60 protein-coding genes and 2 pseudogenes (2 of these 62 only partly in view) are annotated in these 55,943 nt (G+C 67.2%); 33 read left to right on the plus strand and 29 right to left on the minus strand.

Annotation, left to right across the window (positions count from 1 at the left end; genetic code table 11):
• The 4 genes from A5645_RS15880 to A5645_RS27820 form a co-directional block, all read left to right on the plus strand.
• Nucleotides 1-1,379: the 3' portion of an FAD-dependent oxidoreductase gene (locus A5645_RS15880; protein WP_065130200.1), read on the plus strand. 337 nt of this gene lie to the left of the window's left edge; only the last 1,379 of its 1,716 coding nucleotides appear in the window; its start codon lies beyond the left edge, outside the window; the stop codon is at nt 1,377-1,379.
• A 10-nt stretch (nt 1,380-1,389) separates the two neighbouring features.
• Nucleotides 1,390-2,640, plus strand: a complete 1,251-nt coding sequence (locus tag A5645_RS15885) for a cytochrome P450 (RefSeq protein ID WP_065130201.1) — start codon at nt 1,390-1,392, stop codon at nt 2,638-2,640.
• A gap of 93 nt (nt 2,641-2,733) precedes the next feature.
• Nucleotides 2,734-3,057 (plus strand): hypothetical protein, encoded by a 324-nt coding sequence (locus A5645_RS15890; RefSeq protein WP_065038584.1) that lies wholly within the window; start codon nt 2,734-2,736, stop codon nt 3,055-3,057.
• Nucleotides 3,058-3,096: 39 nt separating this feature from the next.
• Complete coding sequence (locus A5645_RS27820; protein ID WP_065130202.1) at nt 3,097-3,336, plus strand: DUF2510 domain-containing protein; 240 nt, start codon at nt 3,097-3,099, stop codon at nt 3,334-3,336.
• Here A5645_RS27820 and A5645_RS15900 read toward each other — a convergent pair.
• Together A5645_RS15900 and A5645_RS15905 are read right to left on the minus strand one after the other, a co-directional pair.
• Nucleotides 3,314-4,267 (minus strand): alpha/beta fold hydrolase, encoded by a 954-nt coding sequence (locus A5645_RS15900; RefSeq protein WP_065130203.1) that lies wholly within the window; start codon nt 4,265-4,267, stop codon nt 3,314-3,316. The genes A5645_RS27820 and A5645_RS15900 overlap by 23 nt on opposite strands.
• Nucleotides 4,268-4,305: 38 nt before the next feature.
• Nucleotides 4,306-4,632 (minus strand): DUF732 domain-containing protein, encoded by a 327-nt coding sequence (locus tag A5645_RS15905; RefSeq protein WP_065130204.1) that lies wholly within the window; start codon nt 4,630-4,632, stop codon nt 4,306-4,308.
• Between the two features lie 100 nt (nt 4,633-4,732).
• On the opposite strand from A5645_RS15905, the gene A5645_RS15910 reads away from it, so the two are divergent.
• From A5645_RS15910 to A5645_RS15920, 3 genes are all read left to right on the plus strand, one after another.
• Nucleotides 4,733-5,461, plus strand: a complete 729-nt coding sequence (locus tag A5645_RS15910; protein WP_065130205.1) for a Clp protease N-terminal domain-containing protein — start codon at nt 4,733-4,735, stop codon at nt 5,459-5,461.
• 80 nt (nt 5,462-5,541) lie between these two features.
• Nucleotides 5,542-6,066, plus strand: coding sequence for a hypothetical protein (locus tag A5645_RS15915; protein WP_065120032.1), 525 nt, complete (start codon nt 5,542-5,544; stop codon nt 6,064-6,066).
• A gap of 9 nt (nt 6,067-6,075) precedes the next feature.
• Nucleotides 6,076-6,585 (plus strand): GNAT family N-acetyltransferase, encoded by a 510-nt coding sequence (locus tag A5645_RS15920; RefSeq protein ID WP_216638320.1) that lies wholly within the window; start codon nt 6,076-6,078, stop codon nt 6,583-6,585.
• On the opposite strand, the gene zapE is transcribed toward A5645_RS15920, so the two are convergent.
• The gene (zapE, locus tag A5645_RS15925) at nt 6,563-7,630 is read right to left on the minus strand and encodes a cell division protein ZapE (protein ID WP_065130207.1); all 1,068 of its coding nucleotides are present in this window, start codon (nt 7,628-7,630) and stop codon (nt 6,563-6,565) included. The two genes, A5645_RS15920 and zapE, sit on opposite strands and share 23 nt — an antisense overlap.
• Nucleotides 7,631-7,663: 33 nt before the next feature.
• On the opposite strand from zapE, the gene A5645_RS15930 reads away from it, so the two are divergent.
• Genes A5645_RS15930 through msrB form a run of 4 tightly spaced genes read left to right on the plus strand, consistent with a single transcriptional unit; the run spans nt 7,664 to nt 11,851 of the window.
• The gene (locus tag A5645_RS15930; RefSeq protein WP_065130208.1) at nt 7,664-8,464 is read left to right on the plus strand and encodes a pyrimidine reductase family protein; all 801 of its coding nucleotides are present in this window, start codon (nt 7,664-7,666) and stop codon (nt 8,462-8,464) included.
• A gap of 35 nt (nt 8,465-8,499) precedes the next feature.
• Nucleotides 8,500-10,059, plus strand: a complete 1,560-nt coding sequence (locus tag A5645_RS15935; protein ID WP_065130209.1) for an alpha/beta fold hydrolase — start codon at nt 8,500-8,502, stop codon at nt 10,057-10,059.
• A gap of 29 nt (nt 10,060-10,088) precedes the next feature.
• Nucleotides 10,089-11,435: an arabinofuranan 3-O-arabinosyltransferase gene (gene aftC / locus A5645_RS15940; protein WP_065130210.1), complete on the plus strand. Its 1,347-nt coding sequence runs from the start codon at nt 10,089-10,091 to the stop codon at nt 11,433-11,435.
• A gap of 5 nt (nt 11,436-11,440) precedes the next feature.
• Nucleotides 11,441-11,851: a peptide-methionine (R)-S-oxide reductase MsrB gene (msrB, locus tag A5645_RS15945; RefSeq protein ID WP_065130262.1), complete on the plus strand. Its 411-nt coding sequence runs from the start codon at nt 11,441-11,443 to the stop codon at nt 11,849-11,851.
• Here msrB and A5645_RS15950 read toward each other — a convergent pair.
• Genes A5645_RS15950 through hemE form a run of 4 tightly spaced genes read right to left on the minus strand, consistent with a single transcriptional unit; the run spans nt 11,848 to nt 15,756 of the window.
• Nucleotides 11,848-12,615, minus strand: coding sequence for a class I SAM-dependent methyltransferase (locus tag A5645_RS15950; RefSeq protein ID WP_065130211.1), 768 nt, complete (start codon nt 12,613-12,615; stop codon nt 11,848-11,850). The two genes, msrB and A5645_RS15950, sit on opposite strands and share 4 nt — an antisense overlap.
• Nucleotides 12,612-13,307 carry a hydrogen peroxide-dependent heme synthase gene (gene hemQ / locus A5645_RS15955; protein WP_065130212.1) on the minus strand — a complete coding sequence of 232 codons (696 nt, stop codon included), beginning with the start codon at nt 13,305-13,307 and terminating at the stop codon, nt 12,612-12,614. The genes A5645_RS15950 and hemQ overlap by 4 nt, the downstream gene beginning before the upstream one ends.
• A 5-nt stretch (nt 13,308-13,312) precedes the next feature.
• On the minus strand, nt 13,313-14,668 hold the full coding sequence (locus tag A5645_RS15960) for a protoporphyrinogen oxidase (protein WP_065130213.1): 1,356 nt from the start codon (nt 14,666-14,668) through the stop codon (nt 13,313-13,315).
• Nucleotides 14,665-15,756: a uroporphyrinogen decarboxylase gene (hemE, locus tag A5645_RS15965; protein ID WP_065038200.1), complete on the minus strand. Its 1,092-nt coding sequence runs from the start codon at nt 15,754-15,756 to the stop codon at nt 14,665-14,667. Before hemE ends, A5645_RS15960 begins: the two co-directional genes overlap by 4 nt.
• Before the next feature lie 26 nt (nt 15,757-15,782).
• Between hemE and A5645_RS15970 the strand changes: the two genes are divergently transcribed.
• From A5645_RS15970 to A5645_RS15980, 3 genes are all read left to right on the plus strand, one after another.
• Nucleotides 15,783-16,589 carry an enoyl-CoA hydratase/isomerase family protein gene (locus tag A5645_RS15970; RefSeq protein WP_065130214.1) on the plus strand — a complete coding sequence of 269 codons (807 nt, stop codon included), beginning with the start codon at nt 15,783-15,785 and terminating at the stop codon, nt 16,587-16,589.
• Nucleotides 16,590-16,694: 105 nt separating this feature from the next.
• Complete coding sequence (locus A5645_RS15975; protein WP_231123345.1) at nt 16,695-17,231, plus strand: DUF3000 domain-containing protein; 537 nt, start codon at nt 16,695-16,697, stop codon at nt 17,229-17,231.
• Nucleotide 17,232: 1 nt separating this feature from the next.
• On the plus strand, nt 17,233-18,546 hold the full coding sequence (locus A5645_RS15980; RefSeq protein ID WP_065130215.1) for an HRDC domain-containing protein: 1,314 nt from the start codon (nt 17,233-17,235) through the stop codon (nt 18,544-18,546).
• Here A5645_RS15980 and dxs read toward each other — a convergent pair.
• From dxs to A5645_RS16000, 4 genes are all read right to left on the minus strand, one after another.
• The gene (gene dxs, locus A5645_RS15985) at nt 18,543-20,471 is read right to left on the minus strand and encodes a 1-deoxy-D-xylulose-5-phosphate synthase (protein ID WP_065038204.1); all 1,929 of its coding nucleotides are present in this window, start codon (nt 20,469-20,471) and stop codon (nt 18,543-18,545) included. The two genes, A5645_RS15980 and dxs, sit on opposite strands and share 4 nt — an antisense overlap.
• Nucleotides 20,472-20,507: 36 nt before the next feature.
• The gene (locus tag A5645_RS15990) at nt 20,508-21,971 is read right to left on the minus strand and encodes a cation:proton antiporter domain-containing protein (RefSeq protein ID WP_065130216.1); all 1,464 of its coding nucleotides are present in this window, start codon (nt 21,969-21,971) and stop codon (nt 20,508-20,510) included.
• A gap of 64 nt (nt 21,972-22,035) precedes the next feature.
• Complete coding sequence (locus tag A5645_RS15995) at nt 22,036-23,232, minus strand: class I SAM-dependent RNA methyltransferase (protein WP_436405502.1); 1,197 nt, start codon at nt 23,230-23,232, stop codon at nt 22,036-22,038.
• Entirely contained in the window at nt 23,229-25,214 is a 1,986-nt protein-coding gene (locus A5645_RS16000) for an APC family permease (protein WP_065037527.1), read from the minus strand. The genes A5645_RS15995 and A5645_RS16000 overlap by 4 nt, the downstream gene beginning before the upstream one ends.
• 101 nt (nt 25,215-25,315) lie before the next feature.
• Here A5645_RS16000 and A5645_RS16005 point away from each other — a divergent pair, with 101 nt between their 5' ends.
• Complete coding sequence (locus A5645_RS16005) at nt 25,316-25,987, plus strand: potassium channel family protein (RefSeq protein ID WP_155768035.1); 672 nt, start codon at nt 25,316-25,318, stop codon at nt 25,985-25,987.
• A gap of 420 nt (nt 25,988-26,407) precedes the next feature.
• On the plus strand, nt 26,408-27,070 hold the full coding sequence (locus tag A5645_RS16010) for a potassium channel family protein (protein ID WP_036356972.1): 663 nt from the start codon (nt 26,408-26,410) through the stop codon (nt 27,068-27,070).
• A 3-nt stretch (nt 27,071-27,073) separates the two neighbouring features.
• On the opposite strand, the gene A5645_RS16015 is transcribed toward A5645_RS16010, so the two are convergent.
• On the minus strand, nt 27,074-27,721 hold the full coding sequence (locus A5645_RS16015) for a DUF3159 domain-containing protein (protein ID WP_065037528.1): 648 nt from the start codon (nt 27,719-27,721) through the stop codon (nt 27,074-27,076).
• 15 nt (nt 27,722-27,736) lie between these two features.
• Nucleotides 27,737-28,105, minus strand: coding sequence for an OB-fold nucleic acid binding domain-containing protein (locus tag A5645_RS16020; protein ID WP_036354998.1), 369 nt, complete (start codon nt 28,103-28,105; stop codon nt 27,737-27,739).
• A gap of 152 nt (nt 28,106-28,257) precedes the next feature.
• On the opposite strand from A5645_RS16020, the gene A5645_RS16025 reads away from it, so the two are divergent.
• The gene (locus A5645_RS16025; RefSeq protein WP_065130266.1) at nt 28,258-28,959 is read left to right on the plus strand and encodes an alpha/beta hydrolase; all 702 of its coding nucleotides are present in this window, start codon (nt 28,258-28,260) and stop codon (nt 28,957-28,959) included.
• Here A5645_RS16025 and A5645_RS16030 read toward each other — a convergent pair.
• Nucleotides 28,956-29,708, minus strand: coding sequence for a DUF3710 domain-containing protein (locus A5645_RS16030; protein WP_065130217.1), 753 nt, complete (start codon nt 29,706-29,708; stop codon nt 28,956-28,958). The genes A5645_RS16025 and A5645_RS16030 overlap by 4 nt on opposite strands.
• A gap of 126 nt (nt 29,709-29,834) precedes the next feature.
• On the minus strand, nt 29,835-30,299 hold the full coding sequence (gene dut, locus A5645_RS16035; RefSeq protein WP_065037530.1) for a dUTP diphosphatase: 465 nt from the start codon (nt 30,297-30,299) through the stop codon (nt 29,835-29,837).
• 25 nt (nt 30,300-30,324) lie between these two features.
• Here dut and A5645_RS16040 point away from each other — a divergent pair, with 25 nt between their 5' ends.
• On the plus strand, nt 30,325-30,801 hold the full coding sequence (locus tag A5645_RS16040) for a DUF3093 domain-containing protein (protein ID WP_065037531.1): 477 nt from the start codon (nt 30,325-30,327) through the stop codon (nt 30,799-30,801).
• 11 nt (nt 30,802-30,812) lie between these two features.
• Here the strand turns inward: A5645_RS16040 and A5645_RS16045 are convergent, their stop codons facing one another.
• Nucleotides 30,813-31,115, minus strand: coding sequence for a DUF4193 domain-containing protein (locus tag A5645_RS16045; protein ID WP_003919098.1), 303 nt, complete (start codon nt 31,113-31,115; stop codon nt 30,813-30,815).
• A gap of 206 nt (nt 31,116-31,321) precedes the next feature.
• Between A5645_RS16045 and cei the strand changes: the two genes are divergently transcribed.
• Complete coding sequence (gene cei / locus A5645_RS16050) at nt 31,322-31,975, plus strand: envelope integrity protein Cei (RefSeq protein WP_065130218.1); 654 nt, start codon at nt 31,322-31,324, stop codon at nt 31,973-31,975.
• A 4-nt stretch (nt 31,976-31,979) separates the two neighbouring features.
• Here cei and A5645_RS16055 read toward each other — a convergent pair whose 3' ends face one another.
• Nucleotides 31,980-32,843, minus strand: coding sequence for an inositol monophosphatase family protein (locus A5645_RS16055; protein ID WP_065037533.1), 864 nt, complete (start codon nt 32,841-32,843; stop codon nt 31,980-31,982).
• A gap of 107 nt (nt 32,844-32,950) precedes the next feature.
• Between A5645_RS16055 and ppgK the strand changes: the two genes are divergently transcribed.
• Entirely contained in the window at nt 32,951-33,748 is a 798-nt protein-coding gene (gene ppgK / locus A5645_RS16060) for a polyphosphate--glucose phosphotransferase (RefSeq protein WP_155768037.1), read from the plus strand.
• Between the two features lie 177 nt (nt 33,749-33,925).
• Nucleotides 33,926-35,428 (plus strand): RNA polymerase sigma factor, encoded by a 1,503-nt coding sequence (locus A5645_RS16065; protein WP_065037581.1) that lies wholly within the window; start codon nt 33,926-33,928, stop codon nt 35,426-35,428.
• 4 nt (nt 35,429-35,432) lie between these two features.
• Here A5645_RS16065 and A5645_RS16070 read toward each other — a convergent pair whose 3' ends face one another.
• Entirely contained in the window at nt 35,433-35,879 is a 447-nt protein-coding gene (locus tag A5645_RS16070) for a DUF4352 domain-containing protein (RefSeq protein ID WP_065130219.1), read from the minus strand.
• Nucleotides 35,880-35,941: 62 nt separating this feature from the next.
• Between A5645_RS16070 and A5645_RS16075 the strand changes: the two genes are divergently transcribed.
• Complete coding sequence (locus A5645_RS16075) at nt 35,942-36,316, plus strand: RidA family protein (RefSeq protein WP_065130220.1); 375 nt, start codon at nt 35,942-35,944, stop codon at nt 36,314-36,316.
• Here the strand turns inward: A5645_RS16075 and A5645_RS16080 are convergent.
• Nucleotides 36,309-36,665: a DUF952 domain-containing protein gene (locus A5645_RS16080; protein WP_065130221.1), complete on the minus strand. Its 357-nt coding sequence runs from the start codon at nt 36,663-36,665 to the stop codon at nt 36,309-36,311. The genes A5645_RS16075 and A5645_RS16080 overlap by 8 nt on opposite strands.
• Before the next feature lie 127 nt (nt 36,666-36,792).
• Here A5645_RS16080 and A5645_RS16085 point away from each other — a divergent pair, with 127 nt between their 5' ends.
• Entirely contained in the window at nt 36,793-36,978 is a 186-nt protein-coding gene (locus tag A5645_RS16085) for a DUF7455 domain-containing protein (RefSeq protein ID WP_036354972.1), read from the plus strand.
• Nucleotides 36,979-37,041: 63 nt separating this feature from the next.
• Nucleotides 37,042-38,031 carry a YihY/virulence factor BrkB family protein gene (locus A5645_RS16090; RefSeq protein WP_065130268.1) on the plus strand — a complete coding sequence of 330 codons (990 nt, stop codon included), beginning with the start codon at nt 37,042-37,044 and terminating at the stop codon, nt 38,029-38,031.
• On the opposite strand, the gene A5645_RS16095 is transcribed toward A5645_RS16090, so the two are convergent.
• A complete protein-coding gene (locus tag A5645_RS16095; protein WP_036354970.1) occupies nt 38,032-38,271 on the minus strand; it encodes a DUF3039 domain-containing protein in 240 nt (79 codons plus the stop codon).
• A 58-nt stretch (nt 38,272-38,329) separates the two neighbouring features.
• Between A5645_RS16095 and A5645_RS16100 the strand changes: the two genes are divergently transcribed.
• The 3 genes and pseudogenes from A5645_RS16100 to A5645_RS16110 all read left to right on the plus strand — a co-directional run bounded on the left by A5645_RS16100 (nt 38,330) and on the right by A5645_RS16110 (nt 40,699).
• On the plus strand, nt 38,330-38,755 hold the full coding sequence (locus A5645_RS16100) for a DUF3099 domain-containing protein (RefSeq protein WP_081288385.1): 426 nt from the start codon (nt 38,330-38,332) through the stop codon (nt 38,753-38,755).
• A 145-nt stretch (nt 38,756-38,900) separates the two neighbouring features.
• A pseudogene (locus tag A5645_RS16105) lies at nt 38,901-39,863 on the plus strand (sigma-70 family RNA polymerase sigma factor); the annotation flags it as partial.
• A gap of 146 nt (nt 39,864-40,009) precedes the next feature.
• Nucleotides 40,010-40,699, plus strand: coding sequence for an iron-dependent transcriptional repressor DtxR (locus tag A5645_RS16110; protein WP_065037539.1), 690 nt, complete (start codon nt 40,010-40,012; stop codon nt 40,697-40,699).
• A 24-nt stretch (nt 40,700-40,723) separates the two neighbouring features.
• On the opposite strand, the gene A5645_RS16115 is transcribed toward A5645_RS16110, so the two are convergent.
• Complete coding sequence (locus A5645_RS16115) at nt 40,724-41,779, minus strand: DUF4192 domain-containing protein (protein WP_065130272.1); 1,056 nt, start codon at nt 41,777-41,779, stop codon at nt 40,724-40,726.
• A 112-nt stretch (nt 41,780-41,891) separates the two neighbouring features.
• On the opposite strand from A5645_RS16115, the gene sthA reads away from it, so the two are divergent.
• From sthA to A5645_RS27825, 4 genes and pseudogenes are all read left to right on the plus strand, one after another.
• Nucleotides 41,892-43,298, plus strand: a complete 1,407-nt coding sequence (sthA, locus tag A5645_RS16120; protein WP_155768040.1) for a Si-specific NAD(P)(+) transhydrogenase — start codon at nt 41,892-41,894, stop codon at nt 43,296-43,298.
• A gap of 181 nt (nt 43,299-43,479) precedes the next feature.
• Entirely contained in the window at nt 43,480-44,448 is a 969-nt protein-coding gene (locus A5645_RS16125; RefSeq protein WP_065037541.1) for a proteasome assembly chaperone family protein, read from the plus strand.
• Nucleotides 44,449-44,478: 30 nt separating this feature from the next.
• Complete coding sequence (locus A5645_RS16130; protein ID WP_065037542.1) at nt 44,479-45,504, plus strand: alpha/beta fold hydrolase; 1,026 nt, start codon at nt 44,479-44,481, stop codon at nt 45,502-45,504.
• A 79-nt stretch (nt 45,505-45,583) separates the two neighbouring features.
• Nucleotides 45,584-45,730: pseudogene (locus A5645_RS27825) on the plus strand (PhzF family phenazine biosynthesis protein); the annotation flags it as partial.
• Between the two features lie 6 nt (nt 45,731-45,736).
• On the opposite strand, the gene A5645_RS16135 reads toward A5645_RS27825, so the two are convergent.
• The 3 genes from A5645_RS16135 to A5645_RS16145 form a co-directional block, all read right to left on the minus strand.
• Entirely contained in the window at nt 45,737-46,222 is a 486-nt protein-coding gene (locus A5645_RS16135) for a peroxynitrite isomerase (RefSeq protein ID WP_065037543.1), read from the minus strand.
• Nucleotides 46,223-46,245: 23 nt separating this feature from the next.
• Entirely contained in the window at nt 46,246-46,707 is a 462-nt protein-coding gene (gene nrdR / locus A5645_RS16140) for a transcriptional regulator NrdR (RefSeq protein WP_036354954.1), read from the minus strand.
• Nucleotides 46,708-46,790: 83 nt separating this feature from the next.
• The gene (locus A5645_RS16145) at nt 46,791-47,297 is read right to left on the minus strand and encodes a LysM peptidoglycan-binding domain-containing protein (RefSeq protein ID WP_065037544.1); all 507 of its coding nucleotides are present in this window, start codon (nt 47,295-47,297) and stop codon (nt 46,791-46,793) included.
• A 283-nt stretch (nt 47,298-47,580) separates the two neighbouring features.
• Here A5645_RS16145 and lexA point away from each other — a divergent pair, with 283 nt between their 5' ends.
• Nucleotides 47,581-48,279 (plus strand): transcriptional repressor LexA, encoded by a 699-nt coding sequence (lexA, locus tag A5645_RS16150; protein WP_065130222.1) that lies wholly within the window; start codon nt 47,581-47,583, stop codon nt 48,277-48,279.
• Between the two features lie 3 nt (nt 48,280-48,282).
• Here lexA and A5645_RS16155 read toward each other — a convergent pair whose 3' ends face one another.
• Entirely contained in the window at nt 48,283-50,616 is a 2,334-nt protein-coding gene (locus A5645_RS16155) for an LGFP repeat-containing protein (RefSeq protein WP_065130223.1), read from the minus strand.
• Nucleotides 50,617-50,918: 302 nt separating this feature from the next.
• Here A5645_RS16155 and A5645_RS16160 point away from each other — a divergent pair, with 302 nt between their 5' ends.
• Nucleotides 50,919-52,112 (plus strand): TerC/Alx family metal homeostasis membrane protein, encoded by a 1,194-nt coding sequence (locus tag A5645_RS16160; RefSeq protein WP_065130224.1) that lies wholly within the window; start codon nt 50,919-50,921, stop codon nt 52,110-52,112.
• 23 nt (nt 52,113-52,135) lie between these two features.
• On the opposite strand, the gene A5645_RS16165 is transcribed toward A5645_RS16160, so the two are convergent.
• The 4 genes from A5645_RS16165 to miaA form a co-directional block, all read right to left on the minus strand.
• The gene (locus A5645_RS16165) at nt 52,136-53,296 is read right to left on the minus strand and encodes an acyl-CoA dehydrogenase family protein (protein WP_065120000.1); all 1,161 of its coding nucleotides are present in this window, start codon (nt 53,294-53,296) and stop codon (nt 52,136-52,138) included.
• A 100-nt stretch (nt 53,297-53,396) separates the two neighbouring features.
• Complete coding sequence (gene hflX, locus A5645_RS16170; RefSeq protein ID WP_065130225.1) at nt 53,397-54,827, minus strand: GTPase HflX; 1,431 nt, start codon at nt 54,825-54,827, stop codon at nt 53,397-53,399.
• A gap of 49 nt (nt 54,828-54,876) precedes the next feature.
• A complete protein-coding gene (gene dapF, locus A5645_RS16175; protein ID WP_065037549.1) occupies nt 54,877-55,746 on the minus strand; it encodes a diaminopimelate epimerase in 870 nt (289 codons plus the stop codon).
• A 4-nt stretch (nt 55,747-55,750) separates the two neighbouring features.
• Nucleotides 55,751-55,943 carry the 3' portion of a tRNA (adenosine(37)-N6)-dimethylallyltransferase MiaA gene (miaA, locus tag A5645_RS16180; RefSeq protein WP_065130226.1) on the minus strand. The gene runs 734 nt beyond the window's last position, so the window shows 193 of its 927 coding nt (coding positions 735-927); the start codon falls outside the window, past its right edge; its stop codon occupies nt 55,751-55,753.

Consider the following 55,943-nt stretch of genomic DNA (forward strand, 5'->3'; position numbering starts at 1 on the left):
CGGTGCGCGAATACCCCGATTACGACGGCTTCCAACCGGGCGCCAAGCCGGGCGGGCGTCCGCTCGAACCGCTGCCGTTCGACGGGAACCTGCTCGGTGAGGACTTCGCCACCCTGCATCCCTGTTACCCGGGCGAACTGATATTCGACCGGTTCATGATGCGCCTCGCCGAGGCGCGGGCTCTGATGCAGCCCGGCATCAAACCCAAGCTCGGGCTGCTGGCCGGGCTGGGCCGCTATGCGCGGCGGCGCGACTCGCGGCGACGGTGGCAGGGACGCGACCCGTACTTGACCCTGGGGCAGGCGTTGATGGCCCGGCTGCGGATCGAACTGAAACGGCGCGGGGTGCCGGTGCTGCTCAATACCACGGTGCGGCAATTGATTACCGAAGACGACCGGGTCGTCGGCGTCGAATTGGACGCCGGCGGGGTGATCCGGGCGCACAAAGGTGTGCTGCTGGCCACCGGCGGGTTCGAGCGCAACGACCTGATGCGCAAGCGCTATCAGCCGCTGCCCGTCGACGCTCGCTGGACCGTCGGCCACGAGGGCAACACCGGTGACGGGATCGTGCTGGCCGAGCAGGTCGGCGCCGCCCTGGACACCGCCACGATGAACAACTGCTGGTGGACGCCCGCGGTACTGCCGCCGGGCGAGCCGACCGCCTGGGTGCTGGTGATCGAAAAGAGTTTGCCGTGGGGCCTTTTCGTGGATCGCGATGGGCGGCGCTTCGTCAACGAGGCCAGCAATTACAACAACATCGGCAAGGCGATGTATGCGGCGCACGAAAAGACCGGAAAGGCCATCCCGGCCTGGATGATCTTCGATGCCAAGTACCGCAAGAAGTTTCCGATCGGGCCGGTCAAACCCGGCATGCTGCAGCCGGACCGCCTCGTCCCCGAACGGCTACGGCCCGGGCACGGCTGGCTGTACAAGGCCGACTCGCTGGAAACGCTCGCGGCCCAGATCGACGTGCCCGCAGCCGAGCTCACCGCGACCGTGCAGCGTTTCAACGAATTCGCGCGCCACGGAACCGATCCCGAGTTCCATCGCGGCGAGACCCTTAATGATCTGCACTACACCGACCCCCGGGTCAAGCCGAACCCGTCGCTCGGCCCCCTGGACAAGGCGCCGTACTACGCGGTGCAGGTGGTGCCCGGTGACCTCGGCACCAAGTCCGGGCTGCGCACCGACACCAGCGGCCGGGTGCTCACCGGTGACGGTGCACCGATCGCCGGCTTGTATGCGGCGGGCAATACGACCGTCAGCGTGATGGGGCCGTCCTACCCCGGGGCGGGCGGCACCTTGGCCCCGGCCATGACGTTCGCCTTCCTTGCCGTCGAAGCGATGGCGTCCGACATCGTTGCGACAACGTCCACCTAGGAGTTTCGCCGTGCCGACACCAAACCTGCCCCCTGGGTTCGACGTCACCGACCCCGACATCTACGCCGAACGCCTACCGGTGGCAGAACTCGCCGAACTGCGCAGGGCCGCGCCGATCTGGTGGAACGAACAGCCGATCGGCAAGGGCGGATACAACGACGGCGGCTTCTGGGTGCTGAGCAAGCACCGCGACGTCAAGGAGGTGTCGCTGCGCAGCGACGTGTTCTCCAGCTGGCAGAACACCGCCATGTCGCGGCACCGGGACGATGCCAGCCGGGACCTCATCGAGATGCAGCGCTTCGTGATGCTGAATATGGATGCGCCGCATCACAGTCGATTGCGCAAGATCGTCTCGCGCGGATTCACCCCGCGCGCCGTCGGCCGGTTGCGCGATGAACTTGACCAGCGGGCACAGAACGTCGCCAAGGCGGCCGCGGCCCAAGGCTCGGGGGACTTCGTGGAGCAGGTGGCCTGCGAACTGCCGCTGCAGGCCATCGCCGGGCTGCTCGGGATACCGCTCGAGGACCGGATGAAGATCTTCGACTGGTCCAATCAACTGGTCGGCGACGTCGACCCCGAGTACGGGAATGCCGACAGCCTCACGGCGTCAACACAATTGATCGCCTATGCGATGGAGATGGCCGCCGAGCGCACCAAAAACCCGACCGACGACATCGTGACGAAGCTGGTGGAAGCCGACATCGACGGCGAGAAGCTCTCCGACGACGAATTCGGCTGGTTCGTGCTGATGCTGGCGGTCGCGGGCAACGAGACCACCCGGAACTCCATCACCCAGGGCATGATGGCATTTACCGAATTTCCCGATCAGTGGGAGCTGTTCAAGCGCGAGCGTCCGGAAACCACCGCCGATGAGATTGTGCGGTGGGGCACCCCGGTCACCTCGTTCCAGCGCACCGCGCTGCAGGACGTCGAATTGTCCGGCGTCACCATCAACAAGGGCCAGCGGGTGGTGATGCTTTACCGCTCGGCCAACTTCGACGAAGAGGTCTTCGAGGATCCGTTCACGTTCGATATCACCCGGAACCCCAACCCGCACCTGGGGTTCGGCGGGCACGGCGCGCACTACTGCATCGGCGCCAATCTGGCCAGGATGACGCTGGGATTGATGTTCGGTGCGATCGCCGACCACATGCCCGATCTGGCGCCGCTGGCCGCACCAGACCGGTTGCGCTCGGGTTGGCTCAACGGCATCAAGCACTGGCAGGTGGACTACACCGGCAGGTGCCCGGTCGCGCGCTGATTTCTTGGGATCGGTAGCCAAGCGTCCATCCTCTACTTGTCACAACGACCAGCGGCCGTCGAGAATCGACGGGCCGAGACAAGGAGCGGGACGATGAAGCGGATCTTCGCTGGAGCATTGCTGTCGGGTGCACTTGGGATGGCCAGTCTGGGAGTCGGTGCGGGCACCGCGCAGGCCGATCCCGGCACGGGCATCTGCAACCAGTTGGCGATGTGTAGCTACGTGTGGTGCCCGGGCAGCCCGCTGCCGATGCCGGATGTGGTGTGGGACATGAACGTTTGCCACCACTATTACGGCGGCAGCCTTGGTCACCCGGGAACCGAGGGCGGCATCCCGGTGGGCGCCCACATCCTCGAGGGCGACCCGTCGCCGGCCAACACCTGCATGGGCTCCCCCATCTGCCTGCCGGGACTGTAGAACGCACGGCATGATTGTCACGACGGCAGGAGGCATCCGGTGGCTACGCTTCTGGTCTTGCTGGTGTTCGGCGGTGTCGCCATCGCCGCTGTCGCCGCGGTGATCGTGGTGCTGGTCAGGCTGGCGGACTCACCCAAGACAGAGTCCTACGTGCCGCACGCCTGGCCGGCTTCCCCTGTGACCGCACCGGGCTGGTATCCCGACCCCAGCGATCCCGCACTGCGGCGGTACTTCGATGGCCGGCAGTGGACGTCGGCTACCCAGCCAGCGACTCAATGACTTTGACCAATTCGCCGGGCGCCTCCCAATTCAGCGCGTGCCCCGCATCGGGCACCGTGACAAGTCGGGCTCCGGGAATGCCGGCCGCCATCCGGCGCGAGTGGCTCGGCGGCGTGGTGCGGTCCGCGGAGCCGACGATTACGACTGTGGGCACGGTGATTTCGCCCAGGCGCGGGTAGCGGTCTTCGCGGGAGAAGGCCCGCACGATCGGCAGTAGCGGCCCGTGCTGGTCGACGTGCTGCCGGAACCCCTCGGTGAACACCGCAACCATCGCCGGCGACGGCCGTGTCCCGCACTGCGCCGCGCCGAACAGCAGCGCAACGGTCTTGTTCCGGATCAGCCGCTGCAGGATGCCGTACTGCAGCAACGGGATCTGCACCTTGTTCTGCGGCGCGCCGTCCATCACCCGGCCGGCCCAGGTGGCGCACAGCACCACCCCGCGCAGCCGCCTCGCGAAATCGGGGTGGTCCAGCAGCGCGCGGATCGTCACGAAGCCACCCATCGAGTGTCCGATCAGCACGGCGTCCTGGACGTCGAAGTGCGCGAGCACCGCGGCGAGGTCCGCGGCCATCTGCTCCGATCCGATGCCGTCGGAACCGAGCGTGGATTGGCCGTGGCCGCGCTGGTCGAGCGCTGCCACCCGGAAGCCCCTGGCCAGCAGGTCATCCCAGACGACGTTCCATTCCGCGAGGGTGACGGTGTAGCCGTGTACAAGTACCACCGTCGGTCCTTCGCCCGCCGTCAGCGCGCGCAGGACGGTCCCGTCCGGACGACTGATGCGGACTTCCTCACCTTGTGGTTCGGCGAGAAGTTGTTCGCGGGTAAAGGGATCCGGGTTGCTTTCGATCCGGTTGACCAGGGCCCGTGCCCCGCCCCAACCCAACAACCCCGCCGTTGCCAACGCCGCGCCCGCGGCCCGCCCTGCTCTCATCGAAGCCTCCCGACGCTCGGCGGTGTTGACTTCGAGTTCTACCCGCTGCCTTTCGCGGGAAGTTTCGCGGGGCAGTAGACGTTCGCGGCGATAGCGGTGAACCTCGCGGCGTTCTCCTGCGACAGACCCGGGTTTCCGTTCTGCAGCACCTGGACCACCTCGACCCCGGACTTGCCGCCGTCGGCCAGCGTGCAGACCGTCTTGCCGGCGGCGATCGCGCTCTCCGGGTCGTTGTAGGTGATGCCTGCCGCGTTGAGGGATACCAGGAACGCTTGATCCTGGTTCGCGTCAGCCTGCGCCGGCGTGGCCAGTCCGATCGCTCCGGCCGCAATAGCTGCGCTGGCCGGAATAAGCAGGAGTTTCATAGCTTTCAGATGGTCGCAGAGCACGGGGCGACGCGCATCTCGAGCGGGACCGTCAACCTGTGGTTGACAAATCTCATCGCGTCAACCTAACGTTGACGGCATGGTTCAGCCAACTCCGATCGCCTATCCCGTTCGCCTCGATGAGTTGATCGACGCCATCAAGCGGGTGCACAGCGACGCGCTCGACCAGCTGGCCGACGCCGTCTTGACGGCCGAAAGCCTGGGCGAGGTCGCCGATCACCTGATCGGTCACTTCGTCGATCAGGCGCGCCGCTCGGGGGCTTCGTGGACGGATATCGGCAAGGCGATGGGAGTGACCAAGCAGGCTGCGCAGAAGCGGTTCGTCCCGAAGGCGGACCCCGCCCCGCTCGACCCGCAGCAGGGCTTCGCCCGGTTCACACCGCGGGCCCGCAACGCGGTGGTGGCGTCCCAGAACGCCGCCCACGACGCCGGCAACGCCCAGATCACCCCCGAGCATCTGCTGCTGGGCGTGCTCAGCGACCCGGCCGCGCTCGCCACCGTGCTGCTGCACCAGCAGAAGGTCGACACCGACGCGTTGCGTGAGTCCGTCAAACTGCCGCCTGCCGCATCCGAAGTCCCGGCACTGATCCCGTTCAGCGGGCCGGCCCGCAAGGTGCTGGAACTGACTTTCCGCGAGGCACTCCGTCTGGGCCACAACTACATCGGCACCGAGCACCTGCTGCTCGCCCTGCTCGAACTCGAGGACGGCGCCGGCCCGCTGCACGGCGCCGGTGCGGCCAAGGAACGCGTCGAGGCCGACCTGGTCGCCGCGCTGGAATCGATCGCCGGCGCGGCAAACGGGACCTGAGACGGCCAACCCCTCCCCTTGGCTTCGCCGGGTGTGTAATCATGCGAAGGTCCGCAGCACCGGCAGCCCAGGAGGCAAAGATGCACCGCTGGCTGATCGTCCTTTGCGCGTTCCTCGTCAGCGCGGCGGGCATGTTGTCGGTCGACGCCGCGATCCCCCGCGCTCGCGCCGGTGACGCACCGATCGGACACCTCGGCGACACGTTGCGGGTCGACACCGGCACATACGTCGCCGACGTCACCGTGACCAGCGTCGTACCCGTAGACCCGCCACCAGGATTCGGCTACACCCGCAGCGGCGTTCCGGTGAAGAGCTTTCCGGACAGCTCGGTAGCGCGAGCCGACGTCGTGGTTCGCGCCGTGCGGGTGCCGAACTCGTTCATCTTGGCCACCAACTTCGCCTTCGACGGCGTCACGCCCTTCGCGGATGCCTATAAACCGCGCCCGTGCGATGCGCCCGATTGGCTGGACAACGCGCTGACCAACGCGCCACAGGGATCGGTCGTGCGCGGCGGGGTGTACTGGGACGCCTACCGCGATCCGGTGACCGTGGTCGTCCTGCTGGACAAGAAGTCGGGCGAACACCTGGCGCAATGGAATCTTTGAGCAACGGGAATCTTTAGTCTGCGCATAGAAGAAGCGAGCGCGGCGGACGCCGTCGAACTCAGTGCCGTTGCCTCGCAGACCTTTCCACTGGCGTGCCCGCCCTACGCGCCCGCGGCGGACATCGCCGCATTCATCGAGGCCAACCTGTCCACGGCTCGCTTCGCCGACTACCTGAATGATCCACACCGGCGAATTCTCAAAGCCGATGAGGAAGGCCGAATCGTCGGCTACGCCATGCTGATTCGCGAGACTGACGAGATCGGTGTCAGCGTCGAGTTGTCAAAGCTCTACTTGGCGGCCGACTTTCATGGTCACGGCGTGGCCACGAAACTGATGGATGCCGCGCTCGGTGTGGCAGCCGAATGGGGCGCCTCGCGGGTGTGGCTGGGGGTCAACCGGCACAATGTTCGGGCGCAACGCTTCTACGCCAAGAGCGGCTTTACCGTCAGCGGCACCAGGACGTTTCGGCTGGGCGCTCACGTCGAGCACGACTACGTCATGACCCGGGCGGCCGGGTAGTCAGCGCCAGCAGTCGTGAGGTGGCGCGCAGGTATTTCTTCCGGTAACCGCCGGCCAGCATCTCCTCACTGAAGATGGTGTCCAGCTTGGTGCCCGAGGCCACCACCGGGATGCCGGCGTCGTAGAGCCGGTCGGTCAGCGCGACCAGCCGCAGGGCGACGCTCTGGTCCTCGATGCGATGCACGCCAGTCAGGAAAACGGCGGTAACGCCCTCGATCAGCGCCAGGTAACGCGACGGATGCATGCTGGCCAGGTGCGCGCACAGCGCATCGAAGTCGTCCAGGGTCGCGCCCGGCGCCGCGGCGGCTCGGGTGACGACCTCGTCGTCGGACAGCGGCGGCGGGGCCGGCGGCAGGTCGCGGTGCCGGTAGTCGGGTCCCTCGATCCGGACGGTGGTGAAAATGGCTGCAAGCGTGTTGATTTCGCGGAGAAAGTCCTGCGCGGCGAACCGGCCCTCGCCGAGCTGCTCGGGCAGCGTGTTCGACGTGGCCGCCACCGACACACCGCGTTCGACTAGCGAGGACAGCAGCCGGGAGATCAGCGTGGTGTTCCCGGGGTCGTCCAGCTCGAATTCGTCGATGCACACCGCGGTGTAGCCGGCAAGCAACTCGATGCATTCGGCGAAGCCGAACACACCGGCCAGCTGGGTCAGCTCGCCGAACGTCGCGAACGCCTTCGGATTCTCGGGCACCCCCGGCCCGGCGCCGGGCAACTGGTAGTACGCCGACGCTAGCAGGTGCGTCTTGCCCACCCCGAAACCGCCGTCCAGGTACAGGCCGACACCGGGCAGCACCTCCCGCCGGCCGAACAGCTTCTTCCGGCCGGCCCGGCGCGCCGCCGCCTGGCGAGTGAACTCCTGACAGGAAGCGACCGCGGCCGCCTGGGACGGCTCTGCCGGGTCGGGCCGATAGGTCGCGAAGCTCACATCGGCAAACGTCGGCGGTGGATGCAATTGGGCGATCAGCCGCTCGGGTGACACCGATGGGTGCCGATCCACCAGCCGGGAAACTGCCGCAGATCCGCCCGAAGAGGTAGACCCGTGCATGCTCGCACTGTAGCGACGTGCTGCAATCGAGCGATGCCCGACTTCGAGGCCGACATGGCGGCCGGCCACCACGCCGAGACCTCGTTGCAGTTGCTGGGTTCCGAACGCGTGCTCGGCCACCAAGAGCTGCACCAGTTTTACGGGTATCCGCCCAAGTTGACCGGCAGCTGGGTGCGTGCCAACTTCATCGCCAGCCTGGACGGCGGGTCCACGGTCAAGGGTCTCAGCGGCGCGCTGGCCGGACCCGGTGACCGGACCGTCTTCGTGGTGTTGCGGGAGCTCGCCGACGTGATCGTCGTCGGCGCCGGGACGGTGCGCTCGGAGGGTTACTCGGGTGTGCAGCTGAGCAGTGCGCAGCGCGAAGACCGGCGCTCGCGCAACCAGAGCGAGATTCCGCCCCTGGCGGTCGTCACCAGGAGTGGTCACCTCGACCGGGATCTGGCCGTGTTCACCCGCACCGAGGTGCCGCCACTGGTGCTCACCTGCACTTCGGCGGCCGAGGCGGCGCGCCGCGAACTCGACGGGGTCACGGCCGAGGTGATCGATTGCTCGGGTAATGATCCCCACGAAGTCGACGTGTCCGCCGTCGTGACCAAGCTGCAGACGCGCGGGCTGCGCCGGGTGCTGACCGAAGGCGGGCCGACGCTGCTCGGCGCATTCATCGAGGCCGACCTGCTCGACGAGCTGTGCCTGACGATCGCGCCGCTGCTGGTCGGCGGGTCGGCGCACCGCATCGCGTCCGGAACCGCCCAGCTGCAGACCCGGATGCGTTGCGGCCACGTGATCACCGACGAAGCCGGCTACCTCTACACGCGGTATTCACGCGCTACGTAGAGGACCAGTCGGGCGGTCCCGCTACTGTGGTCGGCATGAATCGGCGCATCGCGTCCGCCACGATCGTGATGGCGGTCAGCATTGTGCTGACCGGATGCGTCCCGGTGTTCGGCGCCGACCCGCGGTTCGCCACAAACTCCGGAGCCCGGCCGCAGGGCGTGTCCACGCCGAAACCGCCGCCTTCCGGTCCGGCGCCGATCGCGGCGCCCAAAAACGACCTGTCCTGGCGCGACTGCACCGCCAAGGTCAACTCCGACGCCGGCGTTCCGGGCGCACCCGGCGTCAAGCTAGAGTGCGCCAGCTTCGACGCCGACCTCGACCCGGTCAACGGGGGTTCCGGTTCGGTGAGCGTCGGCGTCGTGCGGGCCCGCTCCGCCAAGACTCCCAAGGACGCCGGGCCGCTGGTCTTCACCACCGGGTCCGACATCGCATCCTCAACCCAGCTTCCCGTCTGGTTGTCACGCGCGGGCGCCGACGTGCTCGACGCGCATCCGATCGTGTCGATCGACCGGCGCGGTATCGGCATGTCCAGCCCGATCGACTGCCGCGACCGGCTGGACCGGGAAGAGATGCGCGACCAGGCCCAATTCCAGACCGGTGACGACCCGGTGGCAAACCTCTCCGAGGTCTCCAACACCGCTACCACCAACTGCACCGATACCATCGCACCCGGCGATTCCGCCTACGACAACACCCACGCGGCAAACGACATCGAGCGGTTGCGCAACATCTGGGACGTGCCGGCCATCGCGCTGGTCGGGGTGGGCAACGGTGCCCAGGTGGCGTTGACTTACGCCGGGTCGCGTCCGGACAAGGTGGCCAGGCTGATCCTGGACTCGCCGGTCGCCCTGGGAGCCAGCGCGGAGGCCGTCGCGGAACAGCAGGTCAAAGGCCAGCAGGCCGCGCTCGACGCCTTCGCGGCGCAGTGCATCGCCGTGACGTGTGCGCTCGGCCCCGACCCGAAGGGCGCGGTCAGCGACCTGCTCAACACCGCCCGCAGCGGTCGGGGGCTGGGCCAGGCTTCGGTGGCCTCGGTCGTCGGGGCCATCACCACCGCCCTGGGCTTCCCCGCCGGTGACCGCGTCAGCAACACCACCAGCCTGGCCAATGCGCTGGCCGCAGCCCGCTCCGGTGACATGAACCAGCTGAACAACCTGATCAACCGGGCGGAAGCCACCCAAGACAGCGACGGACAGTTCGTCAACACCTGCAGCGACGCGGTGAACCGGCCCACCCCCGACCGGGTCCGCGAGCTGGTGGTCGCCTGGGCCAAGCTCTACCCCCAGTTCGGCACCGTCGCCGCACTGAACCTGGTCAAGTGCGTGCACTGGCCCACCGGTTCGACACCGCAGGCGCCCAAGGAACTCAAGGTCGACGTGCTGCTGATGGGCGTGCAGAACGACCCGATCGTCGGCAACGAAGGCGTCGCCGCGACGGCCGCCACGGTGATCAACGCCAACGCCGCCAGCAAGCGGGTGATGTGGCAGGGCATCGGGCACGGGGCCAGCATCTACTCGGCGTGCGCCGTTCCGCCGCTGGTCGGTTACCTGGACAGCGGCAAGTTGCCGGGCACCGACACGTACTGCCCCGCCTGATCCCTGGCCGAGGGCCCGACCGGTTTGCGGTGTACGGTGCGCTGGTGACGGCAGCTGACTCGACCAGAACCGGCCTCCGCGAATCCGTGCAGGCCGCATTCCGTCCCGGCCCGCACAGCACCGCATCCGTCCTGCGGGCGGTGCTCTGGCCCGCGGCGATCATGTCGGTATTGCACCGCAGCATCGTGCTGACCACCAACGGCAACATCACCGACGACTTCAAGCCGGTGTACCGCGCGGTGCTCAATTTCCGGCACGGCTGGGACATCTACAACGAGCATTTCGACTACGTGGACCCGCACTACCTCTACCCGCCGGGGGGCACGCTGCTGATGGCGCCGTTCGGCTACCTGCCGTTCGCGCCGTCGCGCTATCTGTTCATCTCCATCAACACCATTGCCATCCTGGTCGCCGCATACCTGCTGCTGCGGATGTTCAACTTCACCCTGTCCTCGGTGGCCGCCCCCGCACTGATCCTGGCGATGTTCTGCACCGAGACGGTGACCAACACGCTGGTCTTCACCAACATCAACGGCTGCATCCTGCTGCTGGAGGTGCTGTTCCTGAGGTGGCTGCTGGACGGCAGGGCCAGCCGCGAGTGGTGGGCCGGACTGGCCATCGGCCTGACGCTGGTGCTCAAACCGCTGCTCGGTCCGCTATTGCTGCTGCCGCTGCTCAACCGGCAGTGGCGGGCGCTGGCCACAGCACTGGTGGTTCCGCTGGTCATCAATGCGGCGGCTCTGCCACTGGTACCCGACCCGATGGACTTCTTCACCCGCACGCTGCCCTACATCCTGGGCACCCGCGACTACTTCAACAGCTCCATCCAGGGCAACGGCGTGTACTTCGGCCTGCCCACCTGGCTGATCGTGGGGCTGCGGCTGCTGTTCACCGTGATCGCCATCGGCGCACTGTGGCTGCTGTACCGCTACTACCGCACCCGCGACCCACGGTTCTGGTTCACCACCTCCTCGGGGGTGTTGTTGCTGTGGTCCTGGCTGGTGCTGTCCCTGGCGCAGGGCTACTACTCGATGATGTTGTTCCCGTTCCTGATGACCGTCGTACTGCCGAATTCGGTGATCCGCAGCTGGCCCGCCTGGCTGGGAATCTACGGCTTCATGACGCTGGACCGCTGGCTGCTGTTCAACTGGATGCGCTGGGGGCGGGCCCTGGAATACCTGAAGATCACTTACGGTTGGTCCCTTTTGCTCATCGTGACGTTCACCGTGCTGTACTTCCGCTACTCCGATGCCAAGGCGGAGAACCGGCTGGACGGCGGGATTGATCCGTCGTGGCTCACCCACGAGGAGGATCGCGCTAGCGTGGAAGCAGCATCCGTGGCGTCACCAGATCTGGGAAGGAGCGGCGCAACGTGACCGACATCGCGCGTCCGAAGCTGCAGCTGTCCGACGACGAGTGGCGCAAACGGCTCAACCCGCAGGAATTCGACGTGCTGCGGCGCGCGGGCACCGAGCCGCCATTCACCGGCCGGTACACCAACACCAAGACCCAGGGCATTTACCAGTGCCGGGCCTGCGGTGCCGAATTGTTCCGCAGCACCGAGAAATTCGAGTCGCACTGCGGCTGGCCGTCGTTCTACGACCCGGCGAGCTCCGACGCGGTGATCCTGCGTCCCGATCATTCTTTTGGCACGGTCCGCACCGAGGTGCTGTGCGCCAACTGCCACAGTCATCTGGGCCACGTCTTCGCCGGCGAGGGTTACCCGACCCCCACCGACCAGCGCTACTGCATCAACTCGATCTCGCTGCAGCTGGTGCCGGAACAGGCCTAATCCACGCGGCGCGCGTGCACTTCCCAGAACGGGGCGTGCACCCGCCCGTCCACCAGCCACGGCTCCATGGCCCGGAACCGGTCCAGCACCACCTGCACCGGCTCGGCCAGGTCAGGATTGCGGGCGGCCATCTCCTCGATGGTCTGGGCGTTCAGATTGACCTGGTAGGTGGTGGGGCCCAGGTAGGTGATCTCCCAGCCCGCGCCGGGTAGTACGTCGCGAAAGTCCTCCTCGGACAACGCCCGCACCATCCGGAAGCCGTTGACGTCGTGCTCACCGAACTCGTACATGTACAGCCGCGCGCCGGGCTTCGTGGCCCGATGCAGGGCCTGCGCATAGGACTTCTGCATGTCCAGTTCGGTGCTGAAGGTGTGATAGAAGGCGCAATCGACCACGGTGTCGAATCGCCCGTCCAGCCCGTCCAGTTTGGTCGCGTCGGCGACCTGGAAGTCCACCGTCACCCCGGCCTGCCGTGCGTTTTCCCGCGCCCGCTCGATCGCCGCGGCCGAACCGTCGATGCCGGTAGCCGAAAAACCTTGCGAGGCATAGTAGATCGCATGATGGCCGGGGCCGGTGCCGGGATCGAGCACCTCGCCTTTGACCGCGCCGAGCGCGACGAGCTGCTGGACCACCGGTTGCGGGCCGCCGATGTCCCACGGGGTGGCCGCGGGCAGGCCGTGCGCCAGGCGCTGGTCGAGATAGCTGTCTTCGAAGCGGGCGGGGTCCCTGGGATCGCGGGGGCCGGGCGTGGTCGTCTGAGTCATGGCAGCGCGTTCACCAACTGCTCGACCGCCACGCGCGGCCCGGTGAAGAACGGCGTCTCCTCCCGGGTATGCCGCCTCGCATCGGTGGCGCGCAGTTCCCGCATCAGGTCCACGATGCGGTGCAACTCGGGGGCCTCGAAGGCCAGAATCCATTCGTAGTCACCGAGCGCGAACGCGGGGACCGTGTTGGCGCGGACGTCTTTGTACTCGCGGGCGGCCATGCCGTGCTCGGCGAGCATTCGGCGGCGTTCCTCGTCGGGCAGCAGGTACCACTCGTAGGAACGCACGAACGGGTAGACGCAGATGTAGTTGCCGGCCTCCTCACCGGCCAGGAACGCCGGGATGTGGCTCTTGTTGAACTCGGCCGGCCGGTGCAGCGCCACACTGCTCCACACCGGCGAGCTGGCCCGGCCCAACGCGGTGGTGCGCCGGAAGTCGGCGTAGGTCGCCTGCAGCGCTTCGACGTTGTCGGCGTGGGTCCAGATCATGAAGTCGGCGTCGGCGCGCAGCCCCGCAACGTCGTACAGGCCGCGCACCACCACGCCCCGCTCTTCCTGCTGCTTGATGAACGTCGCGGTCCCGTCGATCACCTCGGCACGCTGGTCACCGAGCTCGCCGGGCCGCACCGAGAACACCGAGAACATCAGGTAGCGGATCGTTGCGTTGAGGGCGTCGAAGTCGAGGCGTGCCATGGCACCTATCGTGCCACTTGCCCGTGCACGGACTCGACGACGCTGGTGACCGCCTTGCCAGCGGCCGCCACGCACGCGGGCACCCCGATGCCGTCCAGGTAGCTGCCCGCCACCGCCAGCGTCGGCGGCAACCCGGCCCGAATCTCGGTCACCAGGCCCGCATGACCCGGGCCGTATTGCGGCATCGCGTCGATCCAGCGTTGCACGCGCGCGTCGAGGAGTTCGACGCTCAGGCCGAACACGTCGACCAGGTCGCTCAACGCCCAGCCCAGCAGGTCGTCGTCGGAGGCGCGCAGGGCGACGTCGTCGCCGAAGCGCCCGAACGACAGGCGCAGCAGCTGGACGTCCCCGCGCATCCCCCATTTGCGGGATGACAGGGTGATCGCCTTGGCGCGCAACGGTTCACCGCTGGCGGCCAGCACGCCTGAGCACTGCGGGAATGCGGTGTCGGCCGGTACGGCCAGCGCCGTCACCGCGGACGAGGCGCTGTTCACCCGGCGCGCGGCCGCCACCGAACGCGGCGCGATGTCGCCGAGCAGGCGCACCAGCCGCGGTGCCGGGACGGCCAGGATGACGGCGTCGGCGTGCCAGCGGTCTCCGGTGTCGTCGTGCAGTTCCCAGCCCGGTTCCAGCCTGGACACCCCGGCCCGCACCCAACGCAGCCCGCTGCGGGCGATCAGTTCGTCGATCAGCACCTGGTAGCCGCCGGCGACGGCGCCGAACACGGGTGCGCCGGTGGCGGGCGGCATGCCTTGCCGCACCGCCTCGGTCAGGGTCTCGGCGCCCCGGTCCAGGGCGGCGGCCACGCTCGGGGCGGCCGCCCGCAGACCGATCGTCGCCGCGGACCCGGCATACACGCCACTGAGCAGCGGATCGACCGATCGGGTCACCACCTGCTCGCCGAAGCGTTCTGCCACGAGTTCGGCCGTCGCCGGGTCGGCCCCGGGTTGCCAGGTCAGCGGACGATCCGACTCGGCGCCGATGCGGGCCAGGGTGGCTTCGTCAACCAGACCCGCCACCGACGACGCCGAGGACGGGATGCCGACCACCGTTTCGGCGGGGAACGGGTGCAACCGTCCCTGGCTGTAGATCAGCGGCCGCACACCGGTGGTGGTGCGCTGCCGGTCCCCGAGCCCCAGCTCGGCCAGTAGCGCGGGTACCTCGGGCCGCCGCTGCACGAAAGCTTCGGCGCCCAGATCCATCGGCTGGCCGCCCACCAGTTCGGTGCGCAAGATCCCACCCAGCCGGTCGGCCGGGTCGAACAGCGTGATGGTCGCGTCTTCACCCACCGCCGCCCGCAGCCGGTACGCGGCCGTCAGGCCCGAAATCCCGCCGCCGACAATGCAATACGAGCTGGTCATAGCGAGTGGACCAGCGCCACCAGGTCGGTCAGCACGCCGGGGTCAGTTTCGGGCAGCACGCCGTGCCCGAGGTTGAAGACGTGCCCGGCCGCCCCGGCCTGCACGGCGCGGCGCCCGTCCTCGACGACGGCGCGCGCGGCCCGCTCGGCCACCGGCCAGCCGGCCAGCACCACGACGGGATCGAGGTTGCCCTGCAGGGCCGTGCCGGGCTGCACCCGGCCGGCAGCGTCGGTGAGCGAAGTGCGCCAGTCCACGCCCACGACGCGGGCCCGGCCCGGCTGCACCGCCTCGGACATGGCGCCCAGCAGCTCGGCGGTCCCGACGCCGAAATGCGTCATCGGCACGCCGTAGTCGGCAAGCTCGGCGAAAACGCGGGCGCTGTGCGGCAGCACGAAATTGCGGTAATCGGCCAGCGACAGCGTCCCGGCCCACGAGTCGAAGACCTGGATGGCGTCCACCCCGGCGTCGAGTTGCCCGCGCAGGAACGCGATGGTGAGGTCGGCCAGCTTGGCCATCAACGCATGCCAGGTGGCCGGCTCGGCCAGCATCATCGCCTTGGTGCGGGCGTGGTGGCGGCTCGGGCCGCCCTCCACCAGGTAGGAGGCCAGGGTGAACGGAGCGCCGGCGAACCCGATCAGGGGGACATCGCCGAGCGCTGCGACCAGCAGCTGTACCGCATCCAGCACCGGCTGGATTGCTTGGGCGTCAAGGGGTTTCATTGCGTCGACAGCGGCCGTGGTGCGCACCGGGTCGGCGATCACCGGACCCACGTCGGCAACGATGTCCAGGTCCACGCCCGCGGCGCGCAGCGGCACCACGATGTCGGAGAACAGGATCGCCGCGTCGGTGTCGTAGCGGCGGATCGGCTGCAGGGTGATCTCGCAGGCCACTTCCGGTTCGAAGCAGGCGTCCAGCATGCGGTGGTGTTCGCGCAGCGCGCGGTATTCGGGCAGCGAGCGCCCGGCCTGCCGCATGAACCACACCGGAACGCGGCTGGGTTCACGGCCGGCGACTGCGGCCAGATAGGGCGACTTCGGGAGGTCCCGGCGGGTAGGAGCAGAAGTATTCACTGGCCTCAATGCTGCCATGCAGCCATTCCGTACCATCAAGGCCGATGCCTGCAACCTATGACGACTTCCGGAGTCTGCGCTGCGAACCCGACGACAACGGCGTGCTGAATCTCGTCCTTGATGCGCCCGGTCTCAATTCGGTCGGCCCGCAGATGCACCGCGATCTGGCCGACATCTGGCCGGTGATCGACCGCGACCCTCAGGTCCGAGCCGTGCTGGTGCGCGGTGAGGGCAAAGCCTTCTCCTCGGGCGGCAGCTTCGACCTGATCGACGAGACGATCGGCGACTACGAAGGTCGCCTGCGGATCATGCGCGAGGCCCGCGATCTGGTGCTCAACCTGGTCAACTTCGGCAAACCGGTGGTGTCGGCGATCAGGGGCCCGGCCGTCGGGGCCGGGCTGGTGGTGGCCCTGCTGGCGGACATCTCGGTGGCCGGCAGGTCAGCAAAGATCATCGACGGGCACACCAAGCTCGGCGTCGCGGCCGGCGACCACGCCGCGATCTGCTGGCCCCTGCTCGTCGGCATGGCCAAGGCGAAGTATTACCTGCTCACCTGCGAGCCGCTGTCCGGCGAAGAGGCCGAACGCATCGGCCTGGTCTCCACGTGCGTCGACGACGAGGACGTGTTGTCCACCGCGACACGACTCGCCAACGATCTGGCCGCCGGCGCCCAGAATGCGATCCGCTGGACCAAGCACAGCCTCAATCACTGGTACCGCATGTTTGCACCCGCTTTCGAGACGTCGCTGGGGCTGGAATTCATCGGGTTTAGTGGCCCTGACGTGCGCGAAGGGCTCGCGGCGCACCGCGAGAAGCGGCCCGCACGGTTTATTGACGCCTCCGACAGCTAAGCGCGGTTCGGCGCGCCTTTTAGCGCGTGTCGGGACATAGGTCTACCGTCGAAGCCTGTGACGTCCGCCGTCGAACCTGAGCCATTCCGCGAAGCGGTAGCGGCCATGAACGGTGTCACCGTGCGGCCGGAGATCGAACTGGGCCCCATCCGTCCCCCGCAACGCCTGGCACCGTTCAGCTACGCGCTGGGAGCTGAGGTCAAACACCCCGACCTGGACATCGTCCCGGAGCGGTCCGAGGGCGACGCCTTCGGCAGGCTCATCCTGCTGTACGACCCGGACGGGTCCGACGCCTGGGATGGCACCATCCGCCTGGTGGCCTACATCCAGGCCGACCTCGATTCGCACGAGGCCATCGACCCACTGCTGCCGGAGGTGGCGTGGAGTTGGCTGGCCGAGGCGCTGGAGTCGCACACCGAACAGATGACCGCGCTGGGCGGCACGGTCACCGCGACCACGTCGGTCCGCTACGGCGACATCTCCGGCCCGCCACGCGCCCATCAACTGGAACTGCGGGCCTCCTGGACGGCCACCACCCCCGACGTGGGCAGCCACGTCCAAGCCTTCTGTGATGTCCTCGAACACGCCGCCGGTTTGCCGCCGGCCGGTGTCACCGACCTGAGCTCACGGTCACGCGCCTGACATGTGCCCCGACCCGTCTCCTGAGGAGACAGATCCGCCGGGCAGCACGGACCCCGAGGCTCCGCTGCTCGCACACCCGGCCGACGGCATGCCGGAACTCGCCGTCACGGTTGACCAAATCGCCTCAGCCGCAGAGCAACTCGATCGCGGTCGTGGTCCGTTCGCCGTGGACGCCGAACGAGCCTCGGGTTTCCGCTACTCCAACCGGGCCTACCTGATCCAGATCCGGCGCTCCGGTGCCGGCACCGTGCTCATCGACCCGGTCAGCCACGGCGGTGACCCGCTGACGGTGCTGCGGCCGGTCGCCGAGGTACTTGGCCAGGACGAATGGATTCTGCACTCCGCGGACCAGGACCTACCCTGCCTGGCGGAGGTCGGCATGCGGCCGCCGGCGCTGTATGACACCGAGCTGGCTGGGCGGCTGGCCGGATTCGACCGAGTGAACCTGGCGGCCATGGTCGAGCGGTTGCTGGGCCAGCGGCTGGCCAAGGGCCACGGCGCGGCCGACTGGTCCAAGCGCCCGCTGCCGCCGGCCTGGCTGAACTACGCCGCCCTGGACGTCGAGCTGCTGCTCGAATTGCGGGCAGCGGAGGCCGAGATTCTCGCGCAGCAAGGCAAAACAGATTGGGCCGCACAGGAATTCGAACACCTGCGGTTATACGAAGAACGTTCGGCCAGTGCTCTCGGGCGGCGCGACCGGTGGCGGCGAACATCAGGCATTCACCGTGTGCACGACCGTCGCGGTCTGGCCGCCGTCCGTGAACTCTGGATGATGCGCGACCGGATCGCCCAGCGCCGTGACATCGCGCCGCGCCGGATCCTGCCGGACTCAGCGATCATCGAGGCCGCGCTCACCGACCCGAAGTCGGTCGACGACCTGGTGAAGCTGCCGGTATTCGGCGGGCGCCACCAGCGTCGCAGCGCGCCGATGTGGCTGTCGGCGCTCGAGGCCGCCCGGCAGAACCAGGATCTGCCGCAGGTCGTGGACGTGCCAAACGGACCACCCCCACCGGCGCGCTGGAGCAGGCGCAAACCGGAGGCCGCCGCGCGACTGGAAGCCGTCCGGGCGGCGCTCAGCGGGCTGTCCGAACAGGTGAAGATCCCGACGGAGAACCTGGTCGCACCCGACCTGGTTCGTCGATTGTGTTGGGATTGGGAGGAATTGAGTGCCGGAACGGCCGGCCCGGCCACCGTCATCGAGGGATTCCTGCGCGCCGGGCAGGCGCGGCCGTGGCAGCGCGAACTGGTAGTGCCCGCCCTGGCGGCGGCGGTGCTACGGGCCGCTCAGACCGGTGACGATTCCACTGGGCGCTAGTCGAGGCGCTCGCTGATCTCGGTCGGTTCCACCGCCGAACTGTTCAGCGCCGCAACCCATCCCGTGATGCGGCGGGCCACATCCTGGTCGGTGAGCCCGAGGTCGGCCAGCACCTCGCCCCGGGAGGCGTGTTCATAGAAGTTCTGCGGCAGACCCACGTCACGGCACGGGATGTCGATCTCGGCGCCGCGCAGCGCCGCCGACACCGCCGAACCCACCCCGCCGGACATGCCGTTGTCCTCCAGCGTCACCACCAGCTTGTGCTGCTGCGCCAGGTCCCGTACCCCGTCGGGCACCGGCAGCACCCACCGCGGGTCGATCACGGTCACGCCGATGCCCTGGTTGTGCAGCCGTTTGGCCACCCCCAGCGCCATCGACGCGAACGCACCCACCGCCACCAAGAGGACATCCTTGCTCAGGCCGTTGCCCGGCACCGCGAGCACGTCGATACCCGAGGTGCCCGCGCCGCGTCGTTCGATAGCTGGGATGTCTTCGCCCACATCGCCTTTGGGGAAACGAATGGCCGTCGGGCCGTCGTCGACCTCGAGCGCCTCGGCGAGTTCCTCCCGCAACCGGGCGGCGTCGCGAGGCGCGGCCACCCGCATTCCCGGCACGATGCCCAGGATCGACAGGTCCCACATGCCGTTGTGGCTGGCGCCATCGTTGCCGGTGATGCCGGCGCGGTCGAGCACCATGGTGACGGGCAGCTTGTGCAACGCCACGTCCATCATGATCTGGTCGAAGGCCCGGTTGAGGAACGTCGAGTAAATCGCGACCACCGGGTGCATCCCGCCCATCGCCAGTCCGGCCGCCGACGTCATCGCATGCTGCTCGGCGATGCCGACATCGAACAATCGGTCCGGGAACGCCTCCCCGAACGCCGACAACCCGGTGGGCCCGGGCATCGCGGCGGTGATCGCCACGATGTCGCGACGACGGCGACCGTGGGCGATCAACGCGTCGGCGAACGTCGCCGTCCAGCCCGGTCCGGCCACCTTGGTGGCCAGCCCGGTCCGGGGGTCGATCGGCACCGTCGAGTGCATCTGCTCGGCCTCGTCCGCCTCGGCCGGGCCGTAGCCCATTCCCTTGCGGGTGGCGACGTGCACGATCACCGGTGCGCCGAAGCCGCGGGCGCTGCGCAAGGCAACCTCGACCGCCCGCTCGTCGTGCCCGTCGACCGGGCCGACGTACTTGAGTCCGAGGTCGGTGAACAGCAACTGCGGGGACAGCGAGTCCTTGATCCCTGCCTTGACGCTGTGCAGGAGGTGGTAGGCGACCTCGCCGACCATCGGCACCGACCGCATGGCGTTGCGGCCCCGTTCGAGGAACTGCTCGTAAGCCGGTTGTAAGCGCAGGGTGGCAAGGTGGTCCGCCACGCCGCCGATCGTCGGCGCGTAGCTGCGTCCGTTGTCGTTGACAACGATGATCACGGGCCGATTGGAGGCGGCGATGTTGTTGAGCGCCTCCCAGCACATGCCCCCGGTGAGCGCGCCGTCACCGACCACCGCGACCACGTGCCGGTTGCGGTGCCCGCTCAGCTCGAACGCCTTGGCCAGCCCGTCGGCGTAGGACAGTGCGGCGCTGGCGTGGCTGGACTCGACCCAGTCATGCTCGCTTTCCGCGCGGGACGGATAGCCCGACAGACCGCCTTTCTTGCGCAGGCTCTCGAAGTCGTGCGCGCGTCCGGTGAGCATCTTGTGCACGTAGGCCTGGTGACCGGTGTCGAAGATGATCGGATCGTGCGGCGAATCGAAAACCCGGTGCAATGCCAACGTCAACTCGACGACGCCGAGATTGGGCCCCAGGTGCCCGCCCGTTGCAGCCACCTTGTGGATCAGGAACTCGCGAATCTCCTGCGCCAGGTCGCGTAGCTGCTGTTGGGAAAGGTGCTGCAGATCGGCGGGCCCGCGGATCTGTTCCAGCATCTCGCCAGTCTACGCAGCACCGGCGACAGCGCACCGCTACGCGACGCCGAACAGTTCCGCGAGCGAGTCGTGCAGTTCGGGATCCGCCAGCACGACGACCTCGTCGCCGGCCCGCAGTGCGGTGTCACCCCGCACCGGCACCAGGCTGGAGTCCCGGACCACCATGCTGACCCAGATGTCGCCGACATCCTCGCCCAGCGCCTCGATCGTGCATCCCTCGGCGGGCGACTCGGCGGCGACGTGGAACCGATGCACGCCGTGCGGCTCGTCCTGAAGCCGGACGCTGACCTCCCATGGCTGGGTCTCCACCGTGCGCATCGGCAGGCGCAGCAGCCGAGCGATACCCGGTACCGAACTACCCTGCACCAACACTGAGAATGCGACGACCACCACCACGATGCCGTACAGCCGTTCCGCGTCGGCGATGTGCGCGGCCCGCAGGAACTCCCCCAACAGAATCGGCACCGCGCCCTTGAGGCCGGCGGCCAGAATGAAGAACCGTTCATTGCGCCGCAGCTCCACCGGGATCAGGCAGGCGCCGACCGCCAGCGGACGGATCACCACCGTCAAAGCAAGGCCGAGGACGAGCCCGGGGATCCACACGTCGGGATGGGTGAGCATGCGCAGGTCGACCGTCAACCCGAGCACGGCGAAGGCGACGATCTCGGCCAGGCCGGCCAGGGCGGCATGGAAGCGCTTGATCTCCGGCTTGTACGGGGCGCGAGCGTCGCCGATCAGAATGCCGGCCACGAACACCGCCAGAAATCCTGAACCGTGCGCAAGCGTCGCGATGCCGTACAGCATGACGCTGCAGGCCAGCGTTCGCAGCGGGTAAAGCCCTTCGCTGGGCAGGGCGACGCGACGCATGAATGCCAGCAGGGCACGGCCGCCGATCACTCCGACGCCCACTCCGATCGCCATCTGCAACAGAAATGCGGTTCCCACATCCGCGAAACCGGCTGCGCTGAGGCCGCCGGCGGCAACCAAGCTGGCCATCAATGAAATGCCGACCGGGTCGTTGGCGCCGGACTCGCCTTCCAGGATGGTGCCGCTGCGACCAGCGATCTCGCGCTTGCCCAGCACCGCGAAGACGACCGCCGGATCGGTGGGGGCCACCGCGGTGGCCACCAGAACGGCTGCGTACCAGTTGATTCCGAACGAGTAGTGCAGCATCAGCGCCGCGCCAACGACGGTGAGTGCGGTGCCCAGGACACCGAGCGACAGAATGGGGCCCGCCGCTTCCTTGAAACGCCGCAGCCCGATGTGCATTCCGCCGTCGAAAAGTACGAACACCAGCGCGATGGTCAGCACCCGCTCCACGGTCCGCTCGGTGGGCGCCTGCACTGCGGGCACAACGTGTACGGTGACGGCCGCCCCGACAAGCACCAGCAGGGCCACCGGAACCTTCACCCGTTCGGTGAGGCGGTTGGCCAGCACGGCAATCAAGCCCAGCGCACTGGCGAACAGCACAATAGCCGCGTAATGGGCGGAATCGTTCACGATTGCTTTCGATCGGTCGACAATAGGATCGCCGACCAGACTTCCCGGCACACCGCGACGGAGTCTAGCGGGTCAGCAGGGCCACGCATTCCACATGATGGGTCAAAGGGAAGGCGTCGAACACTCTGATCTGGTCCACGCCGTAGCCGTGACCGCGGTACAGGCCCACGTCGCGAGCGAAAGACGCTGCTTCACAACCGATATGGACTATCCGCGGCACACCCGCGGCGGCCAGCATATCGATGATCTCCCGGCCGGCGCCCGAGCGTGGTGGGTCGAGCACCGCGACGTCGGCGCTGTCCTCTTGGGCCGCCAGCACCCGTCGCACCGAATCGGTGACGACATCGACCTGGGGCAGATCGGCCAAAGCGGCCCGGGCCGCACCCGAGGCTGCCCGCGACGTGTCCACGCTGAGCACCCGCCCCGACGCCCCCACCCCGGCCGCTAGCGTCGCGGCGAAAATTCCGGCACCGCCGTACAGATCCCAGGCCGTGCCGCCCGAAGCCGGCTGCGCCCAGTCCGCGACCAGCTCGCTGTACACCCGGGCCGCGTCGCGGTGGGACTGCCAGAACGCCGTCACCGGCAGCCGCCAACTGCGCCCACCCACGCGCTGCACCGCGTGGTAGTCACCCTCGGTCACCTTGGCCGTGGTGCGCTTGCCCGTGCGAACCGTGCGCACCACGTGGCGCCGCCCGTCGTCATCGAGCACCGCATGCAGGTGAGCGCCCGGCGGCGACGGCACTTCGTCCAATCCGTCCAGCATGCCGTCGGGCAACTGCCCGCAGCGCAGATCGGTCACCAACTCGTCGCTGTGGTAGCGGTGGAACCCGGGGCAACCGTCCGCACCCACCTCGAGCCGGACCCGGGTGCGCCACCCGGTCGGCCCGGTGTCCGAAATCGGTTCGGCCACACCTGACCAACTGTGGCCGCCGAGCCGTTCCAGCTGATTGGCCACCACCTGAGCTTTGATCGAGCGCGCCGCGTCGGGGTTCACGAACGCCAGGTCGCAGCACCCGGCACCGTGTACGCCGGCGATCGGACACAGCGACTCCGTCCGATCGGCCGATGGTTCGATCACCTCGACTGCCTCTGCGTGCCAATACGAACCGCGGTCCGCGGTCACCCGCACCCGGACCCGTTCCCCTGGCAATGCGTAGCGGACGAACACCACCCGTCCTTCGTGGTGCGCGACGCAGCTGCCGCCGTTGGCGGGCGCCCCGGTCACCAGAGTGAGCTCCCCGCTGGGGGTTTCGTCGATCAATCGAAGATACCCCGGCGGGCGTCGCCCGGCGCGGCGTGCGGCTGCAGGGCCTTGATCCGCTCCGACGAAGTCAACTGCCACGGAACGGAAGTCACCATCACACCGGGCATGAACAGCAACCGGCCTTTGAGTCGCAGCGCACTCTGGTTGTGCAGCAACTGTTCCCACCAACGACCCACTACATACTCCGGGATGAACACCGTCACCACGGTGCGCGGCGATTCCTTGCTGACCCGTTTGACGTAATCGAGTATGGGGCGGGTGATCTCGCGGTAGGGGGAGGCGATCACCTTCAGCGGGACGCTGATATCGCTCTCCTCCCACTGGTGTTGCAGGTCACGGGTTTCGCCTTCGTCGACACTGACGGTGACCGCTTCGAGCACGTCGGGCCGGGTGGCTCGCGCGTAGGCCAGCGCGCGCAGTGTCGGCAGATGCAGCTTGGACACGAGCACCACGGCGTGATTGCGGCTGGGCAATACGATTTCGTCACCGTGCTCGGCGGCTTGCTCGGCAAGTTCTCGGCTGACGCCGTCGTAGTGGCGGCGGATCAGCTTCATCAACCCGAACAGCAGCGCCATGGTGACCACGGCGATCCACGCACCGGCCAGGAATTTGGTGATCATCACCACCAGCAGAACCGCGCCGGTGGCGATGAACCCGATGGTGTTGACGACCCGGGACCGGACCATGCGCCGCCGCGCGGCCGGATCTGTTTCGGTGCGCAACAGCCGTGTCCAGTGCCGCACCATGCCGATCTGGCTCAGCGTGAACGAAATGAACACTCCGACGATGTATAGCTGGATGAGGGCGCTCAACTCGGCGCGGAACGCGACGATAGCCAGCAGGGCCGAGAACGACAGGAACCCTATTCCGTTGGAGAAGGCCAGCCGGTCGCCGCGGGTGTGCAACTGACGCGGCAGGTAACTGTGCTGGGCCAGTACCGAGCCCAGCACCGGGAAGCCGTTGAAGGCGGTGTTGGCGGCCAGCACCAGGATCAACGCGGTGACGGCGGTGATCAACACGAACCCGATGTGGAAGTTGCCGAACACCACCTGGGCCAACTGCGTCACCAACGTCTTTTGGAGTGGGGCGCCTGGCAATTGGGCGGGGTCGCTGACCAGCTGGACCCCGGTCTTCTTGGCCAGCACGATGATGCCCATCAACAGGGTCACCGCGATCGCGCCCAGCATCAGCAGCGTGGTGGCCGCGTTCTTGGACTTGGGCTTCTCGAAGGCCGGCACACCGTTGCTGATGGCCTCCACACCGGTAAGTGCCGCACAACCGGACGAGAAGGCGCGGGCCATCAGAAACACCAACGCGAAACCGACGATCTTGCCGTGCTCGGAATGCATGTGGTACTTGGCCGACTCGGCCTGCAGCGGGTTGCCCAGCACGAAAATCCGGAACAGTCCCCAGCCGAGCATGCCCGCGACGCCGATGATGAACGCGTAGGTCGGGATCGCGAACGCCAGACCCGATTCTCGGACCCCACGCAAGTTCAGGGCCGTGACCAACAAGATGGCGGCGACACAGAACCACACCTTGTGGTGGGCCACGAACGGCACCGCCGAGCCGATGTTCGACATCGCCGAGGCGGTCGAAACCGCAACGGTCAGAACGTAATCCACCATCAACGCGCTGGCCACCGTCAAGCCGGCGTTGGCGCCGAGGTTGGTGGTCACCACCTCGTAGTCGCCGCCACCGGAAGGGTACGCGTGCACGTTCTGCCGGTAGCTGGCCACCACCACCAACATGACCGCGGCTACCGCCAGGCCGATCCACGGCGCCAGCGTGTACGCCGCCAGACCGCCCACCGACAGCATCAGGAAGATTTCCTCGGGTGCATATGCCACCGACGAGAGCGCGTCGGAGGCGAACACCGGCAGAGCAATCCGCTTGGGCAGCAGCGTGTGGCTCAACCGGTCGCTGCGAAACGGCCGGCCAATGAGCAATCGGCGCGCAGCGGTTGAAAGTTTGGACACGAGAGCCAAGAGTAAGCCCACGTGGGTTTGGCGGTAGCGTTCCCCACACAAGAATTTTCACGACCGAAATCGGCTCACCAACGTCGCGAAAGGACCAATAAGTGCGGGTGGTTGTGATGGGGTGCGGCCGGGTCGGGTCGTCGGTGGCAGACGGTCTGTCGCGGATCGGCCACGACGTCGCGGTGATCGACCGCGACAGCGCTGCCTTCAACAGGCTCAGCCCGGAATTCGACGGCGACCGGGTGCTAGGCCAGGGCTTCGACCGCGACGTGCTGCTCAAGGCGGGCATCGAAGGGGCCGACGCGTTCGCCGCGGTGTCCTCGGGCGACAACTCGAACATCATCTCGGCGCGGCTGGCGCGGGAAACCTTCGGCGTGCGCCGGGTGGTCGCCCGGATCTACGACGCGAAACGCGCCGAGGTCTACGAACGCCTCGGCATCCCGACGATCGCCACGGTGCCGTGGACCACCGATCGCCTGCTGAACGCCCTCACGCAGGAGACCGAGACGGCCAAGTGGCGGGATCCCACCGGCACCGTCGCCGTCGCCCAGGTGGTCCTGCACGAAGACTGGGTCGGGCACCGCGCCACCGACCTCGAGCGAGCCACCGGCGCGCGGGTGGCGTTCCTGATCCGCTTCGGCACGGGCGTGCTGCCGGAACCGAAGACGGTGCTGCAGGCCGGTGACCAGGTGTATGTAGCCGCCATCTCTGGTCGCGCCGCCGAAGCCGTGGCCATCGCGGCGCTGCCGCCGAGCGAGGACATGGACAAGTGACGCGAATCAAGGACGCCGGGGGCCAGAGATGAAGCGCGGCAACGACGAAGACGCCGGCGCAGCCGGGGTTGAGGAGTGGCGCAGATGAAGCGCGGCAACGACGAAGACGCCGGCGCAGCCGGGGTTGAGGAGTGGCGCAGATGAAGCGCGGCAACGACGAAGACGCCGGCGCAGCCGGGGTTGAGGAGTGGCGCAGATGAAGCGCGGCAACGACGAAGACGCCGGCGCAGCCGGGGTTGAGGAGTGGCGCAGATGAAGCGCGGCAACGACGAAGACGCCGGCGCAGCCGGGGTTGAGGAGTGGCGCAGATGAAGCGCGGCAACGACGAAGACGCCGGCGCAGCCGGGGTTGAGGAGTGGCGCAGATGAAGCGCGGCAACGACGAAGACGCCGGCGCAGCCGGGGTTGAGGAGTGGCGCAGATGAAGGTAGCGGTAGCCGGCGCCGGCGCGGTCGGCCGCTCGGTCACGCGGGAACTCGTGGCGAACAACCACGACGTGACGTTGATCGAGCGCAACGCCGACCACCTGGACACCGACGCCATTCCGGCCGCCCACTGGCTGCTGGGTGACGCCTGCGAGCTGAGCCTGCTGGAGTCGATGCACCTGGAGGATTTCGACGTCGTCGTCGCCGCCACCGGTGACGACAAGGTCAACGTGGTGCTCAGCCTGCTGGCCAAAACCGAGTTTGCGGTGCCGCGGGTGGTGGCGCGGGTCAACGACCCACGCAACGAATGGTTGTTCACTGATGCGTGGGGCGTCGACGTGGCGGTTTCGACGCCGCGGATGCTGGCTTCGTTGATCGAGGAGGCCGTCGCGGTCGGGGACCTGGTGCGGCTGATGGAGTTCCGCAAGGGTCAGGCCAACCTTGTCGAGATCACCCTGCCCGACGACACACCGTGGGGCGGCAAGCCGGTGCGCAAGCTGCAGTTGCCGCGTGATGTCTCGCTGGTGACCATTCTGCGAGGACCGCGGGTGATCGTGCCTCAGGGCGACGAGCCCCTGGAAGGTGGCGACGAGCTGCTGTTCGTGGCGATCACCGAAGCAGAAGAGGACCTGCGCAAGCTGTTGCTGCCGACGACGTAACCGTCAGTCCAGCACCGGGTCCTCGTCGACGGCACGCTCCTGCGCCGCCGTGACGCGCAGCACGGCACGGATGGCGCCGTAGGTCACCAGCGCGGCGAGCGCCGTGAGCGGCCAGCCCATGGCGATCCGTGCGACCCCGAGCCAGCCCGTCTTGCCCAGTTCGTAGAGGTGCCCCTGGACGGCGAAACGGGCCAGGAACACCAGCGTCCAGGACAGCGTCGCGATGTCGAAGGCATAAAGCGCGCGCGGCACCCCGCGCCAGCTGTTGTCCCGACCACTGGCCCAGGCCCACAGGTAACCCACCACCGGTCGGCGGATCAGGATCGATATCGCGAACACGACGGCCCATACGAGCGACATCCAGATTCCGAGCAGGAAGTACCCCTTGGACTGCCCCACCAGGTAGGCGATCAGCGCACACACGGCGACGCCGAAGAATCCCGAAACTGCCGGCTGGACCGAGTCCCGGCGAATCAGCCGCCAGACCAATACCAGTCCCCCGGTGATCAGTGCGCTGACGATGGCGGGCAGCAACCCGGCAACGCTGGACGCGATGACGAACGTCACAACGGGCAGCGACGAATAGATGAGCCCACTTACGCCGCCGGCCTGGGCCAGCAGACGCTCAGCGTTATAGCGGTTATCGCTCACAGGAATGCGAAGCGGTCAACGCTGAATTTCATAGTGCGGGTTGTAGATGGCTTTGGTCCCGTTCTCGAGCTTGCCGAGCCGCCCACGCACCCGCAGCATGCGGCCGGAGTCGATGCCGGGAATGCGCCGCTGGCCGAGCCAGACCAGCGTGACCGTGTCACTGCCGTCGAACAATTCCGCGCGAACGCCGCCCGAGCAGCCCTTACCGTTGGTTTCGACGCTGCGCAGCGTGCCGATCATCGTGACCTCCTGGCCACGCTGGCAATCGATGGCGCGCTGCGCGCCGGTATTGAGGACTTCATCGGAGAGTTCTTCGACGTCGCGTTGCTCCGGGTCTTCCGTCAACCGACGGGTGAGCCGGCGTAGATACCCTTGGGCCCCCATGGCCACTCCTGACACTTCGACGTCGTTGAGGTTTGCTAGTTCTTCAGCATTCCAACATGCCAACGGTCACCGTAGACCTGTTGGTTCCCGGATGCCACATCGATGAAACCACTGATCTCAAGGCGACTTTGCGCAACCGGCAGGATGAGGGGGTGGCTGTCGATTTGCGCGGTGTCACAACCGTGTTGCTGCCTGGGACGGGCTCCGATGACGACTACGTCCAGCGGGCGTTCTCGGGTCCGCTGCGGGATGTCGGTGCGGTGTTGATCACACCCGCGCCCCAGCCCGGTCAACTGATCGAGGGCTACCTGACGGCCCTCGACGAGCTGGCGCGCGAGGGGCCGATCGCAGTGGGTGGCGTGTCGATCGGGGCGGCGGTGGCCACCTCGTGGGCGTTGGCCCATCCGCAGCAGGTGGTGGCTGTGCTTGCGGCCCTGCCAGCCTGGACGGGCGATTCCAGCTCGGCCCCGGCCGCGCACGCCGCGCGCTACACGGCAGCGCAGTTGCGCCGCGACGGCCTGGAAGCCACGACGGCGCAGATGCAGGCGTCCAGCCCGCCCTGGCTCGCCGACGAACTGGCCCGCTCCTGGCGGGCTCAGTGGCCGCAGCTGCCCGACGCGATGGAGGAGGCGGCGGCCTACCGTGCCCCCGGCGCGACGGAACTGGCACGCCTGGCGGCGCCCCTGGGCGTCGTCGCGGCGGTCGACGACCCGATACACCCGCTTCAGGTGGGGGTCGACTGGGTGAGCGCGGCGCCGCGTGCCGCACTGCGCACGGTGACGCTGGAAGAGTTCGGCGCGGATGCGTCCGCGCTGGGCGCTGCCTGCCTGAGGGCGCTCGCCGAGGCTGATTAGCCGCCGGTGCTGGAACTGCGCAGCTGCTGCATCGCCGAACCCTCGGCGCCGCGCCGGGCGACCGGCTCGTTGGTCGGCTGCTGATCTGCCGGCTGTTCACCTTGGTCGGCGACCTGAGCGGCGGCCGCTTCGCGCAACTGCTGCAGCATCGGTTCGGGCAGCTGAACCGGCAGCGGCGTCCGCACCGGCAGTGGTGTGTCACCGCGCCGAACCACGGTGTCCGCCAACGCTTCCCGCGCTTCTTCGGTCAGCGCGTCGATGGTCTCGTGGGGTCCGTTGACCACACACCTGATCATCCAGCGATAGCCATCGACCCCGATGAAGCGGACCACACCCGACGCGGTGCCGACCACCTCGCGGCCCCACGGGCCGTCCTTGATGGAGACCTTGGCCGAGTCCTTGCGCAGCGAGTCGGCGAGCTCACTGGCCACCTCACGCCACAAGCCAGCGGATTTGGGTGCCGCATAGGCGGCGATGGTGAACCGGCCGTTGGGCGTGACCACCCACACCGCGCTGGGAACGCCGGTCTCGGTGAGTTCGACCTGCACCTGGCCCGCCGCCGGCATCGGGATCAGCACCGAACCAAGGTCCAGCCGGGCCACCGCGGCGTCGGCGGGGTCGTCGAAGTCCTCGATGTCGAACGGGCCCTCGATCTCCTCGTCCGCCGTGCCGTCGGGTTCGCCGGTCAAGGACTCTTCGCTCGAAGCGCTCGGGTCGTCATCGTCTTTGCGTTTACCAAATGCCACCATCGGCTCCGCCCTGCATCGTCGGCGGCGACATTGCGCCGCTCCTCCTCATCGCTTCGCTCTGCATCGTCGCCGGCGGCGACAATGCGCCGCTCCTCCTCATCGCTTCGCTCTGCATCGTCGCCGGCCTCACAAACTCGCATGTCCGCCGGAGGAACCGTGACCACCGTCGCCACGGGATGTTTCGGCAAGCCCGGCCTCGTCGAACGACGAGACCTCGACCAGCTCGACCAATTCGACCCGCTGCACCACCAATTGAGCGATGCGGTCACCTCGATGCACCACGATCGGCGTGGCGGGGTCGAGGTTGATCAGCGCGACTTTGATCTCGCCACGATAGCCCGCATCGATGGTGCCGGGACTGTTGACAATCGAAAGCCCCACCCGCGAGGCCAATCCCGAGCGCGGATGCACCAGCCCGACCATCCCGAACGGGATCGCGACCGCGACGCCGGTGCCCACCAGCGCGCGGTGTCCCGGCGCCAGTTCGACGTCCTCGGCGCTGAACAGATCGACACCGGCATCGCCGTCGTGAGCACGGCTGGGCATCGGGAGATCCGGATCGAGACGAACTACCGCCAGACTGGTCGACACGGGGCCACAGATTACCCTTGACCGCGTGTCGGATACGCGCGTCGCGCCGCAGAGCGTGCGATACCGCGAGCGGCTGTGGGTGCCCTGGTGGTGGTGGCCCCTGGGTTTCCTGCTGGCGGGGATCGTCGCGTACGAGTTCAACCTGGGGTTGCGGTCGCTACCCGACTGGTTACCGTTCGCAACCCTGTTCGTTCTGGCGACCGGCGTGCTGCTGTGGCTCGGACGCCTCGAGATCCGGGTGACCGCCGATGACGGGAATGTCCAGCTGTGGGCCGGCCAGGCACACTTACCCGTCACCGTGATCTCCCGCTCCGCCGAAATAGCGCGAACCGCCAAATCGGCCGCTTTGGGCCGTCAACTCGACCCGGCGGCCTTCGTCGTCCATCGCGCATGGGTCGGCCCGATGGTTCTGCTGGTTCTCGACGACCCCGATGATCCGACGCCGTACTGGTTGGTGAGCTGCCGCCACCCCGAGCGGGTGCTGTCGGCTCTGCGAAGCTGACTGCGGCAGCGTCAGGCTGCGCAGTCCGTACAGATCATCACGCCGTTCTTCTCGCTGGCCAACCGGCTGCGGTGCTGAACCAAAAAGCAACTCGAGCAAGTGAACTCGTCGGCCTGCTTGGGAATCACACGTACCGACAACTCTTCACCGGAGAGGTCGGCGCCAGGCAGCTCAAAAGACTCGGCGGACTCGGACTCGTCGACATCGACAACGGCCGACGCCGCTTCGTTCCGTCTCGCTTTCAGCTCCTCCAGCGAATCTTCCGAGACATCATCAGTCTCGGTACGCCGCGGAGCGTCATAGTCGGTAGGCATTGTCTATCCGTCCTGTCCCCTCTATGCCCTCGTCAATCAAAGGCCCTCGTCAGTCCAAGGAACGCTTTGTACCAGCGTCGAACGCCTGCACCAAACGATTCGTGCCCGTATTGCGGGTGAATCGACTGTGATTTACGTCACACCAGTGGATTGACCCTAGTCCTTGGCCTCAAACGGTGTGAATACCGTGCGATTAGAGTGCATGTGTGGTCGCACAGATTACCGAGGGTACCGCCTTCGACAAGCATGGTCGGCCCTTCCGGCGGCGCAACCCCCGCCCCGCCATCATTGTCGTGATCTTCCTGGCCGTGGTGACGGCGGTGGTGTGGACGGTCGCACTCACCCGGCCGACGGACGTCCACGAGGTCGCGGTATGCAATCCCCCGCCCGAACCGACCGGCACGGCGACTCCGACCAAGCTCGGTGAGCAGGTTTCCCGCTCCGAGATGTTGGATGTCACACCAGCCAAACTCAGTGACACCAGGGTGCGGGTCCTCAACGCCAGCGGCCGCGGCGGGCAAGCGGGCGACACCGCCGGCGCACTGAAGGACCTCGGCTTTGCGCAACCGACGTCGGCCAACGACCCCGTCTACGCCGGCACCCGCCTCAACTGTCAGGGCCAGATCCGGTTCGGCACCGCCGGACAAGCCACCGCGGCGGCGCTGTGGCTGGTGGCACCGTGCACCGAGCTGTTCCACGACGGCCGGGGTGACGACTCCGTCGACCTGGCCCTGGGCACCGAGTTCAGCGCCCTGGCGCACAACGACGACATCGACGCGGTGCTCGCCACCCTGCGCCCGGGTGCCACTGAGCCTGCGGATCACGCCCTGTTGGCCAAGATCCACTCCACCAGCTGCTGACGGCTCAATCCAGGATCGGATCGGTACCGCCGAATCGCCGCAGAACGTCCAGCAGCTTGTCGGCGATGCCTGGCGCCGCGGCGAGCACCAAACCGGCGCCGCGCACATCCGGCTTCGGTAACACCACCCGCGCGCCCGCCTCGGCGGCGATCAACGCACCCGCCGCGCAGTCCCACGCTTGCAGGCCGTGCTCGTAATACGCGTCCAGCCGGCCCTCGGCCACCATGCACAGATCCAGTGCCGCCGAACCGATTCGACGCACATCACGGACCACCGGCAGCATTTGGGCCACCAATGCGGCCTGGCGGACCCGGCGCCGCGGCGCGTAGCCAAATCCGGTGCCCAGCAACGCCATCGACAAATCGTCGACCGCGGTGCACCGCAGATCAGTGGTGCCGGACTCGTCCGTGACGCTCGCACCGAACCCGGCCGCGGCCGAATACACCCGTCCCGCAACCACATCGGCGACGGCTCCGGCCACCGAGACCCCGTCGACCTGCGCGCCGACCGACACGGCGTAGGCGGGGATGCCGTATACGAAATTCACCGTGCCGTCGATCGGGTCGAGGACCCAGGTGACCGAGCCGGCGGCCGTCGGGTCGGTCGGCCCGCCACCCTCCTCACCCAGGATCGGGTCGCCGGGGCGGAGCTGCGCCAATCGCTGCCGCAGTAGCCGTTCGGCTTCGGTGTCCACCACGGTCACCGGATCGGTGGGGGTGGTTTTGGAGCGCACCGCGGACCCGGTTGCCGATCCGTTCTGCGGGCCGAAGACCTCGGTGCGCCGCCGCCGCACGAACGCGGCCGCCTCGGCGGCCACCGTTTCGGCGATTCGGCGCAGCCGTGCGGGCTGTGTGTCGGACGCGGTCACCGGCCTATCGCACCACAGCAAGCCAACTCCCCGAACGGCGTAACCCGGCGACCCCGGCAGATCGCTATAAGGTGAGCGGACAACTCAGTCTCGCCGAGGAGATTTCGATGACCGTTTCCGGAAGCGACACCGCCTCAGCACCAGCAGGCGCCGGCCAGCGCCGAGGTTTCGGAATCGACGTCGGCGGCAGCGGCATCAAGGGCGCCATCGTCGATCTCGACACCGGACAGTTGATCGGTGACCGGATCAAACTGCTGACCCCCCAACCCGCCACCCCAGCGGCGGTCGCCAAGACGATCGCCGAAGTCGTCAACGGATTCGGCTGGACCGGTCCCCTCGGAGTGACCTACCCCGGCGTCGTCACCCACGGGATCGTCCAGACCGCGGCCAACGTGGACAAGTCGTGGATCGGAACCAACGCCCGCGACATCATCAGCGCCGAACTCGACGGTCAGGACGTCACCATCCTCAACGACGCCGACGCCGCGGGGCTGGCCGAGGAGCGCTACGGCGCGGGCAAAGGCCACGAAGGGCTTGTTGTCCTGCTCACCTTTGGGACCGGGATCGGCTCGGCGGTCATTCACAACGGCAAGCTGATCCCCAACACCGAATTCGGTCATCTCGAGGTCGGCGGCAAAGAGGCCGAACACCGGGCCGCGTCGTCGGTGAAGGAAAAGAACGGGTGGAGCTACGAGAAGTGGACCAAACAGGTCACCAGGGTGCTCGTGGCCATCGAGAACGCCATTTGGCCGGATTTGTTCATCGCCGGCGGCGGGATCAGCCGCAAGGCCGACAAGTGGGTGCATTTGCTGGAAAACCGCACGCCGGTGGTGCCGGCCACGCTGGAGAACGCGGCCGGAATCGTAGGCGCGGCGATGGCATCGACCCGCGACGTGACGCACTGATTTCGTCTGGTCGGGCAGTTCAGCCCCATGGTGAAGTTACAATGGTCGTCGGCGGCCGCCCAACCGATAGCGCGCGAGTATTCACGCTGATATCAAACGCCGACATTCGACATAGCAGACACTTTCGGTCAACCATGCCCAGACCCACCGGAAGTGCGTCCGACCGAAGGGGTGTATGTGGCAGCGACGAAGGCTAATCCGATCACCGATGAGCCGGTGAAACGGACCGCCGCAAAGTCTCCCGCCAAGCGAACGGCGGCCAAGGCCGCCAACGGGGCCGCTCCGGCAAAGCGGGCAACCAAGGCCACCAAGGCAGCGCCGGAGGGCGCCGGTGACGCTCCCAAGAAGACTCGCGCCAAGGCTGCCAAGGCACCGGCGACGCGCGGCGCGGCAAAGCCGAAAGATGCCGACGACACGGCTGGAGTCGACGTCGCCCTGGACGCCGGCGACGAGCTGGACACCGACACCGATATCGATGTCGAGCCGGGCGAAGACCTGGAGATCGACGCCGCGGACCTGAGCCTCGACGACCTGGAAGAGGACGTCGCCGTAGACGCCGAGGACACCGAACTCGAAGTGGCCGACGGTGATGCCGAGGACGGCGAGGCCGCTCCGGTGGCCGCAGCCGGTGAGGCCGCCGCCGAGGACGACGAAGAGATCGCCGAGCCGACCGAAAAGGACAAGGCCTCCGGAGATTTCGTCTGGGACGAAGACGAGTCCGAGGCGCTGCGCCAGGCTCGCAAGGACGCTGAACTCACCGCTTCCGCCGACTCGGTGCGCGCCTACCTCAAGCAGATCGGCAAAGTGGCGCTGCTGAACGCCGAGGAAGAGGTCGAGCTGGCCAAGCGCATCGAGGCGGGCCTCTATGCGACCCAGCTCATGATGGAGCTCAACGATCGCGGCGAGAAGCTGCCCGCCGCCCAGCGTCGCGACATGATGTGGATCTGCCGCGACGGCGATCGCGCGAAAAACCACCTGCTGGAAGCCAACCTTCGTCTGGTGGTCTCGCTCGCCAAGCGCTACACCGGCCGCGGCATGGCGTTCCTGGACCTCATCCAGGAGGGCAACCTCGGTCTGATCCGCGCGGTGGAGAAGTTCGACTACACCAAGGGCTACAAGTTCTCCACCTACGCGACGTGGTGGATCCGCCAGGCCATCACCCGCGCCATGGCCGACCAGGCCCGCACCATCCGTATTCCGGTGCACATGGTCGAAGTGATCAACAAGCTGGGCCGCATTCAGCGCGAGCTGCTGCAGGACCTGGGCCGCGAACCCACTCCTGAGGAACTCGCCAAGGAGATGGACATCACCCCGGAGAAGGTGCTGGAGATCCAGCAGTACGCCCGGGAACCGATTTCGCTGGACCAGACCATCGGCGACGAGGGCGACAGCCAGCTCGGCGACTTCATCGAAGACAGCGAAGCTGTCGTGGCCGTGGACGCGGTTTCGTTCACGCTGCTGCAAGACCAGCTGCAGTCTGTGCTGGACACCCTGTCGGAGCGCGAAGCCGGCGTCGTGCGGCTGCGGTTCGGCCTCACCGACGGCCAGCCGCGCACCCTGGACGAGATCGGGCAGGTCTACGGGGTGACCCGCGAGCGGATTCGCCAGATCGAGTCCAAGACGATGTCCAAGCTGCGCCACCCGAGCCGTTCGCAGGTGTTGCGGGACTACCTGGACTAGGCGGTCAGCCCGCCGCCATCAGCGCCACGCGCACGCCGTGGGAGAACTGTGACGCGCGCAGGGTGATGCTGGCCGGCAGCATGCCATTGGGCACGTCGAACGCGCACGTCACGTGCACCTCATTGCCGGCCTCGATGTTGGACCGGTCGTTGGGACTGTCGATGTTGACGGCGTGGTCGTAGTTCTTGCCGGAGAAGTCGGTGAGCGTCTGGTCCTGGCAGTACACCGCCCGGGGGGTGGGGCCGTCGTTTTTGACCATCAGGTTGACGACGACGAAGACGCCCTGCGCCGTGCGGTGTCCGGTCTTGGGCACGCCGAGGTGAATAGCCGTCACGGTGAACGCCAAGGTCCCGTCCCGGACCTCGTCGTTCAGACCGGGGCCGGAGTGGTGCCGGACACCCAAGCAGCCGGTGATCAGAACGGCCACGGCGACCCAGGCGAATCTGCGCACACAGCACTGCTACCAGCCCGACACGCCGCAGGTAAAGCGACAGCGGCGGTACCGTGACGGCCATGTCAGCCGACCGCCACAACATCTCCTCCGACTCGGAGTTCGAATCGATCGTCGGTTACTCGCGCGCGGTGCGCGTCGGCCCGCACGTGGTAGTGGCCGGCACCACCGGCAGTGGGCACAGTGTGGCCGATCAGGCACGAAATGCATTGAGCCGCATAGCGATTGCGCTCGAACAAGCCGGCGCCACGCTGGCCGACGTGATCCGGACCCGCACCTACGTCACCGACATCAGCAACTGGCACGAGGTCGGCGCGGTGCACGCGGAAGTGTTCGGCGAGATCGGCCCGGTGACCACGATGGTCGAGGTCTCGGCGCTGATCGCGCCGGACCTGCTGGTGGAAATCGAAGCTGACGCTTACGTGACGCCTACGTAATGCCCTGGGCCGGCCGGAAGCTGCCGTCGGGCGCCGGCGGGTACTCCACCGCCCTGATGACCGCCGCCGATGGCAGCGGGCCGTACAGGTGCGGGAACAGCATGGACTCCGGGTCCGTTGCCACTCCAGGCTCCCATCGCAGCGGAGCATCGAGAGCGGAGACGTCGATGTGCAACAAAAGCAGATCGCGTCGCCCGTGAAAGAGTCGATTCGCCGGCAGGTGAACCTGCTCAGGCGTCGACAGATGGATGAAGCCGTCCGGTGAGTCCGGTTCGATGCCCCCGCGCCGACTCGCCTGGGCCCAGTCCCGAATTCCGCACAAATGAACCAGCACGCGCGGGGCAGTCATCCCACCAAGAATGCCCATTTCGCACGCCGAAAATCCGTGAGAAACGACACACCTCATAACGGTCGGGGAACAAGGCGAAAACTCCGAACGTCTGACAGAGTGAAATTATCGCCAGAACGGAGGAGCCATGAACGCAACTCTGACCAGTCCCGAACTGACCCGGGCAGACCGCTGCGACCGTTGCGGCGCCGCTGCCCGAGTGCGTGCCAAGCTGCCTTCGGGAGCCGAGCTGCTGTTCTGCCAGCACCACGCCAATGAGCACGAAGCGAAATTGGTCGAACTGGCGGCCGTCCTCGAGGTGAGCGGTAGCTAAATCCGTCGAACTCGCCCGCCGCAATGTCGGCGGCGCGAGTAATCTTCGGCAATGCTGGACGGGATGAGCGCCGAAACGCTGAAACCGTCCCGCCACCACTTCTGGCACATTTTCAAAAGGGCGCTGGCCAAAGCCTGGGACGATTCGATTTTCTCCGAGTCCGCGGAAGCGGGATTTTGGACGTGTCTTTCGACGCCGCCGCTACTGCTGGGAATCCTGGGCACGCTGGCCTGGGTGGCTCCGCTGTTCGGCAAGGACACCCTGTCGTCGATCATCAAAAGCATTCTGGGCACAGCGCGAAGCTTCTTCTCCCCCAGTGTCGTCAACGAGATCATCGAACCCACGATCCGCGATATCACCACCCACGCCGGCGGTGAGGTCGCCTCCCTGGGTTTCCTGATCTCGCTGTGGGCGGGATCCTCAGCCATCTCGTCCTTCGTCGACGCGATCGTCGAGGCGCACGACCAGACGCCACTACGCCACCCGGTGCGGCAGCGCTTCTTCTCGTTGTTCATCTACATCGTGATGCTGATCTTCGTGGTGGCGACCGCTCCCGTGGCGGTGGTGGGCCCGCGCAAGGTGAGCGAGCACATCCCGATAGGCCTGCAGAACCTGCTGCACTACGGCTATTACCCGGCGCTGATACTGGGCCTGATGGCAGGCGTGACCGTCCTGTACCGGGTGGCGCTACCGGTGCCGCTGCCCACCCACCGGCTCATACCGGGCACCGTGCTAGCCACCGTGGTGTTCGCCGTCGCAACGCTGGGCCTGCGCCTTTACCTGCGGTGGATCGGCAGCACCGGCTACACCTACGGCGCGCTGGCCACGCCGATCGCTTTCTTGTTGTTCGCGTTCTTCGGCGGCTTCTCGATCATGATCGGCGCGGAACTCAACGCCGCCATCCAGGAGGAGTTCCCTGCCCCGGCCACCCACGCACACCGGCTGCGCAACTGGCTGGCCCGTCGCACCGCGGCGATGACCGGCACGAACGAACCGGAAGTACCCGAGTCGAAGGCGGTCCCGGATGCGGCCAACGTCGAACCTAGGGCGTGATCAGCCCTTCTTGAGCCGGTCGTAGATCTGCTTGCAGTCGGGGCAGACGGGTGAGCCCGGCTTGGCGGCCCGGGTGACCGGAAAAACCTCGCCACACAACGCCACAACGTGGTTGCCCATGACCGCGCTCTCGGCGATCTTGTCCTTCTTGACGTAGTGAAAGAACTTGGGGGTGTCGCTGCCGGTCCCGTCATCGACGCGTTCTTCGGCATCGGTGCGTTCGATCGTCTGGGTGTCCATGCCACACATTGTGCCTCCTGACCTGCCGACTGACACCGGAGAACCCAAAAGCGATTTCGTGTGGAACAGTGGAAGGATGAAGCGCGGCACCGAACTCGGCGGTTTCGACGAGGAGGGCCGACCGGTACTCATCACTGCCGCCGCACCTTCCTATGAGGTGCAGCATCGCGCACGGGTGCGTAAATACCTAACTCTCATGGCGTTCCGCATCCCTGCGTTGCTGTTGGCGGCCATCGCCTACGGCGCCTGGCACAACGGCTTGATCTCTCTGTTGATCGTTGCTGCCTCAATACCGTTGCCGTGGATGGCTGTTCTGATCGCCAACGACCGTCCCCCGCGTGACGCCGGCGAACCTCGACGCTTCGACCATGGCCGCAAGCGCACCCCGTTGTTCCCGACCGCCGAACGGCTGGCCCTGGAACCGCGTCGTGATCCGCTGACGCAATCCGATGCGCAGGTCATCGACCCCGACGGTTCCCGCTAGCCGTCCACTCGCGCCACTTCTCAGGACATTCTCAGGTCGTCGCCGTATTTCTGCACGTCACAGCGTGTGAGATGGCGGAGCGGTGGGAACTCTGCGACCGGGCTTCTCGTTAACCACATGACAAAGACAAGCCAATCGGGAGGGCGCAATGGCTAATGCCACCACAAGCCGGGTCGACGACAACTTGGATGCTCAGAGCCCGGCGGCAGACCTGGTGCGCGTGTATCTGAACGGCATTGGTAAGACGGCGTTGCTGAACGCCGCCGACGAAGTCGAACTTGCAAAGCGCATCGAGGCGGGTCTGTACGCCGAGCACCTGCTGGAGACTCGGAAGCGCCTCGGCGAGAACCGGAAACGCGATCTGGCGCTTGTCGTCAAGGATGGCGAGGCCGCCCGCCGTCACCTGCTGGAAGCCAACCTGCGACTGGTCGTTTCGCTGGCCAAGCGTTACACCGGCCGGGGCATGCCGCTGCTGGACCTTATCCAGGAGGGCAACCTGGGTCTGATCCGCGCGATGGAAAAGTTCGACTACGCAAAGGGTTTCAAGTTCTCGACCTACGCCACCTGGTGGATTCGTCAGGCGATCACCCGCGGTATGGCTGACCAGAGCCGCACCATCCGGCTGCCCGTGCACCTCGTCGAGCAGGTCAACAAGCTGGCCCGGATCAAGCGGGAGATGCACCAGAACCTGGGCCGGGAAGCCACCGACGAGGAACTGGCCGAGGAGTCCGGGATCCCGGTCGAGAAGATCAACGACCTGCTTGAGCACAGCCGCGACCCGGTGAGTCTGGACATGCCGGTCGGCTCCGAGGAAGAGGCCCCGCTGGGCGACTTCATCGAGGACGCGGAAGCCATGTCCGCCGAGAACGCGGTGATCGCCGAGCTGCTGCACACCGACATCCGCAGCGTGCTCGCCACGCTCGACGAGCGGGAGCACCAGGTGATCCGGCTGCGGTTCGGCCTCGACGACGGCCAGCCGCGCACCCTGGACCAGATCGGCAAGCTGTTCGGTCTGTCCCGGGAGCGGGTCCGCCAGATAGAGCGCGACGTGATGTGCAAGCTACGCCACGGCGAGCGAGCCGACCGGCTGCGGTCCTACGCCAGCTGAGGCAGCGCCGAGCTGCATTTTCGAGCCCGATAGGAGACGGTGTGCCCGCCGCGCTTGCGCGGCGGGCATACTGCTGCGGTGGAGCGTTTTGGACGAACCATCCGCACGGCTGGCGAAGTAGACTCGGCGGCAACGGAGGATGCTGAATGAACGACTTGGTTGACACCACCGAGATGTACCTGCGCACCATCTACGACCTCGAAGAAGAGGGTGTAACGCCGCTGCGTGCGCGGATTGCCGAACGGCTGGAGCAGAGCGGGCCGACGGTGAGCCAGACCGTCTCCCGGATGGAGCGCGACGGATTGCTCCGCGTGGCCGGCGACCGCCACCTTGAACTCACCGACAAGGGCCGTGCGCTGGCGATATCGGTGATGCGCAAGCACCGCCTCGCCGAGCGCCTCCTGGTCGACGTAATCGGGTTGCCGTGGGAAGAGGTGCACGCCGAGGCATGCCGGTGGGAGCACGTGATGAGCGAGGACGTCGAACGCCGGTTGGTCAAGGTGCTCGACAACCCCACGACGTCTCCGTTCGGCAACCCCATTCCGGGCCTGCTGGACTTGGGTGTGGGTTCGGAGTTCGACGCCGACGACGCGATCCTGGTGCGGCTGACCGAGCTGCCGCCCGGATCCCCGGTCGCCGTCGTCGTCCGCCAGTTGACCGAGCACGTCCAGGGCGACATCGATTTGATCACCCGGCTCAAGGACGCCGGCGTGGTGCCCAACGCGCGGGTGACCGTCGAGACCGGTGTCGGCGGCGTGACCATCGTCATCCCTGGCCACGAGAACGTGACCCTGCCGCACGAGATGGCGCACGCCGTCAAGGTCGAGAAGGTCTAAGGCGCCAACCGGGCCTCTCAGCCACTAGCCGGCCCGCCGGCCGATGTCCTGCCGCGGCGGCAGCCGCACCCCGAGTTGGGCGGCCAGCCGATAGCCGGTACCGGCGAGCTGACGAATGTCGTTGGGCCGCAATCCCGACTGCAACGCCTGATCCAGCATGCCCGCCATGCGATGCTGCGGGTCGCAGCGCAGTGCGGCTTCCAGCGACACCCCGGCCAGCGGTCCGTCGCCGCGCACGTAGGCGCTGAACGCCAACAGCACCAGTGCTTCCACCCGCCACGGTGGCGGCAACAAACGCGACAGCAGCGACCACAGCGCCTCGGCGGCGTCCGCCGTCTCGGCCACCGCAAGGGCGTACAGCGTGTCGCGCACCCGCACGTCGACCAGCGCACACCCCAGCTGGGCCAACTCCTTATCGCTGAGGCCCTGCCCGTCGATCACCCGGGCGGCGGCGTCCATGGCCAGCTCGACGTCACGCCGACCGCAGCCCGCCGGATCGGCTTCGCAGGCGGCCGCACGCGCGGTCGCCGCCTTCTCGACCGCGGCCGCCAGCGCGGCGCTGCGCCCGGGATCGGTCGCGATCACCGCCTGCAGGTCGGCGCGCCTGGCATACAGTCGCCGCCCCTCCAGCACCGCTGCCGCGGCCAGCGGTGACGCCGCCGGATCGTCGATCGGCCCGCCCGCGCCGCAACCGTCGACGCAATGCCAGCGCCCGCCCGCGGCGACCCGGTCCACCACGTGCGCCGCATAGCGCTGGATGCCGTACCGCGCCAACGCGTCGGTGAGCGCGTCGCACAGCTCGCGGTACTCCTCGTTGCACACCGGACACTGGGCGCCCTCGTCGTCGACCAGCACCACGATCGCTGCGTCCGGGCGTGCCGCCGCGGCCACCTCGGCGAGCTGCTCGACACGGTCGGGAAGGTCCTCCGACAGGTCGGCGCGCAGCACCGAACCCATCCCACCGCCCTCCAGCGAAACCAGCACCAGCGATTTCTCCGGCACAAAACCGAGGATCGCCGGTAGTGCGGCGATCAGAGCGCCGGGGCGATTGAGTTCGAAGTCAGCTCGTTGCGTCGTCATGGCGTCCACGCTGACGACACCCACCGTCAGTTCGTGCTCGCACAACGTGATTCAGCCGCCCGCTTGTGGAGAAAGTCGCGACTGTGGGCTCTATCGTCTAACCATGACTTCCATGCGCGAATACGACCTGGTCGTTCTCGGATCCGGGCCCGGCGGCCAGAAGGCCGCGATCGCCGCGGCAAAGCTGGGTAAGTCGGTCGCGATCGTCGAGCGGGGCCGGATGGTCGGCGGTGTCTGCGTGAACACCGGCACCATCCCGTCGAAGACGCTGCGGGAGGCGGTCGTCTACCTGACCGGCATGAGTCAGCGCGAGCTGTACGGCGCCAGCTACCGGGTCAAGGACAAGATCACCCCGGCCGACCTGCTCGCCCGGACCCAGCATGTGATCGGCAAACAGGTCGACGTGGTGCGGTCGCAGCTGATGCGCAACCGGATCGACCTGGTGCTCGGGCATGGCCGCTTCGTCGACCCGCACACCATCCTGGTGGAGGAAGACGCCCAGGGCGAGCGGGTGACGGTCAGCGGCGACTACATCGTCATCGCCACCGGCACCAAGCCGGTGCGGCCATCGGGGGTGGAGTTCGACGAGAAGCGGGTGCTGGATTCCGACGGCATCCTGGACCTGCGGTCGCTGCCGGCCTCGATGGTGGTGGTCGGCGCGGGGGTGATCGGTATCGAGTACGCGTCGATGTTCGCCGCGCTGGGCACCAAGGTCACCGTCGTCGAGAAGCGCGACACGATGCTGGACTTCTGTGACCCCGAGATCGTCGAGGCGCTCAAGTTCCACCTGCGCGACCTGGCGGTGACGTTCCGCTTCGGCGAGGAGGTCACCGCGGTCGACGTCGGCGCCTCGGGCACCGTCACCACTTTGGCCAGCGGCAAGCAGATCCCCGCCGAGACGGTGATGTACTCGGCGGGCCGGGAGGGGCAGACCGAGCATCTCGGCTTGGAGAACGCCGGGCTCGAAAGCGACCACCGCGGACGGATATTCGTCGACGACCAGTTCCAGACCAAGGTCGAGCACATCTACGCCGTCGGGGACGTCATCGGGTTCCCCGCGCTGGCGGCGACCTCGATGGATCAGGGCCGACTGGCGGCCTACCACGCGTTCGGGGAGCCCACCGAAGGCATCACGGCCCTGCAGCCGATCGGCATCTACTCGATCCCGGAGGTGTCCTACGTCGGCGCCACGGAAGTGGAACTGACCAAGCAGTCGATCCCCTACGAGGTCGGCGTGTGCCGGTACCGTGAACTGGCCCGCGGCCAGATCGCCGGTGACTCCTACGGCATGCTCAAGTTGCTCGTGTCGACCACCGACCGCAAGTTGTTGGGCGCGCATCTCTTCGGAACCAGCGCCACCGAAATGGTCCACATCGGGCAGGCCGTGATGGGTTGCGGCGGCACCGTCGACTATCTGGTGGACGCGGTGTTCAACTACCCGACGTTCTCTGAGGCGTACAAGGTCGCGGCGCTGGACGTGACGAACAAGATGCGCGCCCTCAACCAGTTCCGGCGCTGAACCGCCTCGCGTCCCACCGTGGCAAATCGCTGGGTACCAGCAAGCGAATAGAATTCCCGCCGTATGCGTTGATCGTGGTGCCAGCAAATCTCGTGCGGTGCCGGCTTGGGACCCCCTCGATTGAGAGACACTGGGTAGGGGAACCTAGAGGGACCCGTGTGACCCCGAGAGGAGGAGCACCATGACCCACCCTGATGAGGCGCATGACTACCAGCCGGGCCAATCCGGCATGTACGAGCTCGAATTCCCGGCGCCGGTGCTGTCGACGTCCGACGGGCGCGGTCCGGTGTTGGTGCACGCCCTGGAGGGCTTCTCGGATGCCGGTCACGCCATCCGGTTGGCTTCCCGCCACCTCAAGGCGGCGCTGGACACCGAGCTCGTCGCCTCGTTCGCTATCGACGAACTGCTGGACTACCGGTCCCGGCGGCCACTGATGACGTTCAAGACCGACCACTTCACCCACTACGACGACCCCGATCTCAGTCTCTACGCGCTGCGCGACAGTGTCGGCACGCCGTTCCTGCTGCTCTCCGGCCTGGAACCGGACCTCAAGTGGGAACGGTTCATCACCGCGGTGCGGCTGCTGGCCGAACGGCTCGGGGTGCGCCAGACCATCGGCCTGGGCACCGTGCCGATGGCGGTCCCGCACACCCGCCCGGTCACCATGACCGCGCACTCAAACAACCCAGAGCTGATCGCTGATTTCACCCCATGGATTTCCGAGATCCAGGTTCCGGGCAGCGCCTCAAACCTGTTGGAGTACCGGATGGCTCAGCACGGCCATGAAGTCGTCGGGTTCACCGTGCACGTTCCGCACTACCTGACGCAGACCGACTACCCCGCCGCCGCGCAGGCGTTGCTCGAGCAGGTCGCAAAGGCCGCAGCGCTCGAGCTTCCGCTGACCGCCCTGACCGACGCCGCCGCCGAGATCCGGACGAAGATCGACGAGCAGGTGCACGCGAGCGCTGAAGTCGCTCAAGTGGTGGCGGCCCTGGAGCGCCAGTACGATGCCTTCATTGACGCTCAGGAAAACAGGTCCTTGCTCGCCCATGACGAGGAGCTGCCGAGCGGCGATGAGCTGGGCGCCGAGTTCGAGCGGTTCCTGGCGCAGCAGGCTGAGAAGAAATACGACGACGACGACAAGAAATAACGCCCCCATCGACCCGACAAGGCTGGCGACATGACCGAGCGGAAGCGCAATCTTCGCCCGGTGCGGGAAGTGACCTCCCCGTCGCTGCAATACCGCACCATTCACGGCTACAAGCGGGCGTTCCGGATCGCCGGATCCGGTCCGGCAATCCTGTTGATCCACGGCATCGGTGACAACTCCACCACCTGGACCGGTATCCACGCCAAGCTCGCGCAGCGGTTCACCGTCATCGCGCCGGATCTGCTCGGTCACGGCAAGTCCGACAAACCGCGCGCCGACTACTCGGCCGCGGCGTACGCCAACGGCATGCGTGATCTGCTCAGCGTCCTGGACATCGAGCGGGTCACCATCATCGGTCATTCGCTTGGCGGTGGGGTGGCGATGCAGTTCGCCTATCAGTTCCCCCACCTCGTGGACCGCTTGATCCTGGTGGGCGCAGGCGGCGTCACCAAGGACGTCAACATCGCGCTGAGGTTCGCCTCCTTGCCGCTGGGCTCTGAAGCGTTGGCGCTGCTGCGCCTGCCCATGGTGTTGCCGGCGGTTCAGTTGCTGGGCCAGCTGGCGGGACTCGCGCTCGGTTCGACTGCCTTGGGCCGCGATCTGCCCAACATGCTGCGGATTCTCAACGACCTCCCCGAACCGACGGCCTCGTCGGCGTTCACCCGGACCCTGCGAGCCGTCGTCGATTGGCGCGGACAGATCGTCACCATGCTGGACAGGTGTTACCTGACCGAAGCCATCCCTGTGCAGATCATCTGGGGCGCAAAGGATTCGGTGATCCCGGTTCGGCATGCCCACATGGCGCACGCCGCGATGCCGGGCTCGCGACTGGAAATCTTCGAGGATTCCGCGCATTTCCCCTTTCACGACGACCCGGCCCGGTTCCTCGACGTCGTGCAGAACTTCATCGACACCACCGTCCCCCCCGAGTACGACCAGGCCGCACTGCGTGAGTTGCTCCGCAGCGGCGGCGGCGCGCGGACCGTGTCCGGGCCGACCGACACCCGGGTCGCCGTGCTGAACGCGATGGGGGCCGACGAACGCAGCGCCACCTGACCGACCCGGCGATGAGCGTCGAAGTCACGGTGTTGCGCGTCTTTACGGACGCCGCCGACGGAAATTTCGGAAACTTGTTGCGATGCGGATCACCAAATACCTGAGCAGGAATCTGCGCATCACCCAAGGCAGCGGTTCACTGCTGCACACCACCTGGAATCCGCAGGGCTGGGTGCGGGTGGCCGGCCGCGTCGTCCACGACAGCGTCAAACGCGTTGGCTTATAACCATATTCAGCTTTGCCGTCGCAGCACGGCGGAAAGGTGGTGCTGTAGGGGCTGACCGACCGCCCCCATCCGCAGCGAATAGGAAAGCTCATCACCGTCGATGCGGAAGGAGCGGCCCAACGCGCTGACCTCCTTGGCCGTCGGGGTCAGCCCGACCGACGTGGTGACCAACCCGAGTTCGATGACGCCGTCACTCAACGAGTATGTGCCGACCTCGATTTCGGTGATACCGCTCGGGTGGGCCAGCACCAGCTCGACCTGACCGGGCTGCGGCACCCGCAGATAGCCGGCCTCGGCATGCAGCGGCTTGCCCTCGGCGACGGACTTGGTCTTCTGCGCGTAGCTCAGAAATGGCTTGCCGACGTGGGAGAAAACGACCTCTTCGAGGTATTCGAACGGCTCGATCGTCGGATACTCCCCCGCACCCCGTCCGGCCCAAACGCCAAGTAGCGGCGCCAAATGCTCGAGGTTGGGATGCAGGTCTGGCGGCATGGGGCCAGACTAGACGCCGCGCTTCAGCCCGAGGTGGACACCTTGCGGTGGGACCGCAACGCCTCGATCTCGCGCTCGAAGTCCTCGGCGGAGGAAAAGGACCGGTACACCGAGGCGAACCGCAGATAAGCGACCTCGTCCAGTTCGCGCAACGGCCCCAGTATGGCCAGACCCACCTCGTGGCTGGGCACTTCGGGCCCGGCCGCGCGCACCGAATCCTCCACCTGCTGCGCCAGCAGGTTCAACGCATCGTCGTCGACCTGGCGGCCCTGGCACGCCCGGCGCACCCCGCTGATCACCTTTTCCCTGCTGAAGGGCTCGATCACGCCGCTGCGCTTGACCACAGCCAGCACCGCGGTTTCCACGGTGGTGAACCGGCGCCCGCACTCGGGGCAGGACCGACGGCGGCGAATCGCCTGCCCCTCATCGGTTTCCCGGGAGTCGATCACTCGGGAATCCGGATGCCGGCAGAACGGGCAGTGCATGGCCGCTCCTTCGTGCTGACAACCCGGCGTGCAGAACACCCCGAGAGTACGCGGTATCGGCGTTGCGTCGCACCCGATGGCCCTCAGCCGACCGGCGCGATCAGGGTCTGGCCCGCGGCGACCGCGTTGGAATCCAGCGCGTTGAGATCACGAATCCTCTCGACCACGTCGCGAACCGGAGCGCCGGGGGCCACCCGGGCGGCCAGTTGCTGCAGCGACTCGCCCGGTTCCACCCGCACCACGGCCAGCGCGGCAGGTACGCGGCCCGAGGCGTCGGCCGATTCACCGTTGGCCATGGTGCCGAAGTTCGCCATCAGACCCAGCCACAGGGTGACGATGCCGGCCAGCAGCGCGAGCCCCACCGTCGTGGCGACTGAAACCGCACGCCGTCGGTGCGGGGCGGTCGATACCGCCACCCCGGTGCCGTAGTAGCGCAACGGCGTGCCGCCGGGACGCGCCGGCCCTGGCCGGTGGGGCCGGGGTTGTGTGGTGCGGTAAGCGGGCGACTCGCTGATCGGCCTGTTCACCGGCCTGTTCACCACCCGCTGCGCGTTCCAGGTGCGCTGCGGGGCCGCGTAGATGAGTGCCATGCCGTTCCCTCCGGTCGACTAACTATCGCTCGTGTGTTCGACCGTAGTCGCTCAGATGTTCGATATCGAACATCTGAGCGACGCGTGTCGCACGAGCAAAACGGTAGACCTCCCCACCGACAAGGTCTTGACGGTGGAAACCAGCTGGGTGACATTCGAATACCCGAACGCGCCGAAAGTTACACACTTGTGATTCGGCAGATTGCGGTATTTTTTTCGTCCGCTGACACGCCGGTCGAACACATGTTTGATTCTGGACGCGCCGGGCGCTACATTCAGAGCCATGAGCGACAGCAACGACCCTGCAGCAGCAAACCCGGACAGCCGCTTGCACGCTGTCGACGCAACGCTGACCGAGCGGCAACGCACCATTCTGGAGGTCATCCGCGCGTCGGTCACCACCCGCGGCTATCCGCCCAGCATTCGCGAGATCGGCGACGCGGTAGGCCTGACGTCCACCTCCTCGGTGGCGCACCAGCTGCGCACCTTGGAGCGCAAGGGCTACCTGCGACGGGACCCGAACCGTCCCCGCGCCGTCGATGTGCGCGGCGCCGACGACGCCGTCACCCCGCCGGTCACCGATGTCGCCGGCTCGGACGCGCTGCCCGAGCCCACTTTCGTCCCGGTGCTCGGCCGCATCGCCGCCGGCGGTCCGATCTTGGCCGAGGAGGCTGTCGAGGACGTGTTCCCGCTACCGCGGGAGCTGGTCGGTGACGGGACGTTGTTCCTGTTGAAGGTGGTCGGCGATTCGATGGTCGAGGCTGCCATCTGCGACGGCGACTGGGTGGTGGTGCGCCAGCAGAACGTCGCCGACAACGGCGACATCGTGGCAGCCATGATCGACGGCGAGGCCACCGTCAAGACGTTCAAGCGGGCGGGCGGTCAAGTGTGGCTGATGCCGCACAACCCGGCATTCGACCCGATCCCGGGCAACGACGCGACCGTGCTGGGCAAGGTCGTCACGGTGATCCGCAAGGTATAGGCGTCAGTCCGCCCGGACGAAGCCGTTCGCCAGGGCTACTTCCTCGGTGGCGAACCAGATCTCGGCCAGGGTGTCGTGGTAGAGCGCGCTGTCGGGCGTGTAGTAGAGGCCGAACCGGGCGCTGGCTTTGATGGGATAGCCATCCGGGGCCCGGTAAGGGTCGTCAACGAGCGGCAGATGAATGGTCGGCCGCCCGGCCGCCTGCGGCGCGGCGGCTGCTTGGGGCGCGGCGGCGAGTGCTGTCTCAACCGCCGGCGTCGCGGTTCCGTCCGGGTCCGCGGCCGCGTGTCGGCCCTGTCTCGACTCGATCAGCGGCTCCGCTTCGGGGATCTCCGCCTCGTCCGCCGCGGCGCCGGTCGGATAGAAAACGTCCGGGAACGCCCCGTCGTCGAGGGTCTGTCCGGTGTCGACGTCGGGCACCGGGGCGGCCGGCTCGTAGGTTTCCGGTACGTACTCCTCGGACACGAAGTCCTCGGGCGACACCGTCTCGGCAACTTCGGGCTCGATATCAACCGGCTCGCCAAGGGGTTCCTGAGCTGGAATCGGCGTGGTGGGCGTGGCGTCCGCCGCGTCGAGGTCGTCGTCATAACCGCGGTGCTCGTCGTGCTCGTCGTATCCGTCGTGCGCCTCGTATCCGGCGCGCGCTTCGTACTCGTCGTGAGCTTCGTACTCCTCGTGGGCTTCGTACTCTTCGTGGGCTTCGTACTCTTCGCGGGCTTCGTACTCGTCGTGGCCGGCGAGGCCGGGCTCCCCCAGCGGCGTCGCGACGCCGCCTCGGGACCAGCTGACCCGTCCACTCGAGCCCGGGTCGGACGCCGGCTGTGGCTCGGGCCGGTGGTCGGCGGGCGGGAATTGCTCTGAGCCGTAGCCGGCGTCGTCATGCGGCGGCCAGTGCTCGTCGGGATGGGCATCGAAGTCACCCGCGTCGTAGCCGTGGTCGGGGTAGCCAGCGCTGTCCCGCGCTCCGCGACGACGGCGCAGCCCCGCGACCACCAGCACACACATCACAATCAGCAGCAACACCGGGACTGCCGCCACCAGCCACCACCACTGGAAGGAGAACTTCTTGCCGGGCGGCGGCGCTGCGGAGTTGGCGGGCTGATTCTGACCGGAGACCTGCAGCCCGGACAGCAGCGGCGCCAGGTTCGAGGGATCGGTCGTGAAGGTGTTCTTGGCGCGATTCCACGAGATCTTGCCGCCGGTGAACTTCTGCGACACCACGTCGCCTTCGACGGTCTGATCGGCAACCGGGGCGCCGAGTTTCCCGGTGGCTCCTTTGAGCTTGTCCCAGGCGGCCTTCATCGCCCCGCGCACGACGAACGCGCCGTGGTCGGGCGTCCAGAAGATCACCGGCTTGTCGGCGGCGGAGAACGTGGCGACGCGACTGGCCGGCGTGATGCCGCCGTCGGCCTCGTTGGTGATCGGGAAGCCCAACTCGCTGCCGACGGGACCGCCGAGTGCCTCGTACTTCTGCAGGATCGGGCCCTCGACGGCGTTGGCGCCGGTGGCCGGGCTGAAGAAGATCTTGCCGCCGTTGAAGTCCTGGGCGATCCCGTCGCCACCGATGGGGTACTGATCGCCCTTTTTGGCACCCAACGGGCCGCTGGCGCCGCCGGCGGCGCGCCAGGCCATGTTGATGGCCGCGGTGGGGTCGATCGCCACCTGCAGGCCTTTGAGTACATCGGCCAGGTTCGGCGGATTGGTGGTGAACTCCTTGGTCTTGCGGTTCCAGGACACCTGCCCGCCGGTGAACTTCTGCGTGGTTACCTCACCGTCGTAGGTTTCGTCCCCGATCGGAGCGCCGAGCACCCCGCCGGAGCTGCCGAGCTTGTCCCAGGCGGCGTTCAGAGCACCACGCACGACGAACGCGCCATGGTCGGGCGTCCAGAAGATCACCGGGTTGTCGCTGGCCGCAAACGTGCTCACCCGGCTGTCCGGCCCGGCCAGCCCGGGCACTTCGTTGATGCTTGGGAAACCCAGATCGCTGCTCGCCGGGCCGCCGAGCGACTCGTATTTGTCCAGGATGGGGCCGAACATGTATTTCGCTCCGGTGGCGGGCGTGAAGAACATCTTGCCGCCGTCGAAGTCCAGTGCGAACCCATCACCGATCGGGTAGACGTCGCCCTTCCTGGCGCCGAGTGTCGAGGTGTCGCCACCGGCTTTCTCCCATGCGGCCATCATGGCGGCCTCGGCATCGCCGATCGGAGACGCGGACGCGGTCGGCGCCGGCAACACCGTGGTCAACCCGAGCGTCAACCCCGTAAGCAGCGCGGAAACCGCCAAGCCAATAAACGCACGCCCGACCAGCTTGCTCAATTGACCCCTCTGCCCGTTCACCAAGCCTCCCAGCCGATGCCCTGCTCGCCTGGCGAGCCGGCGGATTCACCGCCGTGGGCCGTTCCCCAGCTCCGATCCACATCGATACCGGGCTCGCATAACTTTGCTTTAGCGACCGAGAAATGCGAAGTCAAATCATAAATGTTACGGAAACGGATATCGACCTGATGTCGAAATGATGCCGTGCCGCGGTCATGTCGCGAGAATGCGCGCTGCGGGCGACACACTCGTTGGGTTACCGTGCCGGAGACCCCGTCCCGCCCGGGATGCCGATTGTTCACGTGAGAGGAAACCCAGCGCCCATGGGTGTTTCCGGACCTGTCTGGGCCCTCACGATCGCTGTGATCGCGGCATTGATGCTGTTCGACTACGCCTTCCAGATCCGCAAAACGCACGTACCGACGCTACGTGAGGCCGCCATCTGGTCAACCTTCTATATCGGGATTGCCTTCGTTTTCGGCCTTGGCATAGCCCTTTTCGGCGGTACCCGGATGGCGATCGAATACTTCGCCGGCTATCTGAGCAACGAAGCCCTGTCCGTGGACAATCTGTTCGTATTCCTGGTCATCATGGGCGGTTTCGCCGTGCCGCGGGTCGCGCAGCAGAAGGTTCTGTTGTTCGGTATCGCTTTCGCGTTGGTCGCGCGAACGGTGTTCATCGTCTTGGGCGCCGCGCTGTTGAGCACTTACAACTCGGCTTTCTACCTGTTCGGCCTCTTGCTGTTGTTCATGGCCGGCAAACTTGCCAAACCCGCGGAGCCGGAAGCAGATACCGCCGACAACGTCGTCATCCGGCTCGCCAACCGGTTCCTGCACACCGCCAAGCACTACGACGGCGACCGGCTCTTCACCGCGGAAGACGGCAAGCGGGTGATGACGCCCCTGCTGTTGGTGATGATCGCCGTCGGCGGCACGGATCTGTTGTTCGCCTTCGATTCGGTGCCGGCGATGTTCGGTCTGACGCAGAACGTCTACCTGGTTTTCGCAGCAACGGCGTTCTCGCTGTTGGGCCTTCGCCAGTTGTACTTCCTGATCGACAATCTGCTGGATCGGCTGATCTATCTGTCTTACGGCCTGGCCGTGATTCTCGGGTTCATCGGGATCAAACTGATCCTGGAAGCGCTGCACGACAACAACCTTCCGTTCATCAACCACGGCCAGCCGGTCCCGGTCGTAGAACTCAGCATCACGACGTCGCTGCTGGTGATCGTCGCCGTCCTGCTCATCACCACGCTCGTCTCGCTGCTCTCCGCCCGAGGACGCACGCTGAACCTGGCCGCGCGAGCCCGCCGGCACGCAGAGGAATACCTAGACCTGATCGGCGGACTGCAGCCGCGGGACAACCTCGACCAGCGGCACAGCACCTACGCCGCACTTCTCCGGGTGGAGCACCAAATCGATTCGCTCCCAGACAGATACAGCGCAGAGATCAGGCAGGACGAGGAGCTCGCGACGCTACTGCGCAGCGTGCACGACGCCCACGAGGCGCACGGCTGAGCCAAATACCCGCTAGATACCCGCTAGATACCCAGGGTGCGGCCGATGATCTCCTTCATGATCTCGGTCGTGCCGCCGTAGATGGTCTGCACGCGGGCGTCCAGATAGGCACGGGCGACGTTGTATTCGCGCATGTAGCCATAACCGCCGTGCAGCTGCAGGCAGCGGTCGATCAGGTGCACCTGCTTCTCGGTGGAGTACCACTTGGCCATGGCCGCCTGTTCGGCCGTCAGCTTGCCTTCCAGGTGCAGGGCCAGGAAATTGTCCACCATGATGCGCACCACGGTGGCCTCGGTCGCCAGTTCAGCCAGCAGGAACCGGCTGTTCTGGAAACTACCGATCGGCTTGCCGAAAGCCTTGCGCTCCTTCGTGTATTGGATCGTTTCTTCCAGCACGGTTTCCATGGCCGTGGCGGCCATCACCGCGATGTTGATTCGTTCCTGCGGCAGGTTCTGCATCAAGTAGATGAAGCCCATGCCCTCCTCGCCGAGGAGGTTCTCGACGGGCACCTTGACATCCGTGAAGGAGAGTTCCGCTGTGTCCTGGGCGTCCAGGCCGATCTTGTCCAGGTGCCGGCCGCGTTCGAAACCCTCCATGCCGCGCTCGACGACCAGCAGGCTGAACCCCTGCGCGCCCTTTTCGGGGTCGGTCTGGGCCACGACGATCACCAGGTCGGAGTTGATTCCGTTGGTGATGAACGTCTTTGACCCGTTCAGGACGTAGTGGTCGCCCTGTTTGACGGCGCGCGTCTTGATGCCCTGCAGGTCGCTGCCGGTACCGGGTTCGGTCATCGCGATCGCGGTGATCAACTCACCGGAGCAGAACTTGGGCAGCCAGCGCTGCTTCTGCTCGTCGTTGGCCAGGTGCAGCAGGTAGGGGGCGATGATGTCGTTGTGCAAGCCGAACCCGATGCCGCTGTAGCGGCCCCGGGTGGTCTCCTCGGTGACGATCGTGTTGTAACGAAAGTCGGGATTGCCCCCGCCGCCGTACTCCTCGGGGACGGCCATGCCCAGGAAGCCTTGCTTGCCGGCCTCCAGCCACACTCCGCGGTCGACGATCTTGGCCTTCTCCCACTCCTCGTGGTACGGCGCGACGTGCCGGTCAAGGAAGGCGCGATAGGACTCGCGGAACAGATCGTGCTCGGGTTCGAAGAGAGTGCGCTGGTATTTGACGGCACTGCCCATGCGGACGACCTCCGTTGGTCTGAGATAGGTGCGGGACTCCTGCCCAAGATATACCAACCGGGTGGTTGGTAGGCATCGGGCGTGGCCGGGGCTGTGCGGGTCAGTCCTGCGGGCCGTATTCGCGCAGCGCAGCGGCCAACGCCACTGGGACCCTGCCGCGCAGCCGGGTGCCGTCGGCCTGGTGGTCCTCCTGCTGGACGCGACCGTCGGAGTGCACGCGGGCGACCAGATCGCCGCGATCATAGGGAATGACCACATCCACCGCGGTGTCGGTGGGCACCGCGAGCTCCGCCATCCGCCGTCGCAGCGTGTCGATGCCCTCACCGGTACGCGCGGAGACGAAGACGGCCCCGGGCAGTTCGTGGCGGAGCCTGGCCAGCATCAAGTCCCCGGCCGCGTCGACCTTGTTGACCACCAGCAACTCCGGCGGCGGGTCCGCCCCGTATTCGGCAACCACCTCCGAGATCACCTCGCGCACGGCGCTGATCTGCGCGAGCGGATTGACGTCGGAACCGTCCACCACGTGCACCAGCAGGTCGGCATCGACCACTTCCTCCAGCGTCGACCGGAACGCCTCGACCAGCTGAGTCGGCAGGTGCCGCACGAAGCCGACGGTGTCGGTAAGCACGTAGGGCCTGCTGTCGTCGAACACCGCCCGCCGGGTGGTGGGCTCCAGCGTCGCGAACAGTGCGTCCTGCACCAGCACACCCGCGCCGGTCAGCGCGTTGAGCACGCTGGACTTGCCCGCGTTGGTGTACCCGACAATCGCAATAGAGGGCATGTCGGCGTGCAGCCGGCGGCTGCGCTGGGTGTCGCGGACCTGCTTCATCGCCTTGATCTCGCGCCGCAGCTTGGCCATCCGCTCCCGGATGCGACGCCGGTCGGTCTCGATCTTGGTTTCACCGGGGCCGCGCAGACCCACGCCGCCGCCGCTCCCGCCGGCGCGACCACCGGCCTGCCGCGACATCGACTCACCCCAGCCGCGCAGCCGCGGCAGCATGTATTCCATCTGCGCCAGCGATACCTGCGCCTTTCCTTCCCGGCTGGTGGCGTGCTGAGCGAAGATGTCCAGGATCAGCGCGGTGCGGTCGATCACCTTGACCTTGACCGCCTTTTCCAGCGCGGTGAGCTGGGCCGGAGACAGTTCGCCGTCACAGATGACGGTGTCGGCGCCGGTGGCCAGCACCACCTCGCGCAGTTCCTGCGCTTTCCCCGAGCCGATGTAGGTCGCGGGGTCGGGCTTGTCGCGGCGCTGGATCAGGCCCTCGAGGACCTGGGAGCCGGCCGTCTCGGCGAGCGCGGCCAACTCGGCCAGGCTGGCCTGGTTGTCGGCCGCGGTGCCCTCGGTCCACACACCGACCAGCACGACCCGTTCCAGCCGCAGCTGCCGGTATTCGACCTCGGACACGTCGGCGAGTTCGGTCGACAGCCCGGCGACGCGGCGTAGCGCCGAACGGTCTTCGAGCGCGAGCTCACCAAGGCTCGGGGCGGTTTCGGGGATGCCCGTCTCGGGCGAATCTGGATATGTCATAGCTGATTTCGATGGTGGCACGTCGAGCAGATCCGTGCACTCGAATAAATCACGCCGGCGCGTCCCACCAGCGGTCGTCCAGCTCGCCGCGCGCCACCAGCACCGACGGTCCGCGCAGGAAGCTGGTCGCGTCGGTGACGGTGACGGTGACGTCCCCCCCGGGCACGCGCACGGTGAGGGTGCCGGTATCGGCGCCGGTGCTGGCCAGCGCCGCGACGGTGGCCGCCACCGTTCCAGTGCCGCAGGAGCGGGTCTCGCCCACGCCGCGTTCGTGCACCCGCATGGTGACGGCACCATCGCGTGGGACGGTGAGGACCTCGACGTTGACCCCCTCCGGGAATTGGGTGGCGTCGAACTCGACCGGGCCCCCGACGTCAAGGGCAGCCAGGTCCTCGATGCTCAGATGTGGGTCCGCGCAGGCCAGGTGCGGGTTGCCGACGTCGATGGCGATTCCGTCAAACCGCCGGCCCCCGACAACCGCCTGTCCGGCGCCCAGCCTGCTGGCCTTGCCCATGTCCACGGTGACGTCGGCCATCGTTTGATCACTGTGGTGCAGCGTGACCGGCCGCGGTCCGGCCAGCGACCCGACGACGAACTCGTCGCGCGACTCGCAGCCGCTGGCACGCAGGTAATGCGCGAACACCCGCACCCCGTTGCCGCACATCTGGGCGCGCGATCCGTCGGCGTTGCGGTAGTCCATGTACCAGTCGTCGCTACTGACACCGTCGGGCAGTCGGTCGAGCACGCCGGCGTTGACGGCCACACCGGCGGTGGTGACCCGCAGGACGCCGTCGGCGCCGAGGCCCCGGCGCCGGTCACACAGCGCGACCACCCGGTCGGCCGTGAGGGCCAACCGGGCATCGAGGTCGGGCAACACGACGAAGTCGTTCTGGGTGCCGTGGCCCTTGGCGAATTGCACCCGATCAGGATACGTGCCGCCAGGCCGCCACCGCGTCCTCGACGGCGCCGGCCGCCACCGCGTCCAGCCAGTGCACCCGGTGGTCACGGCGAAACCAGGACCGTTGGCGTCGGACATAGCGGCGGGTGCCGATGAAGGTCTGTTCGCGCGCCTCGCGCAGCAGGTCCGTCGTCCCGCCGGCATCGAGGGCGGCGATC

Origin of the sequence: Mycobacterium asiaticum (genome assembly GCF_001673635.1) — a bacterium.
Lineage (GTDB): Bacteria > Actinomycetota > Actinomycetes > Mycobacteriales > Mycobacteriaceae > Mycobacterium > Mycobacterium asiaticum_C.

Coding starts and splice junctions, on each gene's coding strand:
- A5645_RS15890 (WP_065038584.1), top strand. CDS start 2,734: ATGAAGCGGATCTTCGCTGGAGCATTGCTGTCGGGTGCACTTGGGATG.
- A5645_RS15900 (WP_065130203.1), bottom strand. CDS start 4,267: ATGAGAGCAGGGCGGGCCGCGGGCGCGGCGTTGGCAACGGCGGGGTTG.
- A5645_RS15905 (WP_065130204.1), bottom strand. CDS start 4,632: ATGAAACTCCTGCTTATTCCGGCCAGCGCAGCTATTGCGGCCGGAGCG.
- A5645_RS15910 (WP_065130205.1), top strand. CDS start 4,733: ATGGTTCAGCCAACTCCGATCGCCTATCCCGTTCGCCTCGATGAGTTG.
- A5645_RS15915 (WP_065120032.1), top strand. CDS start 5,542: ATGCACCGCTGGCTGATCGTCCTTTGCGCGTTCCTCGTCAGCGCGGCG.
- zapE (WP_065130207.1), bottom strand. CDS start 7,630: ATGCACGGGTCTACCTCTTCGGGCGGATCTGCGGCAGTTTCCCGGCTG.
- A5645_RS15930 (WP_065130208.1), top strand. CDS start 7,664: ATGCCCGACTTCGAGGCCGACATGGCGGCCGGCCACCACGCCGAGACC.
- A5645_RS15935 (WP_065130209.1), top strand. CDS start 8,500: ATGAATCGGCGCATCGCGTCCGCCACGATCGTGATGGCGGTCAGCATT.
- A5645_RS15950 (WP_065130211.1), bottom strand. CDS start 12,615: ATGACTCAGACGACCACGCCCGGCCCCCGCGATCCCAGGGACCCCGCC.
- hemQ (WP_065130212.1), bottom strand. CDS start 13,307: ATGGCACGCCTCGACTTCGACGCCCTCAACGCAACGATCCGCTACCTG.
- A5645_RS15960 (WP_065130213.1), bottom strand. CDS start 14,668: ATGACCAGCTCGTATTGCATTGTCGGCGGCGGGATTTCGGGCCTGACG.
- hemE (WP_065038200.1), bottom strand. CDS start 15,756: ATGGCAGCATTGAGGCCAGTGAATACTTCTGCTCCTACCCGCCGGGAC.
- A5645_RS15970 (WP_065130214.1), top strand. CDS start 15,783: ATGCCTGCAACCTATGACGACTTCCGGAGTCTGCGCTGCGAACCCGAC.
- A5645_RS15975 (WP_231123345.1), top strand. CDS start 16,695: ATGAACGGTGTCACCGTGCGGCCGGAGATCGAACTGGGCCCCATCCGT.
- A5645_RS15980 (WP_065130215.1), top strand. CDS start 17,233: ATGTGCCCCGACCCGTCTCCTGAGGAGACAGATCCGCCGGGCAGCACG.
- dxs (WP_065038204.1), bottom strand. CDS start 20,471: ATGCTGGAACAGATCCGCGGGCCCGCCGATCTGCAGCACCTTTCCCAA.
- A5645_RS16010 (WP_036356972.1), top strand. CDS start 26,408: ATGAAGGTAGCGGTAGCCGGCGCCGGCGCGGTCGGCCGCTCGGTCACG.
- A5645_RS16020 (WP_036354998.1), bottom strand. CDS start 28,105: ATGGGGGCCCAAGGGTATCTACGCCGGCTCACCCGTCGGTTGACGGAA.
- A5645_RS16030 (WP_065130217.1), bottom strand. CDS start 29,708: ATGGTGGCATTTGGTAAACGCAAAGACGATGACGACCCGAGCGCTTCG.
- A5645_RS16045 (WP_003919098.1), bottom strand. CDS start 31,115: ATGCCTACCGACTATGACGCTCCGCGGCGTACCGAGACTGATGATGTC.
- ppgK (WP_155768037.1), top strand. CDS start 32,951: ATGACCGTTTCCGGAAGCGACACCGCCTCAGCACCAGCAGGCGCCGGC.
- A5645_RS16075 (WP_065130220.1), top strand. CDS start 35,942: ATGTCAGCCGACCGCCACAACATCTCCTCCGACTCGGAGTTCGAATCG.
- A5645_RS16080 (WP_065130221.1), bottom strand. CDS start 36,665: ATGACTGCCCCGCGCGTGCTGGTTCATTTGTGCGGAATTCGGGACTGG.
- A5645_RS16085 (WP_036354972.1), top strand. CDS start 36,793: ATGAACGCAACTCTGACCAGTCCCGAACTGACCCGGGCAGACCGCTGC.
- A5645_RS16090 (WP_065130268.1), top strand. CDS start 37,042: ATGAGCGCCGAAACGCTGAAACCGTCCCGCCACCACTTCTGGCACATT.
- A5645_RS16095 (WP_036354970.1), bottom strand. CDS start 38,271: ATGGACACCCAGACGATCGAACGCACCGATGCCGAAGAACGCGTCGAT.
- A5645_RS16110 (WP_065037539.1), top strand. CDS start 40,010: ATGAACGACTTGGTTGACACCACCGAGATGTACCTGCGCACCATCTAC.
- A5645_RS16115 (WP_065130272.1), bottom strand. CDS start 41,779: ATGACGACGCAACGAGCTGACTTCGAACTCAATCGCCCCGGCGCTCTG.
- sthA (WP_155768040.1), top strand. CDS start 41,892: ATGCGCGAATACGACCTGGTCGTTCTCGGATCCGGGCCCGGCGGCCAG.
- A5645_RS16125 (WP_065037541.1), top strand. CDS start 43,480: ATGACCCACCCTGATGAGGCGCATGACTACCAGCCGGGCCAATCCGGC.
- A5645_RS16130 (WP_065037542.1), top strand. CDS start 44,479: ATGACCGAGCGGAAGCGCAATCTTCGCCCGGTGCGGGAAGTGACCTCC.
- A5645_RS16135 (WP_065037543.1), bottom strand. CDS start 46,222: ATGCCGCCAGACCTGCATCCCAACCTCGAGCATTTGGCGCCGCTACTT.
- nrdR (WP_036354954.1), bottom strand. CDS start 46,707: ATGCACTGCCCGTTCTGCCGGCATCCGGATTCCCGAGTGATCGACTCC.
- A5645_RS16145 (WP_065037544.1), bottom strand. CDS start 47,297: ATGGCACTCATCTACGCGGCCCCGCAGCGCACCTGGAACGCGCAGCGG.
- lexA (WP_065130222.1), top strand. CDS start 47,581: ATGAGCGACAGCAACGACCCTGCAGCAGCAAACCCGGACAGCCGCTTG.
- A5645_RS16160 (WP_065130224.1), top strand. CDS start 50,919: ATGGGTGTTTCCGGACCTGTCTGGGCCCTCACGATCGCTGTGATCGCG.
- A5645_RS16165 (WP_065120000.1), bottom strand. CDS start 53,296: ATGGGCAGTGCCGTCAAATACCAGCGCACTCTCTTCGAACCCGAGCAC.
- hflX (WP_065130225.1), bottom strand. CDS start 54,827: ATGACATATCCAGATTCGCCCGAGACGGGCATCCCCGAAACCGCCCCG.